The following is a 56,382-nucleotide window of genomic DNA, read 5'->3' on the forward strand; positions in this document are numbered from 1 at the left end:
CGAGCGTCGGCGGCGTGCAGAGCGAGGGCCAGGGCCGCCGATCGGGAGCCCGGCGAGAGGACGACGTCACGGACCCCGGACCGGGCGAGCTCGTCGACGAGGACGCGCCCCAGCGCGGTGGACGGATTCATCGGACGCCCTCCGGGAGGATACGGATCTGCTCCAGGCGTTGGGCCCACCGGACCGCGAGGTCGGGATCGGGCTCCACCGCCAGGAACTCCGCCGACGGCTCCGGGCGGACCACGGGAAGGACACCGCCGCGCGGGACGAGCGGGTCGGCGACCACGTCGTGCTCGAGCAGGGTCACCGTGCCCAGACCGCAGGCGTACGGCAGCTCGGGGAGCGCCGCGGCGAGCGCCACCCCGGCCGCGATGCCGATCGAGGTCTCGAGCGCGCTGGAGACGACGACGGGCAGGCCGATCCGCTCGGCGATCTGCAGGCAGGCCTCGACACCGCCCAGAGGCTGCACCTTGAGGACGGCGATGTCGGCCGCCTCGAGCTGGGCCACGCGATAGGGGTCGTCGGCACGACGGATCGACTCGTCGGCGGCGATCGGCACGTGCGTGCGCCGGCGGAGGGCCGCCAGCTCCTCGACCGTGCGGCAGGGCTGCTCGGCGTACTCCAGCCCGCCGGCGGCCCGGTCGAGCACCGCCAGGGCCTCGACCGCGTCGTCGAGGGACCACGCACCGTTGGCGTCGACGCGCACCGCGCCGCCGGGGCCGAGCGCGTCGCGGACCGCGGCCACCCGCGCCTCGTCGTCGGCCAGCGTCTGACCGGGCTCGGCCACCTTGACCTTCGCCGTACGGCAGCCGTGTCCCGCGCGGACCAACACCTGCGCCGCCTCGGGACTCAGTGCGGGGACCGTGCAGTTGACGGGGACGACGTCGCGCACCGCCGCGGGCCAGGGCCGGGTCGCACTCGCCAGGGCGGCGGTGTACCAGGCGTGGGAGACCACGGCGTCGTAGTCCCAGAAGGGGCTGAGCTCTGCCCAGCCCGCCGGCCCGCGGACGAGCATGCCCTCCCGCACGGTGATCCCACGGAAGCGGGTGCGCATCGGCGTCGAGTACGGGATCCAGGCCAGGTCGGGGTCACTCACGTCGCCACGGTATCGGGTGACCCACCGGGGACCGGTCAGTCCTCGTCGGCGACCGGCCGTACTACTGGTAGCCAACCTCTACGACGACGGGATCGCCTGCGAGACACCCTTGCTGCGACGCGACTTGCATGCTCGGTCTGGTCGACCGCGCCGCGGGCCTCGTCGGTCACGGTCAGGAGGTCCTCTTGGGCCGGCTTGTTTCGATTCTGGGTCCGGGGACGGCCGTTCCCCGCGTGATTCATTCATTTACTCTCGTGCTCAGCAGAGGGGAGCGTGATTCACGACCATGACGACATGGGAGAGCTTCGCCGCCGAGGCGCCGGAGCTTGTCGAGGCGGTCCGGCGGTGCTTCGACATCCGCAAACACTGCACCCTGGCCACACTCCGCAAGGACGGCTCGCCACGGATCAGCGGCACCGAGGTCGAGTTCAGCGACGGCAACGTCTGGCTGGGCAGCATGCCGAACGCGGTCAAGGCTCTCGACCTCCGGCGAGACGGGCGGTTCGCCCTCCACTCGCCCTCGGTGGACCCGCCCGAGGAGGATCACTCACGGTGGACAGGAGAGGCCAAGCTCGCCGGAACCGCCGTGGAGGTGAACGACCTGGAGTCGGGCGGTTCGGGGCACCGATTCCGCCTCGATATCAGCGAGGTCGTCTTCACCCATCTCGCCAACGGCGGGTTGGAGATTCAGTCCTGGCACCCAGGCCGTGGCCTTTCGATTCGGCGGCGGTAAGCCACAAGGTTTTAGCCCAGGTGAGCGTTGACGCCGCTTGGTAGATGTGTCCCGACGCCGTCCGCGCAATAGGGTCACAGCCTGTTAGACGTCGGCCCGCTCGGCCATGATCATCTCCAACGAGGACTCACCGAAGCGCCGGACGGCTGCACGCGGTTGCTGGCCTCGCGTCACCAGGGTGTCTGAGGGCACGCGCGGAGGAGGAAGGGAACGGTGCATCGGCAGGAAGCTCGGGGTATGGCGAGCAGGGAACGCGCCCCTTCGCCTATGCGCCGCGCGGAGCACCGGGCTGGGATGAGCAGTCAGTCAGGCGGCGAGGTCCCGCCGCCGCATGAGGATCAGGGCTCCGGTGAGCGCGACAGTGGCCAGGGCGAGCAGCATGAGTTGGGCCGTGGGGCTGGTGCTGGAGGCGACACCCGCCGAGGTGTGGCCGAACATGCTGAGGTCGATGACGCGTGGAGGAACCTGGAGCTGCTTGCCGAGCAAGGTGAGTCCGCCGCCGGCGAGGAGTGGAAGCCAGGCGGACCAGGCGGCTCGCGGTGCTGCGGCGACGACGAGAGCGGTGAGACCGATGACGAGCGCTACGGCGGGCCACTGCTCGATCGACTGGCTGAAGGCGTCGCGGGCCACATGTGGACCGCCGATGAGCCCGTGACCGACCATCGCGGAGACCGTTCCACTCAGCGCGAGAGTGACCAGGGAGGCGACGGAGGCCACGACGACGTAGGCCCGCAGCAGGGCTGAGTGGGCCGCTCCGGTAGCCCGCACGTGCTCGGCCAGCCCGGCGCGCTCGTCGGCGGCCGCCTGCACGACCACGGTGACGCAGACCGCGGCCACCACCAGGGCAGTGACCGTGCCGTCGAACGCGAAATAGGCGGCGGCGGGATCGCGCCCGGAGAGCTGGGCGCCCAGGAACCCGCCGTCGATGCGACCGCTGCGCATGTTGGCGATCGCTCCGCTGCCGAGGCCGGTGAACATCGCGGCGGCGGCCGTGATCAGCAGCCCCGACCAGATGAGCCGACGGCGGTCGAGGCGCCGCACCAGTCCTGTGACGTCGGTGATCGGTAGCCGGGCGCCCGTGCGCTGCGGGAGCCGGACGAGGCTGGCACCGACCTCGGTCGAGGTGGCCAAGCGCAGGAGCAGCCAGCCGAGCACGGCAGCCTCCGCGGCTGCCGGCAGGAGCGCCAACACCCGGTCGCCGTCGAAGGGTTGCGCCAGCGCACGCAGGGACATCGGCGCCACCCACTGCAGCGCGGGCGCGTGCTCGACGTCGGCGACCGCACGCACCCCCACCGCCACCGCCACCGCCAGCCCACCCGCGGCCCGGGCGCTCCACGTGGTCGGCAGCAGTAGTGCCAGCACCCCTGTGAGGAGCCCGACCAGGAGGAAGGTGAGCGCGACCACCAGGCCGAGAACTGCTGCACCGACCACGTCCACCCCGTCGACACGGCCGGCGTATGCCGCGGTCGCCGCGAAACATGCCACCCCGAGCCCGACGCCGACCCCGACGAGCACGACCATCGCGGCGCGGGCAACGTCGCGGCGCTGGTGGCCGGTGGACAGCAGCAGTTCGAGGGAGCCGTCCTCGTCGAGGGCTCGGGTGAGCCGGACGGCAAGCAGGATCGCCATGACCGCGGCGATCATCGTCAGGAACATGCCCAGCTCCCAGGCGAACACCTGGGCCGGGGTTCCGGCCTGGCCGAGCTGGCCATAGAGAAACAGCGTGGCTGGGTCATGGCGCACCTGGGCCAGGGCCTCCCGGGCGGCGTCCGCATCGGCGTAGGTGGAGGCGTAGCCGGGCAGGGCGGCCGCGGCGAGGCCGCCAGTGACCAACAGCCAGGCCACCGTCCAGGTGCGGTGACGGCGCCACAGCAGGCACGCCACCCGGAGTGTCCCGCGTGTCGTACGCGATGGCGCTCGTACCCCCGGGTCCTGGGCGAGCGTGCCCGTCACCGGGCGGCCGTCGCGTAGTGGCGCAGGAACAACTCTTCCAGCGTGGCCGGCTCGCACGTGATCGAGGTCGCCCCAAGCGTCACGAGAGCAAGCAGCACCTCGTTGACCTCGCTCACCTCGACCCGCATCGAGACCCGATCACCGGTCCAGGAAACCTCGACGTCGGTGGTCGCGCCGGTTCCATCCAGGCGGCTCGCCAGCTCGCCTGGGAGCCGGTGCCGCAGGCCAAGGGGGACGACGGCACCGATGGTCGAGGAGGCGAGGTGGCGCAACTCCTCGACCCGCCCGGTCTCCACGAGCCGCCCGTCCTTGATGATCGTGACCCGCTCGCACAGGTGCTCCACCTCGCTGAGGATGTGGCTGGACAGCAGTACGGTCCGGCCCGCGTCGGCGGCCTCCCGCACACACGCGGCGAACACCTCCTCCATCAGCGGGTCCAGCCCAGAGGTCGGCTCATCGAGCACAAGCAAGTCCGTCCGGGCGGCGAAGGCCGCAACCAACATCACCTTCTGGCGATTGCCCTTGGAGTAGGTCCGCACCCGGCGCGTGGGATCGAGCGAGAACGCCTCCACCAGCCGACGTTCGGCGGCTCCGTCGTAGGCGCCGCGGAGCCCGGCGAGCGCGTCGAGCACCTCCTGACCGGTCAGGTTGGGCCACAACGACACCTCACCGGGCACATACGACGTCCGCCGGCACACCGCGCCAGGGTCCACCCCCGGGTCCAGCCCCAGCACGCGGACCCGCCCCGAGGTCCCCCGGTACAAGCCGAGCAGGATCCGGATCGCGGTGCTCTTCCCGGCGCCGTTCGGGCCCAGGAACCCATGGACCTCGCCAGCGGTCACCGAAAGGTCCAGCCCATCCAGGGCACGGAAGTCGCCGAACGTCTTGACCAGCCCCTCGACGACGACGGCCTCTTGACTGCTCACGACCTCACTCCGCACTGGTCCACCCGCTCTCGATCTCACGGGTCAGGTGGCGCTGCATGGCCGCCCCGATCCGCCGACCGCGCTCGTCGCTCGTCACCTCGAACAGCGCATAGAGGCGAGCCACGACGTCGAGATCGATCGACGCCACGATCTCGGGAGTCCGGCCGCCCACCCGCCGCTTCATCCGCGCGACGTTGGCCGCGGCGAACGCGTCGACCTCCTCATCGCTGAGCTCCGCTGCAGTCAGCGACTCCGCGAAGGCCGCCATCGCCTCCTGCATCAGCTCCGGCGTACCCGCGAACAGTGCCTCCGCCTCCGACGGCACCTCGCCGCGGAAGTAGGCCAACTCCAAGAAGTCCCGCTCTGCGTTGATCGCACGTCGGGTGCCCGCGTCGGGCGCGCGTGCCTCGAGGTCGTCGTAGAAGTCCGCGACCACATTCGGCAGCGGTGTCAGCGCGCCACCCGCCAACACCGATTCGAGCAGCCGCGCCAGCCGCTCACGCCGATCGGCCAGTTCCACCAGCCGCGCATCCAACGTCGCCAATGCCTCACGCAGGTCACCCACCCCGGCCCCGGGATGGCTGGGCTCGGGAGCCAGAAGATCGGCGATCCGAGCCAGGCTCAGACCCGACTCGACCAGCCACCGAACCCGAATCAACCGCGCTACATGCTCCAAGCCATAGTCACGCACCCCACCCACCGTGGGCGGCACCGGGACCAGCCCACAGGCGTGGTAGTGGCGCACCGTCCGCACGCTCACTCCGGCCAGGTCTGCCGCGTCTCTCACCCGCATGCCACCAGCATGCCGCTGTGACGCTACGTCACAGCAAGTCCCGGCGAGCCCTCGCACAAGACTGCCGGGCCCGTGCGGCCCTACGGATCGGAACGAGAGATTGCGGGCGTCTGTCAGTGTGCTGCCGCACAGGTCGGCGCGGCGCTGGAGGAGAAGGTCGATCGCGACGCAGATGAGTGTGTTGTCGGTGATCCGCTCGCCGTTCACCCCGCGCGCGGTTGAGTTGGCGGACGCGCCATGAAGCCAGATCGCGGAGACGAGCGAACCGCACCGAGGACCGGTCAGTCCTCGTCGGCGACCCGGGGCATCTGACGCGTCTCGATCAGCTCCTCCGCGACCTCCCGGAGCGGGACGTCACGGCTCATCGCGGACCGTCGCAGGACGTTGAACGCCTGATAGCCCTCGAGCCCGAAACGCTCCATGAGGATGCCCTGGGCCTGCCCGATCGCCACCCGGCCCGCCAGGGCGGACCGGAAGTTCTGCTCCTTGCGCGTGGTGGCGAGCACGACGGCGATCTGGGTCGCGGCGACATAGCCGAGCTCGCGCGCCTCCACGTCGAACGGGTCCAGCGTCTTGCCGTACAGCGTCAGCGAACCGATCGTCTCGGCGCTGGTGAACAACCGATAGCTCACCATGCTGCGGATCCCGAGCTCCTCGACCGCACGTGGCCCCCAGAGCGGCCAGCGCGGATCCGTGGCGAGGTCGGGCGAATAGATCGTGGGGACGTCCACGACCGCATCGAGCGAAGGGCCCTGCCCGAGCTCGGCCTGGAGCTCGTCACCGCGACGCGCAAGGGAGTCGCTGGCGGCGAGGGTGTCGAAGGTGTGGAGATAGGCGATCGTGATGCCGGCTGCCACGCATCCGTCGATGTAGGAGGCGACGAACTGCACGGACTGAGCGGCTGCTGCGTCGACCGTCTCTGCCGCCGAGATGTCGCGGGCCGCTGTCGCCATATCATGAAGCGCGCCTGCGGGCCGATTGATGATCACATCTGAGTGTGTGCGCTGGGGGTCCCCTCCCGACAGCCGCGGAACGAAGGCGGCCCGGCCACTATGCGCGTCGGGGGTGAGCCGGGTCTCATCGAGCACGGGTGTCTCCCGGGTTCTCGCCGTACAGCTCGCGGTACTCCGCGGCGAACCGGCCGTGGTTGTGGAAGCCCCAGCGCGACGCCACCGCCGTCACCGTGTCACCGTCGCGCCCCGCGAGGAGGTCGCGGCGCGCGTGGTCGAGCCGCACCCGGCGCGCGTAGGCCATCGGCGTCGTCCCGAGGTGGCGCCGGAAGGCGATCTGGAGCGACCTCGGCGTGACGCGAGCGGCGTCGGCGATGTCGGCCACGCTCAGCTCGGTGTCGGCGTGCTCCTCCATGAAGGCGATGGCACGGTTCACCGCGTGCTCTGACGCGTCACGGCGGTCCTGGGCCTCGTCGCGCATCGTCTCCTCGGCGATCGAGTCGCTCCCGAACATGATCAGCGCCGTACGGGAGAGCAGACGGCCGACGGCATCGAGCGATCGCGCCGAGACGATCTCCTGGCCGTCGGCCAGGAGATCCTCGACGTAGTCGACGAGGTTGCGCCAGTGAAGCACCGCGGCGCGGTCAGCGGGTCGGTAGCGGGTGAAGCGCATCGGCGCCGTCGGTCGGTCTCCACGAAGGTCACGCGTGGCGCTGGTCATCAGGTCCCAGCGCAGGCTGATGCCGCGCACGGCGAGATCGCTCGAGCGACCGGTGCAGGCGTCGCCGGGTCCTGCGACCATGACCAGGTCCCCAGGGCCGGCCTGGTCGGTCGTGCCGCCGCGGACATACTCCGCCCAGCCTCGCCGCCCCTCCAGGATCGTGAGGTAGCCGAGCGGGTCGCAGTCATAGCTGATGTCGGCACCGAGGTCGACGTGGTCCAGCGCGAAGTCGCGGGTGTCGGCGCGCGAGAAGCCGACGTGTCGAAGATCGCCTGTCAGCCGCAGGTTGCTGCCGTAGGCGTGGTCGAGAACCTCACGGCCGAGCTCGGCATCGATCGTGCGGAGGTGGGACCGTCGTACGGGGTCGCCAAGGTCGGGCACATCAAACCTCCCAGCTTCGCCGCGACAGACCTCGCCACGGCAGATCACGCGCTGGGCACGCTTTTGAACCTCAGCTACGCCGCCAGTCTAGGGGGCGAAACCACCGATCTGTGAAGGCCCTCGGCAGATCAGCGCTTCTCGGCCAGTCGGCGGACGGCCAACCGGTCGACCTTCCCGTGCTCGAGGACGGGAATCTCCGGGACGACGACGACGCGACGCGGGGCCCAGGAACGAGGCAGCCCGGCGGCCTCCACCCCGTCGCGGAGCGCCTCGAGGGCGGGTGCGACGGAGCCGGCCGCTGGCGCCACGACCGCCACCACGACCTGTCCCCACTCGTCGTCCGCGACGCCGACGGCCTCGGCTTCCGCGACCCCCTCGAGGCCACGCACGGCCTCGGCGACACGAGGGAGGGCGACGTTGACCCCACCCGAGATCACCACGTCGTCCACCCGGCCGAGGACGGTCAGCCGCCCGTCGTCGTCGAGCCGGCCCAGGTCATGAGTCCGGAGCCAGCCGCCCTGCAGCGCCTCGGCCGTGGCCCGGGGGTCGCCGTCGTACCCGTCGAAGAGGACGCCGCCGCCGATCCAGATCCGTCGATCGACGTCGATGCGCACGGCGACCCCGTCGAGCGGCACGCCGTCGTAGACGCACCCACCGGCGGTCTCGCTCATCCCGTACGTCCGGACGACCCGCACCCCGGCCTCCGCGGCCCGCGCCCGCAGGCTCGGATCGAGCGCGGCCCCGCCGACCAGGACCGCGTCCAGCCTGGCGAGGAGATCGAGCCGCCCTGCCTCCGCGAGCCGGTGGAGCTGGGTGGGGACGAGCGAGGCGTAGCGGCGCTCGCCGGTCATCGCCCCGATCGCCGCCTCCAGGCCGGAGTGCTCGGACGCCACCACCGGCGGCGTGCCCCCGAGCACCGACCGGGCGAGGACCTGGACGCCGGCGACGTACTGCGGAGGCAGGTCGAGCAGCCACTGCCCGGGCCCGCCCAGACGAGCGTGGGTGGCGCGCACCGACGCTGTCACCGCGCGACGGGAGAGCAGCACGTCCTTGGGTCGGCCGGTGGAGCCCGAGGTGCGGATGGTGAGCGGTGCGGGCTCGGCCCGCGGGGTCAGCCAGGCCTCCAGCGCCGCCTGGACCTCCCGCGCGGAGCCGGTCACCGGACGAAGGGATCGTTCCGTCACGCACCCACGCTAACCAACCCCTCGACGCGACGACGCGGCCCGGGTGGGAGGATGGGCGGTCGTGGCAACAGCATCGCAGTGGATCGAAGGCGCCCGGCCCCGCACACTCCCGGCGGCGGTGGCCCCTGTCGTCGCCGGCACCGGAGCCGCACTGTACGCCGGCGAGGCCGTCTGGTGGAAGGCCGCCGTCTGCCTGCTGCTGTCGCTCGCCCTCCAGGTCGGCGTCAACTACGCCAACGACTACTCCGACGGCGTCAAGGGCACCGACGACGACCGGGTCGGCCCGTTGCGCCTGGTCGGCTCGCGTGCGGCCGACGCTGCGACGGTCAAGCGGGCCGCACTCGTCTGCTTCGCTGTCGGCGGCCTCCTCGGACTCCTGCTGGCGGCGACCTCGGGGTGGTGGCTGGTCCTCGTCGGCGTCGCCGCGATCGCGGCGGCGTGGTTCTACACCGGGGGCTCTCGGCCGTACGGCTACCACGCACTCGGCGAGGTGAGCGTCTTCGTCTTCTTCGGACTCGTCGCCGTGATGGGCACCACCTACGTCCAGGTGGGGGCGTTCACCTGGCCCAGCCTCGCCGCGGGGATCGGTGTGGGCGCGCTCGCGTGCGCCATCCTGGTCGCCAACAACCTGCGCGACATCCCCACGGACACCGCCACCGGCAAGCGGACCCTCGCCGTCGTGCTGGGCGACCGGGGGACGCGGATCTTCTACGTCGTCCTGCTCGTCATCGCCCTCGTCACCGTGTGGTGGCTGGCCTCGTACACGCCCTCGGCGCTCCTGGGTCTCCTCGCTTTCCCCTGGGCGCTGCGGGCCGCGACCCCGGTGGCGCGCGGCGAGCGGGGCCTGGCCCTCGTGCCCACGCTGCGCGACACCGGGATCGCCGAGCTGGTCCTCGCCGTCGGCGTGGCGGTCGGGTTGGCGATCGGAGGCTGATCCCTCCGGTCACTCCTCGTCGTCGTCGAGGAGCCCTTCCTTCTCGGCACGCGCGACGAGCTCACGGACGTTGTCGATCCGGCCGCAGTCGGCGTCGACCTGGGCGTTGCGCTCACGGGCGAACGCCTCACCGAGGTCGTGCCTCACCTTCTCGGCGACCGCCTCGCGCGCCGGGTTGAGGATCGTCAGCTCCTCCTCGGTCAGGTGGTGGTTGACCACCCGCGCGAGCTCCTCGACCGCGTCGTCGAAGGCCTGCGTGTCCGTGGCCACGAGCTCGAGCACGGCCAGCAGCGCCTGGTTGCCCTCGGCGTGCTCCTCCTCGCCGTGCTCCTCCTCGTGCGCGCCGATCGCGTCGCGGCGCCGCAGCGTCGGGTAGACCTTCTTCTCCTCCGCCTCCGCGTGGGCGACGTGCAGGGCGGCGAACGCCTTCCTGACGGCGTCACGGTCGGCGCTGGCGTCGCGGAGCTGCCGCAGGAGATCCTCGAAGCGCCGGTGGTCGTCGAGGATGAGGTCGATGACGTCGCCGGAGACGGGACGTCCGAGGTCGATGGCTGTGGTTGGCATGGCGCCAACGTAGACGGCCCGGCGCCCCCGCGCCGGTCACGAGCCCGCCCCCTGCATCTCACCGTGGAGTCACCTGGCGTTCGCCGGGGCCCGCGACCGTGTCTGCATGACCCAGACCCCGCCCGAACCCCAGCTCGGCCGCCGCACCCTCCTGCGGGGCGCGGCCGTGGTCGGAGCCGGAGCCGCCGTCCTCGGCTCCGTACCCGCCTCCGCCACCACCGCTCGCGCGACCTCCGGCTCCGCTGCCGCCCTGGTCCGTGGCGACCGCCCAGCCCTCACCCACGGCGTCCAAGCCGGTGACGTCCTGACCCGTCAGGCGACGCTCTGGTCCCGGGCCGACCGACCGTCCCGTCTCGTCGCGGAGATCGCCCGAGACCGCTCGTTCCGAAGGTCCGTGACCGTCCAGGGCCCGGTCGTCACCCCCGACACCGACTTCACGGGCCGCTTCACCGTGCGCGGGCTCCCGTCCGGCGCCGATCTCTTCTACCGCGTACGCGCGGTCGACCTCCGCGATCCCCGTCGCTCCAGCGCACCGGAGACCGGGCACCTGCGGACCGCGTCGCGCCGACGCGAGGATGTCCGGTTCCTGTGGTCCGGCGACATCGCCGGGCAGGGATGGGGGGTCAACCCTGCGTACGGCGGCTTCCGCATCGTCGACGCGATGGCGCGACGGCGCCCCGACTTCTTCCTCTGCAGCGGCGACAACGTCTACGCCGACGGCCCGCTCAGCGAGACGGTCACGCTGCCCGACGGCACGCTCTGGCGCAACGTCGTGACGGAGGAGAAGACGAAGGTCGCCGAGACCCTGGCCGAGTTCAGAGGACAGTTCCGCTACAACCTGCTCGCCGACAACTGGCGCCGGTTCCTCGCCGAGACACCGCAGGTGACGCAGTGGGACGACCATGAGGTGACCAACAACTGGTATCCCGGCGAGCTCCTGACCGACGCCCGCTACACCGAGAAGCGCGTCGACGCGCTCTCCGCGCGGGGGCGGCGGGCCTTTCACGAGTACATCCCGGTAGCACCGATCTCGCCCGACCCCGACGGACGGGTGTACCGCGTCCTGCACCTCGGCCCCCTGATCGACCTGTTCGTGCTCGACATGCGTACGCACAAGGACCCCAACACCGCCGACAAGGAGACCCTCCGCGACGGAGGCGTGCTCGGCGCGAAGCAGACACGCTGGCTGATCAGTGAGCTCGAGAGGTCGCGTGCCACCTGGAAGGTGATCGCCGCCGACCTCCCGGTCGGCCTGGTCGTGCCGGACGGGACGGAGCAGGAAGGCATCGCCCAGGGCGACCCGGGAGCACCGCTGGGGCGCGAGCTCGACATCGCTCCCGTGCTCACCGCACTGAAGCGTGCCGGCATCCGCAACCACGTGTGGCTGACGGCCGACGTCCACTACACCGCCGCGCACCACTACTCGCCCGACCGGGCGGCGTACCAGGACTTCGACCCGTTCTGGGAGTTCGTCTCGGGTCCGCTGAACGCCGGGGCGTTCGGCCCGAACGCGCTCGACGCGACCTTCGGGCCACGTGCGGAGTTCGTGGCGGCACCACCACGGGCGAATACGTCACCCGCCGAGGGGTTCCAGTTCTTCGGGGAGGTCGAGGTCGACGGCGACACGGCTGCCCTGACGGTCACGCTCCGCGACGTCGACGGTGGCGCCCTGTTCTCGAAGACGCTGGTGCCCCACCGCCGCTAGCCGCAGCCGAGTGAGGTTCGTCGACGCGTGTGCTCAGACCGGCACCACCATCCGCAACGCGCCGGCACGCACGCGGACGGTGATCGGCAACGCGCCGATCTCGTCACCGTCGATGCCGACGGGGACCGGTCCGTCGGCGGCGATCGTGACAGAACGCGTCCGCACCACGTCGACGGCATCGCGGCGCACGTGCGCACCGGTGCCTGCCTCGACCATGTAGGCGGCCATGTGGCGGCGTCCGAGGCCGTCGGTGCTCGCGACCAGCAGGTCGATGAGCCCGTCGTCGACCCGTGCCGACGGCACGATGTCCAGCCCGCGGCCGTACCGGCCGGAGTTCGCCGCGATCACGCTGTGCGCGCGTACGGTGCGGGTCCCGCCGTCGGTGGTCAGCGTGAACGTCGGTGCCCGCCACGTGAGCATGGCCAGCGGTCCGCTCGCCCGGTAGGCGACGACCGCGGGGAAGCGGCGCATGCGGTTGATCAGCCGGGTCGCTCGCGAGTCGACCCCGACGTAGACGTTGCCCAGGACCACGACGCCGTCGGCGTCGAGCACGTCGATCGGGCGCACGGGCCCATGCAGGAGCATCTCGAGGAGCGTCGCCGGGTCCTCGGTGATCCCGAACCCTCGGGCGAAGTCGTTGCCGCGACCACCGGGGACCACCGCCATGACTCCGTCACCCCGGACGACACCACCGCCCACGTCGCGCACCATCCCGTCTCCGCCGACGGCGACCACGACGCGGCCCGCGCAGGCCGCCTCGAACGCCGCCTCACCGACGTGGTGCACGCTGGTCGTGACGACGGTCGCGACGTCGACCCCGGCCGCTCGAAGGCGCTCCGCGAGCGGGTCCCAGACCCGCTGGGAATCGCCCCGTCCCGAGATCGGGTTGACCAGCGCGGTGATCTGCCGGGTGCTCATCGCGCCACCAGGACGCCGGGGTTGAGGATCCCCGCCGGATCGAGCGTCGCCTTGACGGCACGGAGGACCTCCACACCGAGCGGCCCGATCTCCTCGGCGTACGGGGCACGATGGTCGGTCCCGACCCCGTGGTGGTGGCTGATCGCTGCCCCTGCGGCGCGGATGGCGGCGTTCGCCGCCGCCTTCGCCGGGGCCCACTGGGCGAGCGGGTCGTCCGCCTGGGCGCAGGCGATCGTGAAGTAGAGGGACGCCCCGGTCTCGTACACGTGCGAGACGTGGCAGAGGACGATCGCCGGGGTGCCCTGCTCGCCGAGCGCCCCCTGCACCGCCTCGGTGACCGCGGCTTTGAGACGTGGGACGTTCGACCAGAAGGTGACCGTCTCCAGGGTCTCCACGAAGGCGCCCGCGTCCAGGAGGGGGTCACGTTGGTAGGGCCCATGGAAGCGGCCGCGCCGCCACGCCTCGCCGGATTCCAGACCGAGCGGCTCGCCACCGCACGCCTGAAGCACTGCCGTGGCACGCCCGCGGCGGACGGCGACGTCCTCCGGATCGCCCTCGTAGCCGGTGATCGCCAGGCATCCGCCCTCGCCTGGCGCGGGGCCGCCCGACGGGTCGGCGAGGTTGATCGCGGTCTCGGCCTCGTCCGAGAGCCGGAGCACGGTGGGCAACGGCCCGTCCTGGGCCAGGCGGCGCACCGCCTCCAGACCGGCCTCGAACGACGGGAACCGCCATCCCTCGAACACGCGCTCGCGCGGCACGGGCCGGACCCGGACGGTGAGCGACGTGATCACGCCCAGGACACCCTCCGAGCCGAGGACGAGCTGACGAAGGTCGGGTCCGGATGCGGACTTCGGCGCGGTGCCGAGCTCCAGCGTCCCTCGCGGGGTGGCGAGGACCAACCCGACGACCATCTCGTCGAAGCGCCCGTAGCCCGCCGAGGACTGGCCCGCCGACCGTGCGGCCGCGTATCCGCCGAGCGAGGCGCCCTCGTACGACTGCGGGAAGTGCCCCAGGGTGAAGCCCTCCGCCTGGAGCAGCTCCTCGGCACGGGGGCCGCGCATCCCCGCCTGGAGCGTCGCCGTCCGCGACACGGGGTCGAGCGCCACCGGGGCGTCCAGGCGGGCCAGGTCCAGGGCCACCACCCCGGCGAAGCCTTCCCGCTCCGGGGCCAGACCGCCCACCACGGACGTCCCGCCCGAGTAGGGGACGACGGCGACGCCTGCCTCGGAGCAGGCCTGCAGGACGCGGACCACCTCGTCGTGCGACCCCGGCCGCACGACCAGGTCGGGCGCATCGGCGACGTCGCCGGCCCGCATGCGCAGGATGTCGGGCGTCGACCAGCCGCGGGTGTGGCGCAGCCGGTCCATCTCCTCGTCGCTGACGTACGCGGCCCCGACTGCTGCCTCCAGCGCCGTACGGGCGGAGGCCGGCACCGCCGGGCCTGGCAGCACCACGTCCTCCGGGGCCACCGCGACGCTGCGGGGGCGCACCCCGAGCGCGTCGAGCGCCTCCTTGGTGGCCGGGGAGAGCCCCGTCGCGTGGGCCGGATTGCCCCACCGGTCCGGCGCGAACTCCACGACAGGCAGTGCCAGCTCCGACATGGTTCTCCGATCTCGACACCCTCGATGTCATGCTAAGTTGAACACATTATGGCGAAGCGTTTCAATGCCGGATCGGAGCTCGAGCGGCTGCGTGCCCGCCCCGCTGACTCGGGCAAGGCCATCCCCGAGGATCGCATCCTCGACGCGGCCGCGGACGCGTTGCTCGACAACGGCCTCGAGCGCGTCACGATGGCCGACATCGCCACGCGCGCCGGTGTCGCCCGCGCGACGCTCTACCGCCGCTGGGAGAACGTGCACTCGGTGATCGCCGCGCTGCTCACGCGCGAGTGGACGGCCGTCGCGACCGAGGCCGCCGACCGCGTCTTCCCGACCGGACGCGAACGCGTCGTCGCCGCGGCCGTCGCCACCATCGCGACCATCCGGGCCCATCCCCTCCACCGCGCGATCGTCGACTCCGACCCCGAGTTCCTCGTGCCCTACGTGTTCCAGCGCATGGGGAGGACCAGCACGCACATGCTGCAGGTGCTCGAGGACCTGCTCCGAGAGGGGCACCACGACGGATCGATCCGTCCCCTCGACGTCGCCCTGCAGGCGCGTACGGTCCTCCTGCTGGCGTGGTCGTTCGCGATGACCGCACCGGCGGTGACAACGTCCGCCACCGGCAGCGGAGTCACCCTCGAGGCACTGGACGACCAGCTGGCCGAGGCGCTCGACCGCTATCTCTCCCCCGACCGCCGCGAGGACTGACGATGCACACCGCTCCTGCCTCGCTCGACGCCGCCCGTCGGGCCCGAGAGCTCGACGACCTGGCCTCGGGGGACGCTGTCGACCTGCTCGTCGTGGGTGGAGGCGTGACCGGGGCCGGGGTCGCTCTGGACGCGGCGTCGCGAGGGCTGTCGGTCGCCCTGGTCGAGAAGCACGACCTGGCCTTCGGGACCAGCCGGTGGAGCTCCAAGCTGGTCCACGGTGGGCTCCGTTATCTGGGCAGCGGTGACGTCGGTCTCGCCTACGGGAGCGCCGTCGAGCGCGGTGTGCTCATCGAGCGCACGGCACCCCACCTGGTCCAGGCGCTTCCCAACGTCTTTCCCCTGCTGGACGGTGTGAGTCGCAGGACCGCGGCGACCGTACGGGCCGGCTACCTGATCGGAGACGCCCTTCGTCAGGCGGCCGGGACGTCGAGCCGGACCCTCCCCCGCTCCCGCCGTCTGTCGGCGCTCGAGGTCCGGCGCTATGCCCCCACGATGCGTGCCGACGGCCTCCGCGGGGGCCTGGTCTTCTGGGACGGGCAGGTGGTCGACGACGCGCGGCTGGTCGTCGGCATCGCCCGGACCGCGGCCTCCCTCGGAGCACGGGTCCTGACACGGACGAGCGCGGTCGAGCTCAGCGGCACCGGTGCGGTGCTGCGCGACGAGCAGACGGGCGCCACGATGCAGGTCGACGCCCGGATGGTGGTCAACGCGGCGGGCGTCTGGGCCGGGACGCTCGCCGACGGGGTCCGTCTGCGGCCGAGCCGCGGGACCCACCTCGTCCTGCGGGCGGAGACGCTGGGCGGGCTCACCTCGGGACTGACCATCCCGGTGCCGGGCGCCACGAACCAGTTCATCCTCGTGCTGCCGGCCTGGGACGGCCGCGTGTATGTCGGCCTGACCGACGAGGAGGTCCACGGCGACGTCCCCGACGTCCCGGTCGCCACCGAGTCCGAGATCGCGTTCCTCCTCGACACGGTGTCGCCGGCGCTCGAGCGCCCACTCACCCGCGACGACGTGGTCGGCACCTTCTCGGGCCTGCGCCCGCTCCTCGACGGAGAGGGCGGACGCACCTCCGACCTGTCGCGCCGACACGTCGTGCTCACGGCCGACGACGGCCTGGTCAGCATCGTCGGCGGCAAGCTGACGACCTACCGCCGGATGGCCGAGGACGCGGTCGACGCCGCCCTCGAGGCCACGCGGCGCACCGCCGGGCCCTCACGGACCACGACGCTCCCGCTGGTGGGCGCCGCCGACCGGGTGACGCTCTCGCACATCCCCGCTCCCCAGCGGCTCGTCGCCCGGTACGGGACCGAGGCCGCCGCGGTCCTCGCCGGCGCCGAGGGAGACCCGACCCTGCTCGAGCCGATCGCCCCGCACATCGCGACCACGCCGGCCGAGCTGCGGTTCGCCGTACGCCACGAGGGAGCGCTGGACGTCGACGACCTGCTCGATCGACGGACGCGTGTCGGTCTCGTGGCGGCCGACCGCGAGATCGCGCTGCCGTTCGCCGAGGCGGCCCTGGAGGCCGACCGCTAGACGCCGCCCACGCCGGGCGTGAACCGTCCGGTCGCGTCGTAGTCGGCCAGCACCGCCTCGTAGGGCGCCAGGTCGAGTCCCTGCTGCGCTACCCAGTCGTCGTCGTAGTACGTCGATGCGTAGCGGTCACCGGAGTCGCACAGCAGCGTCACGACGCTGCCCGACTCCCCCGCGGCGCGCATCCGCTCGATGACGGTCAGCGCGCCCCACACGTTCGTGCCGGTCGACCCACCCACGCTGCGCCCCAGCCGGCGGGTGCACCAGCGCATCGCCGCGACGGAGGCCGCGTCGGGGACGCGCAGCATGTCGTCGATGACGCCTCCGACGAACGACGGCTCGACCCGTGGCCGGCCGATCCCCTCGATGCGCGACGGCATCCCGGTGGTGTGGTCCGACGTGTCGAGCTCCCACCCGTCGAAGAACGCGGAGTTCTCGGGGTCCGCGACCATCACCTGCGTCGGGTGCCGGCGGTAGCGGACGTAGCGGCCGATCGTCGCCGACGTCCCACCGGTCCCGGCACCCACCACCACCCACGACGGCACGGGGTGCGGCTCCTCGCTCATCTGCGCGAAGATCGACTCGGCGATGTTGTTGTTGCCACGCCAGTCGGTGGCGCGCTCGGCGTAGGTGAACTGGTCCATGTAGTGGCCGCCGCACCGGTGGGCGAGGCTCGCCGCCTCGGCGTACACGTCGGCAGGGTCGTCCACGAAGTGGCAGCGCCCGCCGTACCACTCGATCAGAGCGATCTTGCTCTCGCTGGTGCTGCGCGGCATGACGGCGACGAACGGCAGTCCGACGAGGCCCGCGAAGTAGGCCTCGCTCACAGCGGTGGAGCCGCTGGACGCCTCGACGATCGTGGTGTCAGGGCCGATCCACCCGTTGCAGAGGGCATAGAGGAACAGCGACCGCGCGAGCCGGTGCTTGAGGGAGCCGGTCGGGTGGACAGACTCGTCCTTGAGGTACAGCTCGATGCCGGGGGCACCCGGCAGAGGGCAGACGTGGAGGTGGGTGTCGGCGCTTCGGTTGGCATCGGCATCGACCCGCCGTACGGCTTCGTCGACCCAGGCCCGCCGCTGCGCGGACGAGCGAGGCACGGCCTCAGTCCACGTCTTCGGCGCCGCGCGCCGCCTCGAGCCGGTCGTTCATCTTGTCGGCGCGGGCCTTGAGCGACACGGCAACCTCCTCGCGGAGCCCTCCGAGCAGGAAGAACGAGGCCACCGCCGAGATCGCCAGGGCGATGAGGGCAACCCACAGCACGGTGACGTCGCTGACCTCGAGCCAGATCGACGACACGAGACCCACGACGACGAACGCGACGGCGAAGAATCCCAGTCGCGCGAGGGTGTACCGGACGAAGGCGCTCACATGTCGAGGATACCCGGGCCGCGCACTCAGCTGTCCTGCGGACCTATCACCGGAGGCGGCGTCCCGGCGGGCGAGGACGGCAGCGCCTCTCCCTCGTCTGTCGGCGGCGCGGTGGTCGGCGCGGCCGTCGTCGGTGGCGGTGTGGTTCGGGTCGGGGTGGGCGGGGCGGTCGTGGTGGGCGGCGCGGTCGTCGGCGTCGGAGACGCGGTGGTCGGCGTCCGAGTCGGTGACGTCTCCGTCGGCCTCGTCCGCGTCGGCGTCGTCCGGGTGGGCGTCGTCCGCGTCGGCGCGGGCCTGCTGGTCTGCGTCGGAGAGGGGGAGCGCGTGCTGCTGGTCTCCGTCGGCGTCGTCCGCGTCGGCGTCGGGGTGGGGACAGGGTCGGACGGATCGTCACCGCTGGTCAGGACGAGCCCCACGGCCACTGCGGCGGCGATGAGCACCACCGCGACCGCGATCAAGGGGGCGCGGCGTGCCCAGGGCGAGGGCTCGTCCGCCGGACTGCCGGTGTCGTCGAGGGCTGAGCCACCACCGGTCGGCGGCTCGTCGCTGGCGGCCAGCGGCGCGGTCGCTCCGGCGGCAGCCGCCGGGGCCACCGCCTCGGCCGTGACGGGCTCCTGCTCGGCCGTGTCGGTGACGGGATCCGGCTCCTCCGAGTCACCCTCAGCCTGTGCCGCGGAACCGAGCGCCGCACCGGCCGCGGCACCCCCGGCAGCAGCGCCGATCACCGGGCCCGCGGCGGGTGCCGCGGCCTCCGTGGGATCGTCGGCGACCGGAAGACCGACCACCGTGTCGCTGCCTCCGGGGTCGGTGACCGTCACGCCGGCCGCGGCGAGCGCGGCCGCGACGTCTCCGCCGTCACGCACCGCCCGCAGTGCCGCCGCGGCACCCCGCGCGTCCGGCCGCTCGTCGGGGTCGCGCCGTGTCATCGCACCCAGCGCCAACGCCCAGTCGGGCCCGAGCGACTCCGGGATGCGCGGCGGACGGTGCAGCCGTGCCGACAACGTCTCGACCCGCGTGCCGGGGAACGGGTCCTCACCGGTGAGTGCCTCCAGGAGGACCAGGCCCAGGGCATAGACGTCGGCGCGCGGCCCGACCTCGTCCAGGACCGCCTGCTCGGGGCTCAGATAACGCGCCGTACCGACCAGAAGGTCGGGCGAGGTCAGACGAGTGCCCTCGAGATAGCGGGAGACCCCGAAGTCGGTGAGCTTGACCCGCGGCGCCGCGCCGCTCCGCTCGACGAGCATCACGTTGGACGGCTTCACGTCCCGGTGGAGCACACCGTTGTCGTGGATGGCCGCCAGCGCGTCGGCGAGCTGCGCTCCGATGTCGGCGACCGTCTCGGGATCCATCGGCCCGTCGACGAGCACCCGGCTGAGCGTCTTGCCGGGGACGTACTCCATCACCAGGTACGGCGCGTCACCGTCGGCCTGGACGTCGAAGACCGTGACCAGGCCGGGGTGGGAGACGCCGGCGCCGATCCTCGCCTCCATCTCGTGACGGCGCAGCGCGTCCTCGACCTCGACCCCCGCCTCGGCGCGCATCATCTTGACGGCGACGACACGACCGAGGAGCTCGTCACGCGCCCGGTACACGTCGGCCATGCCGCCACGGCCCACGAGCGCCAACAGGCGGTAACGCCCGTCGACCAGCTCACCGACCCGGCCGTTCGTCGGCTCCGACATCGACCGCGGCCCCACCTTTCATCGTCGTCGGTCGCGCTCCGACGACGCGACCTCCTCCATTGTGGCGGGTCGGAGGGCCGCCGGCCGAGTGCGACGCGGACAGAGCGTCAGAGCATCGCGATTCCCTTCGCCGGCGACACCCGCGTGGCCCGCCGTGCCGGGACCACCGAGGCGATCAGACCGGTCGCCGTCGTGGCGGCGAGCACGATCGCGACCTGGAGCCACGGCACCGAGAACGCGACGTCGTCGACGAGACCCTCGGTGAGCGCCCGGACGCCGAGCCATGCGTACGCACCTCCGAGGGTGGTTCCCAGCACGGCGCCGACTCCGGCCATGAGGAGCGCCTCGCCCGCGAGCGTGCGTCGCAGCCCGCCGCGGCTGAGGCCGAGCGCCCGCAGCAGCGCGTTCTCCCGCGAGCGCTCGAGGATCGACAGGCTCAAGGTCCCCGTCATGCCGACGACGGCGATGAGGACCGCGACGGCGAGCAGGCCGACGACGACCGCCAGCATCACGTCGAGCTGCAGGCCGATCCAGGTCCGCTGGACCATGCTTCCGGCGACGTCGGCACCGGCGGACCGGGCGACGGTCGCCGTGTCGGCCATGACCTGTTCCGCGGGCGCCCCACCCTCGCCGCGCGCCCAGACCGCGCGCGGTTCCGCTGCCACGCCCAGCTCGTCGAGCACCCCCGGTCCGACGAGGACGACCTCGCCGAGCGACCCGCCGCCGCGTGGACGGAGGTCGAGCTCGCCGAACGTCGTCCGCAGCCGGGCGCTCTCGCCGTACGAGAGGTCGAGGGCGGTCGAGAGCTCCTCACCGATGACGAGCTCTCCCGGACCCGGGACCACCGTGTCGCCGTGGACGATGCGCGCCGCCGCCGGCGACACCTCCAGCGCCAGCACACGGTGCCCGTCCATCTCGACCTCCCCTCCCGGCAGGGTGGCGACCGAGTCGACGCCGTCGACGCCATCGACGCGGTCCCCGACACCCTCGGCGAGAGGGCCCCCGGCCGCGACCACCCCGACGTCGAGCGCGTACGACGCGTCCAGGTCCCGGTCGATCGACCCGCGCAACGAGGCGGTGCCGATCACCACCATCGTGATGAGCGTGACGCCGATGAGGAGGGAGGTCGCCGTCGAGGCGGTCCGGCGAGGGTTGCGGACGACGTTGTCCGCCGCGAGCCGGCCCGAGACACCGCTGCGCCCGACGACCGGCCCGACCAGCCGGAGGAGGGCGGGGACCAGCAACGGGGCGAGGACGACCACGCCGAGGAACGACGTCATGCCGCCGGCGAGGCCGACCGGGATCAGGTCACCGGTCCCCAGGACCAGGCCGGCGCCACCGACGGACACGAGCACCGTGCCCAGGGCCACGCGGATCCTCCCGGCGCCCCCGGAGAGTCCGGTGGTCTCGTGCGGGCGGAGGGCCTCCAGCGGTGTGAGGCGACCGATCCGGCGAGCAGGCAGGACCGTCGCCCCCACCGCGACCAGCACGCCGAGGGCGAACGGCAGGCCGACGCCGAGCGGGCTCAGCGACACCGCCCCGAAACTGATCCCGGCCGTCCACGCGCGCAGGGCGGCGACGGTCGCGTGCCCGAGTCCCCAGCCGACCAGCACCCCGACCGTCGAGGCCGCCACTCCGAGGGCGAGCGACTCCAGGCGCAGCGAGCGGACGATCTGACGGCGGGTCGCGCCGACGCAGCGCAGCAGCGCGAGCTCACGGCGGCGCTGGGCGAGGACGGTCGTGATGGTGCTCGCGATGACCAGCGTCCCGACGAATGCCGAGATCGCGGCGAACACCAGGACCATCCGTTGGAGAATGTCCACGTCGTTGGTGGCCTCCGCGACCGCGGAGTCGACCCATGCCTCACGATCGGCGACCGGACGCTCGGACCTGTCTGCACCCACGGCAGACCGCAGCGCCTTCCCCGTCGCTGCCGCGGTCGTGTCGGCGACGCGCACGGACACGTCGTCGGCCGTGAGGACGTCACCGAGCCGCGAGCCGACCTGCTCCGAGACGTACACCGTCGATCCCAGCGTGCCGCCCGGGCTCGTCGTAAAGCCGGTGATCGCCACCTCCACCGGGCCGCGTTGCCCGAAGACGCGCACGGTGTCGCCCAGCGCGACGTCGTACCGCTTCGCGCTCGAAGCGGCCATGAGCGCCTCCCGCGGCCGCTGCGGAGCGACTCCGTCGGCGACCTCCTGCCACCTCAGGTCGCGGTCCGCGGCGACTGTGCCGACACTCATCAGCTGCCGGGCCGAGCGGGCCTCCACCTCCACGAAGCCGAGCCGGTTGACGACCGCCCCCTCGACGCCGTCGACGGCCCGGATCTGGTCGATGAGCCGGTCCAGGGTGCGGGAGTCGTCGGCCGACGTGTCCACGACCAGGTCGGCGCCGGCGTACTGAGCGACGACGTCGGACCTGAGCCCGTCACGGGCCGAGGCGCTCAGGGCGTTCACGGCGACCATGAAGGCCACCGACATGACGATGGCGGCGACGGCGGTGACGTAGCGCCGGGAGTGCGCCCGCAAGGACCCCCAGAGCACCGTGCGCATCAGGCGTCCAGTCCGGCGATCGCGCTGACGACGTCCTCGGCGGTGGGGCGCTCGAGCGTCCCGGCCAGCCGCCCGTCTCGCAGCAGCAGCACACGGTCGGCGTACGCGGCCGCGGTCGGCTCGTGCGTCACCATCACGACGGTCTGCGCGAGCTCGTCGACCGAGCGGCGGAGGAAGTCGAGAACCTCGGCGCTGGAGCGGCTGTCCAGGTTGCCGGTCGGCTCGTCGGCGAAGACGACGTCGGGCGAGGAGAGCAGCGCCCGCGCGATCGCGACCCGCTGCTGCTGGCCGCCGGAGAGCTCCGACGGACGGTGCGAGAGTCGGTCGGCGAGGCCGAGCACCTCGATGAGCGTGTCGAAGCGCCGCCAGTCCGGCTCGCGACCCGCCAGGTCCAGCGGGAGCAGGATGTTGTGGCGCGCGGTGAGGGTGGGGAGCAGGTTGAACGCCTGGAACACGAACCCGACGTGCTCGCGCCGGAACCTCGTGAGGGCGTTGTCGTCGAGGTCGCCGAGGCCCGTACCCGCGACCTCGACCTCCCCGGAGGTCGGCGAGTCGAGCCCGGCCAGGCAGTGCATGAGCGTGGACTTCCCCGAGCCCGACGGGCCCATGATCGCGGTGAGCCGGGCGCGCTCGATGGTGAGGTCGACGCCGTCGAGAGCCCGGACCTCCGCCGGACCGCGGCCGTAGGTCTTGACGAGCCCGCGGGTCCGCGCGGCCGCCGTGTCGGTGGGGGTCTGGACGCCGCCCGGCACGGCCGAGGCGAGAGAGGAGACAGGGATCGATGACATGACGACCACGCTAGGAACCGCGGCCGTCGTGAGCGTCGACCCGCGGACCCCTCTCCGACGTGCGCGGTCATACCGCGGTCGTACGTGCCAGTGTCCTTCGGCTCAGGTGGTCGGGCGCACCAGCGCGGTGTCGTACGCGAGGACGACGAGCTGCACCCGGTCCCGGCTGCCGGTCTTGGCCAGCAGCCGCCCGATGTGAGTCTTGACGGTCGGCTCCGCGACGACGAGTCGCCTCGCGATCTCGGAGTTGGTGAGCCCTTGCGCGACGAGGACCAGCACCTCGCGCTCTCGATCGGTGAGCATGTCGAGGCGATGGTCGGGGGCGGCCTCACCGTCGGGCAGCTGGTCGGAGAACCGCTCCAGCATCCGCCGGGTCGCACTCGGCGCCACCACCGCGTCGCCGCGGTGCACGTCACGGATCGCGGCCAGCAGCACCTCCGGCGGGGCGTCCTTGAGCAGGAACGCCGACGCGCCAGCCCGCAGTCCGCTGTAGACGTACTCGTCGAGGTCGAACGTCGTGAGCACCACGACACGGGCGGTCGATCCCCGCTCGCTCAGGACACGCGTCGCGGCCACACCGTCCAGCCGCGGCATCCGGACGTCCATCAGCACCACGTCGACGCCGGTCACCGACAGCCGCTCCACGGCCTCGAGCCCGTCGGCCGCCTCGCCGACGACCTCCATGTCCGGCTGCGACTCCACCAGCATCCGGAAGCCCGCCCGGACCAGCTGCTGGTCGTCGACGAGGAACACCCGCAGCGGGCGCTCGGATGACCCCTCCTCGGGCAGGTCGCTCACCTGGTCTCCTTCCCGTACGGGATGCGGGCCTCGACCCGGAACCCGCCACTGGCCAATGGTCCGGCCACGACCGTGCCGTCGTGGATGGCGATGCGCTCCCGGATGCCGCGGATGCCGTGTCCTCCGCGCGGCGAGGGTCCGGCAGCCACCGGCTGGGTGCCCCCGTCGTCCTCGACGCAGACCAGCACGTGGTCGGGGAGCACACCGACCTGGACCCGCGTGCGGACGCCGGCGCCGGCGTGCTTGAGGGTGTTGGTGAGCGCCTCCTGCACCACGCGGTAGACGGTCAGTCCGGTGGTCGTGTCGACCGCCGACGGGTCTCCCGCGACCTCGGCACGGACGTCCAGCCCGCTGCGGCGCACCTGGTCGACCAGGGTCGGCACGTCGGTCGCCGTCGGCATGGGCGCCCGCTGCGTCGCGTCGGAGGCGTCGTCGTCGCGCAGGAGCCCGAGCAGGCGGCGCATCTCGGCGAGGGACTGGCGCGACGTGCGCGAGATCGTCTCGAGGGTCTCGCTCGCCGCCTCGGGCCGCGTCCTCGAGGCGTAGAGCGCGCCGTCGGCCTGGACGACGATCACCGACAGGCTGTGCGCGACGACGTCGTGCATCTCGCGGGCGATCCGTGCACGTTCGGCCGCGGCGGCGATCTGTGCCTGCTGCTCGGCGTCACGCTCGAGCTGGCGGGCCCGCTCCTCCAGGCCGACGACGTACTCCCGCCGCGTGCGCATGTAGGCGCCGAAGGACCACGGCGCAGCGACGACGAGGCTCATGACGACGATGTTGCCGACGATGCTGGACTCGGGCGAGGACGCGTACCACTCGAGGGTCGAGAGGAGCACCCCGAGGAAGCCGACGCCGAGCCCGGCACGCCGAGCCCAGAGCGGGCCGTACGCGGCGACGGAGTAGAGCGCGACGAGGAGGGCGACGTCGGCGTAGAGCGGTTCGTCGGTCAGGACCAGCTGGCCCGCCAGCAGCAGCGACACGAGCGTGAACGACGCCACCGGGCGTGTACGGCGCCATGCCAGCGCCAGGAGGATGAGGATCTGGTAGCCCGCCTCGCCGGCGGTGCCCGCGGTGCCCAGGTTGAGCGCGAAGGGGACGAGCGGCAGGGCGAGTGCGCCGGCCAGGGCCGCGTCCACCGCGAAGGGGTGGTCACGCGTCCACGCCGTCACTCTCCTCACCTGGCCAGGGTAGGCGGCCGGAGCCGCTCGCCCATCAGACCGTGGTCTGATCCTGTCGACGGGTCAGACCAGCCGAGCGAGCACCGCCGGGTCGATGTTGGCCCCCGAGGCGATCGCCACCGTGGTCCCGGCGGTGTCACCGACCACGCCCTTGAGCACAGCCGCCGCAGCGACCGCACCGCTCGGCTCGACGACCACCCGGGCGCCGCGCACGACGGCGCCCACCGCCGCGAGGATCTCCTCCTCGGAGACCGTGACCACGTCATCGACGTAGGCCGTGATGTGGTCCCAGTTCAGCACGCCGACCGAGTCCGTGCGGAGCCCGTCGGCGACCGTCCGAGACGTGTCGGCGACCGACCAGACCCTGCGCTCCCCCGCCGCCCAGCCCTCCGCGAGGTCTGCCGCGAGCTCCGGCTCAACCGCGACCACCCGGACGTCCGGGCGCAGAGCCTTGACCGCCGCGGCGACGCCGCTCACCAGGCCGCCGCCGCTGACCGGGACGACCACCGTCGCCAGGTCGGGAACCTGCTCGACGATCTCCAGCCCGACCGTGCCCTGGCCGGCGATGACGCGCGCGTCGTCGTACGGCGGGATCAGCGCGGCACCGGTCTCCGCGGCGATCTCCTCCGCACGCGCGTGCCGCTGCGAGGGGGCGACCATGACGACGTCCGCACCCCACCGACGGGTCGCGGCGACCTTGACCTCGGGGGCGTTGTCGGGGATCACGATGGTCGCGTGGACCCCGGCGACACGGGCCGCGTACGCGACGGCCTGCGCGTGGTTGCCCGACGAGTGGGTCACGACGCCCGCACGACGCTGCGCGTCGTCGAGAAGGGCCACGGCGTTGGTGGCGCCGCGCAGCTTGAACGCTCCGGTCGGCTGGAGCCCTTCCGCCTTCACGGCCCACGGGACGCTGCCCTCCGGCGTCACGAACGGGACCACCGGCGTCCGCAGACAGGTGCCGGCGATCCTTTCGGCCGCGGCCCGGATGTCGTCGAGGCCGACCAGGGAGGATGCGATGCTCATGTCGCCAGCCTAGGGCGGCTCCTGGGCCTGCCGACGGTTCGGGCGCACCGGTACCCTGGCCGCATGGGCAAGGCGATTCCGGTCATCATCGTCGTGGCGTTCGCGGTGTACGCGCTGTTCGACGTCATCGCCACACCGCCGGACCGGGTCCGTTATCTCCCGAAGCCGCTCTGGGCGATCGTCGCGCTGGTGCCCGCCCTCGGCGTCGTGACGTGGCTCGTCTTCGGCAAGGTGCGCACCAAGCCTGCCGGCCCTCCGCGGCCCCAGCGCCCCATCGCGCGCGGCCCGGACGACGACCCCGACTTCCTGCGGGGCCTCTGAGCCCGGAGGCTACTTCGCGTACGAGTGGAGGCCGGGGAAGAAGAGGTTCACGCCGACGAAGTTGAACACGAACGTCGCGAACGCGATCAGGGCGAGGATCGCGGCGGCCCTGCCCTTCCAGCCCGCTGTGGCGCGGGCGTGGAGGTAGCCGGCGTAGGCCACCCAGGTGATGAACGCCCAGACCTCCTTCGGGTCCCACCCCCATGGACGACCCCACGCGTGCTCCGCCCAGATGGGCCCGGAGATCAGGGCCGCGAACGTCCAGACAGGGAACGAGAAGGCGGTCACGCGGTAGGCGAGCTGGTCCATCGCGGCGGCCTTGGGCAGCCGGCCGAGGTAGCCCTTGGCGCCACCCCTCGCGTCAGCGCGGGTGCGCAGCAGGTAGAGCACCGAGGCGCCGGCCCCGACGAGGAAGCCCGCGCCGGCGACCATCGCCGAGATGACGTGGATGACGAGCCAGTACGAGTCGAGAGCCGGCACGAGCGGACCGGCCGGCACGTACACCGTCATCGAAAGACCGAGCACGACCACCGAGAAGCCGAGGACGATCGGCGCCAGCCACTGGACCTGCATGAGGACGACCATCACGAGGTAGCCGGCGAGGACGACGGCGATCCCGGTGGTCGCGAACTCGTACATGTTGCCCCACGGGACCCGCTCGGCCGCCAGACCGCGCCCGACGACGCCGGCGAGGAGCACGAGGAAGCCGAGGACGGTCAGCGAGAGCGCCACACGGCCGAAGAGGTCGGAGCGTTCCTCGGCGGTCTCGGCCGCGGCGTCGGTCGTCGCCGTGGTCGTCGCGCCAGAGGCGTCCGACGACCCAGCACCCGACCCAGCCCCCGAGATCGCCGCGCCCGCGAGCGCGGGCTCGGCGGCGCGGGCCGAGCGTTCGGCCCGGACGGCCTTCGAGCCGAACGCCCACTGCGCGACCGACGCCAGCCACGCCAGCGCCAGCACCGCGGTCGCCGACGCGATCGCGGCGTTGGAGAAGTTGGCCCAGTCCTCGAGTGTCATCCCTCGTCCTCGCTCGTACGGCGCGATCCTGTCGCGCCCACCGCGGCGTCATCGGTCTCCGACGCCGCGTCGTAGTCCTTGCCAGTATGCCCCGTGCGCTCGACGAGCCGCTCCGTGAGGTCGTCGACGGTCTGCGCGACGTCGCTGCGAGGGACGCGGTCCAGCGCGGCGACCTCGACCACGGTCACGCCGTCCTCGCGTCGACGAGCGCGGACCCACGTCCGTCGCGGTCTGATCGTCAGAGACAGGATCAGACCCATCACGCCGACCGAGACGCCCCACAGCGGAACCATCACGCCGGGCTGGGCGCTGAACTGGAAGCGGACGAACTGCCGGAGCTCCACGAACTCGACCGTCCCTGCGCCGTCCGGGAGCGAGACGCTCTGGCCCGGCCCGAGCATGATCCGCAACGGCTCCCCGTCGTCACCGGTGAACTGCGTGAGGTTGTCCTTGTCCAAGATGTAGACCGACTGGGTCTCGCCGTCGTCCAGCCCGAGGTCGCCGTAGTAGGCGAACAGTCCGAGCAACGGGTTCGCGGCGGCCGGGTGCGCCGAGACCGGGATGTCGTCGTCACCGGTCGAGACGGCGGTGGGGAGGAAGAAGCCCTGGAAGCCGAGCTGCTGGGGTCGCGCGTCGGCGACCTTCACCACGCCGTTGGACGTGTAGCTCGGGTCGGAGGGAAGGAACGGCACCGCGTCCTCGAACACGACGCGACCGTTGCCGTCCTTCACCCGGATCACCGGGGCATATCCCTGGCCCACGAGGTAGACCGACGCACCGTCGACCCGCAGCGGATGGTTGACCTTCAGCTCGTACGGACGCGGCTCGTCACCAGGGCGGTCGGTGACGGTCCCGGTCGCGACGAAGTCGCGTGGCGCCCCGCGCTGCGGTCCGTCGGTCTCGAACGTCGCGTCGAAGTCGTCGAGCGTCAGCGAGAAGGGCGGCAGGTCGTCGGTGTCGAACAGGCCCCCGGAGGTGAACTCGTCGAACTGGGTGAGCGTGTTGGAGAAGCCGCTGCCCTCGGTGACGATGGCGTTGCCGCGATAGCCGAGCAGGCTCATCGACGCCACGCCGACCAGCACGACCACGAGGCTGACATGGAAGACGAGGTTGCCGAGCTCGCGCAGGTAGCCGGTCTCCGCACGGACCTCGCCCTCGACGACGTCCCCGGAGGCGTCGGCGTCGGTGACCGTGTCCTTGCGGGCGCGACCGAGGGCCCCCCGGGCGGCGGCCAGGACCGTCTCGACGTCGGCGGTCGTCTCGTACGTCGCCGACGCCGGGAGCCGGGAGAAGTTCTTGGGGGCACGCGGCGGACGGGCCCGCAGCGCGGAGGCATACACGCCCACGCGCGGGATGATGCAGCCCACCAGCGACACCATCAGCAGGATGTAGATCGCGCTGAACCAGACCGACGTGTAGACGTGGAAGGCCCCCAGCGTGTCGAGCACAGGCGCCAGGTCGGGGTGACGCTCGAAGTAGGCCTGGACGGCGCGGGCGTCGACCGACCGCTGCGGCACGATCGAGCCCGGGACCGCCGCGAGCGCGAGCAGGAGCAGGAGGAACAGCGCCGTACGCATCGACGTCAGCTGTCGCCACGCCCACCGGGCCGTCTCCACGAACGAGAGCGCCGGTGCAGCGCCTCCACGGCCCTTCTTGGTCGGAGCCCGTCGATCGTCTGCCATCACACCACCGGCCTGAAGCTGCCGACCCACGAGGTCAGCTCGGTCATCAGCTGCCCCCACAGCCCTGTCACGAGGAGCACGCCGACGACGACGAGCAACCCTCCACCCACGAGGGAGATCACCCGCTGGTGCCTGCGCACCCAGGAGGTCGCCCGCGCGAAGCGGCTGAACGCCACCGCCGCCAGCAGGAACGGGATGCCCAGCCCGAGGCAGTACACGAAAGTGAGGAACGCGCCACGACCCGCCGTGCCCTCGCCGTAGGCGAGGGTGAGCACCGCGCCCAGCGCGGGCCCGATGCACGGCGTCCACCCGATCGCGAACAGCACCCCGAGCAGCGGGGCGACCGCGAGGCCGACCGACGGCACGGCGTGGATCCGGACGTCACGCTGGAGCCACGGGACGAAGCCCATGAAGCCCAGGCCCAAGACGATGACGACGACTCCCATCACGATCGCGATCGGCCGCTCGTACTCCCTGAGCTCGTAGCCGATCGAGCCGAAGAGCACCCCGTAGGAGACGAAGACGGCGCTGAAGCCCAGCACGAAGAGCACCGCGCCGGCGAGCAGTCTCCCGCGCTGCCTGGCCGACTTGCCGTCTGCCGCCACCTCGGCCGCGGTCATCCCCGAGACGTAGGAGAGATAACCCGGGAGCAACGGCACGACGCACGGCGAGAAGAAGGACACGAGCCCTGCCAGGAGCGCGACGGCCGTGGCGACCAGCAGCGATCCGGACATGACGGCGTCTGAGGCCCATCCACCCATCAGACCGCTCCCGCTTCCTCGATGAGACCCCGCAGCGTCGACTCCGTGATCGAGCCGAGGATGCGGGCCGAGACGGTCCCGTCCGGCGCGATCACCCAGGTCGTCGGGACCGCCATCGACGGGAGGCTGTCGCGGAAGCCGAGCACGGCCTGACCGGTGCGGTCGAAGATCGAGGGGTAGCCGATGTCGAAGTTCTCGTCGTAGGCCAGCGCGGCCGCGCGGGAGTCGCGGATATTGATGCCCAGGAACTGCACGTCGTCACCGGTCTCGGCATCGAGCGCGGCGAACGCGGGCGCCTCGACCCGGCAGTCGGCGCACCACGAGCCCCAGACGTTCACGACGACTGTCTTGCCGGCGAAGTCGGACAGCGCGATCGGGTCGCCCTCGAGGGTCTCCCCGGACAGCTCCGGGGCCGGCTCGCGCTCGGCCGGCTTCGGCACGGTGATGCTGCCGTCGCCGGCCACGAAGCCACCCGTCGTCTCGTCTGCCTGCGTCGACGACGAGCAGCCGGCGAGCAGCGCCACCGCGGCGACGGAGACGAGCAGTCGCGCAGCGAGAGGACGGATGGCGTGGGAGGTCATGCGCCGCCGACGAACTTCTTGCGCAGCTTGGCGGGGATGAGGTCACCGGCCGGCTCGTTGTAGGCGACCGCCACCGGCACGTCGCCCTCGTAGGTCACCGAGGTGACGCTCGCGAGGGAGCACTGGCGTCGGCGGGGGTCGTGGAGGTAGCGGCGTCGCTCGACGGTCAGCCGTGAGACCCAGATCGGCAGCTGGTGCGAGACGATCACGGCCTCGTGCCCGCGCGCCGCGTCCCGTGCGTCCGCCATCGCGGCGAGCATCCGGGCGGCGATCTGCGTGTACGGCTCGCCCCAGGACGGCCTGGAGGGGTTACGCAGCATCCACCACGTGACGGGGTGCCGGAGGGACCCGTCACCGACGCCGAACGTCTTGCCCTCGAACCGGTTGCCCGCCTCGATGACACGCGGATCGGTGGTCACCTCGAGGCCCAGCGTCGCGGCGATGGGCTGCATCGTCTCCTGCGCGCGCTCGAGGGGCGAGGCCACCAGGTGCGTGACGTCGCCACCGTCGAAGTACTCCGCGCCCCGCTCGGCCATCTGGCGGCCAAGGTCGGAGAGGTGGTAGTCGGGGAGGCGTCCGTAGAGGACACCAGCGGGGTTGTGCACCTCGCCGTGCCGCATCAGGTGGACGATGGTGCGGTCCTGGGTCGTCATGGGGTCATTCTCGCCGGTCGTTCGAGGATTGCGGTGGGGTGGTCGCCCAGCAGGGCCGAGAAGGCACGCCGGTCAGGCCCGGAGCGCCTCGGCTGCAGCCTGGGCCGCCGGCACGAGAGCCCGCTCGACGGTGTCGAGGGCATCGTCGTCGAGGGCGTGAGAGACGAACCACGCCTCGAACGCGCTCGGCGGCAGGTAGACGCCGTTGTCGAGCATCGCGTGGAAGAACGCCCGGTACGCCGGCTGGCTCTGCGCCTGCGCGTCGGCGAAGTCGACGACGGCGTCCGTACGGCCGAGGAAGGCGCTGAAGAGGTTGCCCGCGGCCTGGACGACATGAGGCACACCGGCCGCGTCGAGGGCCTTGTCCACCAACCCCTGGAGGGTGGTCGAGACGGCGTCGAGGTGGGCGTACACGTCGTCGGTGGCCAGGCGCAGCGTCGTGAGGCCGGCCGTCGTGGCCACCGGGTTCCCCGAGAGGGTGCCCGCCTGGTAGACCGGACCCTCCGGTGCGAGCTGTCGCATGATCTCCTCGCGACCACCGAACGCCGCCGCCGGGAACCCACCACCCATGACCTTGCCGAACGTCATCAGGTCGGGGGCCCACCCTTCGTGGGCGCCGTCCAGACCCCAGTGCCCGCTGCGGCTGACCCGGAAGCCGGTCATGACCTCGTCGGAGACGAACAGGGCGCCGTGGGACCGGCAGGTCTCGGCGAGGAACGCGTTGAAGCCGGGAAGCGGCGGGACGGCGCCCATGTTGCCGGGCGCAGCCTCGGTGATGACGCAGGCGATCTGCGCGCCGTGCTCGGCGAAGGCCGCCGCGACGGCCTCGCGGTCGTTGTAGGGCAGCACGATCGTCTGTGCGGTGGACGCCGTGGGGATGCCCGGCGTGCCCGGGAGCCCGAACGTGACGACGCCCGAGCCCGCCTCGACCAGCAGCGCGTCGACGTGGCCGTGGTAGCAGCCGGCGAACTTCACGATCAGGTCGCGGCCGGTCCAGCCGCGGGCCAGCCGGATCGCCGACATGGTGGCTTCGGTGCCGGAGGACACCATGCGCACCAGGTCGACCGGGGTACGAGCGACGATCTCCTCGGCCAGCGCGACCTCAGGCTCGCTCGGCGTGCCGAAGGAGGTCCCACGGCTCGCCGCGTCGCGAACCGCCTCGATGACCTCTGGGCGCGCGTGGCCCAGGAGCATCGGCCCCCAGGAGGCCACCAGGTCGACGTAGGTGTTGCCGTCGACGTCGGTGAGGATCGCGCCGCGACCCTCGCGCATGAAGCGGGGCGTGCCCCCGACAGCGCGGAAGGCGCGGACCGGGGAGTTCACTCCACCCGGCGACACGGCACGGGCGCGATCGAACAGCTGATGGGAGATCTCGGATCCGGACACCCTGCCATTGTCCCTGACGGGCCAAGCGCGCCCGAGGCGACGAGCGGCGGCGGTCCGCAGGCTCCGCAGGTACGCGGCGGTGACCCAACATCGCGTCTAGGCTGGAGGCTAAGGATGTGCTGAGACGGTGGCCACATCACGCCACCCTCACCTAGGGTGAGCGGTGGACGGACAGTGTCACACCAGGTTCGGGTTCGGGCCACGAGGGAGTTGATCGGCGGCATGGGGGCAGCACGCAGAGGCCAGAAGGCCAACGGCAAGCGCACCAGCTGGTGGCAGACCACCGCTGCGCTCCTGCCCTGCGCGATGATCGCCGGCGCCTGGGGCGCTGCCGTCGCCCTTCCCAAGCAGCCCGGGCCTGTGGACAGCGCCGCCTACTCCGCGTACGCCGAGGGCTCCCCGCAGGTCCCGGTCACCGGCCCCGACCTCCAGGTCACGCCCCTCCAGGACCCTGTCGAGCAGCAGTCCTCCAGCAACGCCGTCACTCCTGCCGCGCTCGTCGGCGCTCCGTCGGACATCCCCGGACCCGCGCTCGCCGCCTACCAGCGTGCCGCCAACGTCATGGCGGTCACCAAGCCGGAGTGCAAGCTGTCCTGGGAGCTCCTCGCCGCGATCGGCCGGGTCGAGTCCAACCACGGTCAGTTCGGCGGCGCAACGGTGACCAGCACCGGCGCCACCTCGCGCGCCATCATCGGCATCGCGCTCGACGGCACCAACAACACCGCACGCATCCCGGACACCGACAAGGGCGCCTGGGACGGCGACGCGAAGTGGGACCGCGCGGTCGGCCCGATGCAGTTCATCCCCTCCACGTGGTCCTCGGTCGGCGTGGACGCCGACGGCGACGGCAAGGCCGACCCCAACAACATGAACGACGCAGCGCTCGGCGCGGCGGTCTACCTCTGCGTGGGCGGCCACGACCTCAGCGTCGAGGCAGGCGCGCGCGCCGCCCTCATGTCCTACAACCGTTCGACGGCGTACGCCGACCAGGTGCTCGCGCTCGCGGCGAGGTACGGATCGTCCAGCCCCGTCTCGATTCTCCCCACCTTCCCCTACCCGAGCAGCCCGGTCGCGCCGCTCGGGCCGGTCGGACCCCGACCTCCGGCCGCCGGCGTTCCCGGTGGCCCTGGAGCCGGCGGTTCGCAGCCGACGCCGACGATCGTGGCGCTCGGGATCGAGAAGCCGCCGACGCCGAAGCCGCTCGACCCCGGCGGCATCACCTCGCCCAAGCCCGGCACGCCGACGGTTCCCACGAAGCCGCCGACCAAGCCTCCGACGGATCCCACCAAGCCTCCGACGGATCCCACCAAGCCTCCGACGGATCCCACCAAGCCTCCGACGGATCCCACGAAGCCGCCGACCACGCCGCCGACCAAGCCGCCGACCAAGCCGCCGACGGATCCCACCAAGCCGCCGACCGACCCGACCGACCCGACGACGCCTCCGACGACCGAGCCGCCCGCCACGACCGAGCCGCCCGCCACGACGGAGCCGGACCCGGAGCCGACGACGGCAGAGCTGGCCCAGGCGTTCTGCGCGACGCTCGACGTCAGTGCAGACACGCTCCAGACGTGCATCGCGGCCTACGTCGGGGCTGCTCCCAACGGCACCGAGGCGGCGAAGGCCGCCGCCCGCGCCGCCGCCGTCTGACCGCGGAGGCCAGGCTCAGCGTGCGAGCCGCGCGGCGAACTCGCTCGCCCAGTAGGTGAGCACGATGTCGGCTCCGGCACGCCGGATCGACACGAGGGTCTCGGCGATCGCCGCCTCACGGTCGATCCAGCCCTGCGCGGCGGCCGCTTCGACCATCGCGTACTCGCCAGAGATGTTGTACGCCGCCACGGGCACGTCGACGGAGGCGCGCACCGAGGCGACGACGTCGAGGAAGCCCATCGCCGGCTTCACCATCACCAGGTCCGCACCCTCCGCGACGTCGAGGGCGACCTCGCGCAGGGCCTCGCGACCGTTGGCCGGGTCCTGCTGGTACGTACGCCGGTCGCCGACCAGCGTCGAGTCGACGGCCTCGCGGAACGGCCCGTAGAAGGCCGACGCGTACTTCGCTGCGTAGGCGAGCACGCCGGTGTCGGTGAAGCCTTCGGCGTCCAGCGCCCGCCGTACGACCCCGACCTGTCCGTCCATCATCCCGCTGGGTCCGAGCAGGTGGGCGCCCGCCCGAGCCTGGGCGAGCGCCATCTCGGCATAGATCTCCAGGGTCGCGTCGTTGTCCACGCGCCCCTCGGCGTCGAGCACACCGCAGTGCCCGTGGTCGGTGAATTCGTCGAGGCACAGGTCCGACATCACCACGAGCTCGTCCCCCACCTCGGAGCGCGCGTCGCGGATCGCCACGTTGAGGATCCCGTCCTCGTCGGTCGCGCCCGAGCCGGTGGCGTCCTTGCGGGTGGGCACCCCGAACAGCATGACTCCCCCGAGACCCAGCTCCGCGGCTTCGGCGACCGCCTTGCGTGCCGAGTCGCGCGTGTGCTGGACGACCCCCGGCATGCTCGAGATGGCTCGCGGCTCGGTGAGCCCTTCCGCCACGAACATCGGCAGCACCAGCTGTCGCGCCTCGACCGACGTCTCCGAGACCAGCCGGCGCATGGCCGGCGTGGTGCGGAGACGTCGGGGCCGGACGTCAGGGAACGAGCCGTCGCGATCGACCATCGTCAGCTCCGGCGGCGCGAGCCCTTGGTGCGCTGCGACGGCTTCGTGACCGGGTCGCCGGCCTCCACCATCGCCTGCCGGCGCTTGGCGCCGAAGTCGGCGAGAGCGTCGGCCAGGACCTCGGCCGACGGCGTGGGTGCCACGACGTCGACGCGCAGGCCGTGCTCCTCGGCGGTCTGTGCGGTGGCCGGGCCGATGCAGGCGATCACGGTCGTCGCGTGCGGCTTGCCTGCGATGCCGACGAGGTTGCGGACCGTCGAGCTCGACGTGAAGACGACCGCGTCGAACTTGCCGCTCTTGATCGCCTCGCGGGTCGGCGCCGGCGGCGGCGCCGCACGGACGGTGCGGTAGGCGGTCACGTCGTCGACCTCCCACCCGATCTCGACGAGCCCGGCGACCAGCGCCTCGGTGGCGATGTCGGCACGCGGCAGGAACACGCGGTTGATCGGGTCGAGCAGCTCGTCGTACGGGGGCCAGTCCTCGAGGAGGCCCCGTGCGGACTGCTCGCCGCTGGGGATCAGGTCGGGACGGATGCCCCAGGCAGCGATCGCCTCGGCGGTCTTCTCGCCGACGGCGGCGACCTTGAGTCCGGAGAACGCCCGCGCGTCGAGGCCGTACTCGTCGAACTTCTCGCGGACGGCCTTCACGGCGTTGACGCTGGTGAAGGCCACCCACTCGTAGCGGCCCTCGACGAGGCCGCGCACAGCCTTGTCCATCTGCTGCGGGTTGCGAGGCGGCTCGACGGAGATCGTGGGGACCTCTTCCGAGACGGCGCCATAGCTGCGGAGGCGGTTGGCGAGCGTGGCCGCCTGCTCCTTGGTACGAGGAACGAGCACGCGCCAGCCGAAGAGCGGCTTAGTCTCGAACCACGAGAGCGTCTCGCGCAGGTCGACGACGTCACCGATGACGGTGACCGCCGGCGGGGCCATCTTGGCGGCCTTGGCGTCGGCGGCGATCTTCTCCAGCGTGGAGACGATGGTCGTCTGCTCGGTCGTCGTGCCCACCCGTGTCATGGCCACCGGGGTCCCGGGAGCCCTCCCGGCCTCGATGAGACCGTTGGCGACGTCCTTGATGGTGTTCACCGCGCTCAGCAGGACCAGGGTCTGGTCACCGGCGTACGGCGTCCAGTCGACCTTGGTCTCCCCCATCCGGATGATCGACACCTCGCGGTGCGTGCGGTTGGTCAGCGGCACGCCGGCGTAGGCGGGGACGGCCGAGGCCGAGGACACGCCGGGGACGATCTCGAAGGAGATGTTGGCCTTGTCGCACGCCTGGGCCTCCTCGGGCCCGGTCGCGAAGGTGAACGGGTCGCCGACCAGCAGGCGGACGACGTTCTTGCCGCCCTTCGCGTGCTTGACGACGAGCCGGCCACGGGCCGCGGGGGTCAGGACGCCGCCGTCCTCGCCGTGTCCTCCGTCGACGACCTGGGCCCCCTCGGGCACCAGGGCCGCCTGGTCGGGAGACTCGGTGATGACGATGTCGGCGGCGTCGAGCAGCTCCTTGGCGCGGAGGGTGAGCAGGCCGGCATCACCCGGGCCGGCTCCGACGAAGCTCACGTGGCCGACGGGTCGCTTGACGGCGCTCGTGGCGGTGTCGTCGGCTGTCACCTCAGGCACGGCGGCCTGCTCCTCGGTCGCCTTGCGCTTGCGGGTGGCGGTGGTGGTGCTCACGTTTCTCATTCCTCGTCTGCCTCTGGGTTGACTGGCCCACGGGGGTCGGTGGTCATGGGGTCACGACCCGCATCAGCGAGTCGGCACCCTCGGCGAGCATCTCGGCAGCCAGACGCTCTCCGATCCCGACCGGGTCCTGCACGGATCCGGTCGATGACAGTCGGATGGACGGTGCGCCGGAGGGATCTCCGACGAAGGCCCGCAGCCACAGCCGGGCAGTGCCGTCGTCGTCGACGACCTCGGCCCACGCCCCCACGGGTGCCGAGCATCCCGCCTCGAGCGAGGCGAGCAGGCTGCGTTCTGCGGTGACGGCGGCGCGGGTCGCGCCGTCGTCGAGGCGGGCGAGCAGGCCGGCGACCTCGTGGTCGTCGGCGCGGCACTCGCACGCCAGGGCACCTTGGCCTGGTGCCGGAAGGACCTGCAGCGGGTCGAGCAGCTCGGTCGCCTCCTCGATCCTGCCGAGCCGGCGGAGGCCGGCGGCGGCCAGCACGACCGCGTCGAGCTCACCGGTGCGGACCTTGCCGATCCGCGTGTCGACGTTGCCGCGAAGGCCGACGACCTCGATGCCGAGGCCGAGCGCGTTGATCTGGGCGGCTCGCCGCGGGGACCCGGTCCCGACGCGGGCGCCGGGCGGGAGCTCACCGAGCGTCATGCCGTCGCGGGCGACGACCGCGTCGCGGGGGTCCACGCGCGGCGGGGTGGCCGCGAGGAGGATCCCGTCGGCCGACGACGTCGGCAGATCCTTGAGCGAGTGGACGGCGACGTCCACCTCGCGGGCGAGCAGCGCGTCGCGCAGGGCGGACACGAAGACGCCGGTGCCACCGATCTCGGTGAGGGGTCGCGAGCTCCGGTCGCCGTGGGTCGAGACGGTGACGAGCTCGGTCTCGACACCGGTCAGCTCACCGAGCCGCTCGGCGACCTGGGCCGACTGGGTGGTTGCGAGCGCGCTCGCGCGGGTCCCGACGCGCAACGTCATGCGCGGTCCTCCTTCGGCGAACCTGGCGAGGACCCCTCGGGTGCCTCGGCAGCAGGCGTGGAACGAGTCGGCTCGACTGCGCTGACCGCGTTGATCACGGCCGGGTCGAGGGCGAACAGGTCCGCGAGCGCGTTGGCGTAGGTGAGTGCGTCCGGCCGTCCCGCCATCGCCTTGATCCGGACGGTGGGCTGGTGGAGGAGCTTGTCGGCGACCCGGCGGACGGCCTGACGCAGCTCGTCGACGACCTCCGGATCGACGTCGTGGAGCCGCCCCTCGAGCCGGACGAGCTCCGCGTCGACGACCGCGGTCGCCATCGAGCGCAGCGCGACGACGGTCGGGGTCACCTTCGCCGCGTGACGAGCGGCGAGGAACGCCGCGACCTCACCGGCGACGATCCCGCGCACCGCGTCGATGTCGGCGGCGCCCTTCTCGTCGGCCAGCATCTCCTGCAGCTGGGCCAGGCCGAGGACCATCACGCCCGGGAGGGCGGCGACGTCCTCGTCGATGTCGCGCGGCAGCGCGAGGTCGATCAGGACGTACGGGCTGGTGCGCGCCGTGGTCGCCGCACGGACCTGCTCGGCCGTGATGACCGAACCGGTCGCCCCGGTGCACGACACGACGAGGTCGGCCTCGGCGAGGGCGGCGTCGAGCTCGCCCCACGGCACGGCCGTCCCCCCGACCGTGGCGGCGAGCCGCTCGGCGCCGGCGTGGGTGCGGTTGGCGATGGTCACGCTCGCGACACCCCGACGTGCGGCGGTGGTCGCCGACAGCGCCGCCATGGCACCCGCTCCGACGACGAGGACGCGCATGTCCTCCAGGCGGTGGCCCGCCTTGGCGACGAGCTCGAGCGAGGCCATCACCAGAGACGGACCGGCCCGGTCGATGTCGGTCTCCGCGTGACCTCGCTTGGCGATCCGCAGCGCCTGCTGGAAGAGGACGTTCAGCGCCGGCCCCACCGTGGCGTCGTCCTGTCCGCGCTGCAGCGCGGCCCGGACCTGGCCCAGGATCTGGCTCTCGCCGACCACCATCGAGTCCAACCCGGAGGCGACCGAGAAGAGGTGCGCGACGGCCGCGTCGTCGTAGTGCACGTAGATGTGGCGGAGCAGGTCGTTGCGGGTGAGTCCGGACTGCTCGACGAGCAGGTCGGAGATGTCCTCCACCGAGCCGTGGAAGCGCTCGGCCTCGACGTAGATCTCGACCCGGTTGCAGGTCGAGACGACCAGCGACTCGCTCACGTGATGGGCGTCGAGTGCCTGCTGCGCGACCTTCGCAACCGCGTCGCCGTCGAGCGCGACCCGCTCGAGGACGGAGACCGGCGCGCTCCGGTGGGAGACGCCCACGACGAGGACGCTCATGCCTGGACCTCCTGCGCGGGCGTGCGCTTGCGCTGCTCGTGGTACGCGAGGATCTGCAGCTCGATGGAGAGGTCGACCTTGCGGACGTCCACGCCGTCGGGGACGACGAGGACGGCAGGGGCGAAGTTGAGGATGCTCGTGACGCCCACGGCGACGAGGCGGTCCGCGACCTCCTGTGCGGCCTCGCCAGGGGTCGCGATCACGCCGATCGAGCATCCGTGCTCGGCGACCACGTCGGCGAGGTCGTCGATGTGGGCGATCGAGAGCTCGCCGTGCCTCTCACCGACGCGCGAGCGGTCGCCGTCGACCAGGGCGACGATGCTGAAGCCGCGGGAACGGAAGCCACCGTAGTTCGACAGCGCCTGACCCAGGTTGCCGATGCCGACGATGACGACGCTCCAGTCCTGGTTCACGCCGATCTCGCGGGCGATCTGGTAGCGGAGGTACTCCACGTCGTAGCCCACGCCGCGGGTGCCATAGGATCCGAGGTACGAGAGGTCCTTGCGGAGCTTCGCGGAGTTCACCCCCGCGGCCGTGGCGAGCTGCTCGGACGAGACGGTCCGCAGACCTGACTCACCGAGCCCGGTGAGCGCCCGGAGATACACCGGGAGCCGAGCAACCGTCGCCTCGGGGATGCCCGAGGCGGGACGGCCGTTGGCCTGCGCTCGCAGCTGGTTCACGTCGCTCCTGGACCGCGGTACGGATTCCGGGTGTCGCTGGGGGGTCGGATACCGGCGAACACCGGCAAACCCACTGTAAGAGTTTGTGAACGTGAGAACAAAATCGAGCGCGGTCTGGGTCGGGTGACTCGGGTCACCTGCGCCGGGGCCTCCGGCGTGCGCGCGTCAGCGCACGGAAGCGCTCAGGCCCCCAACGCCGCCCGCAGCCGCTCGGGGTCGACCCGCCAGAAGTCGTGCTGGCGGCCGTCGACGAAGGTGACCGGGATCTGCTCGCCGTAGGTGCGCATCAGCTCCGCGTCTCCGCTGATGTCGACCTCGCGCCAGGACGTCCCGGTCTCCGCGCACACCTGCGCCACGAGGGCGATCGCGTCCTCGCAGAGGTGACACCCGGGCTTGGCGTAGACGACCACCCGGACCGGCTCCGTCGGATCAGCGCTCACTCTGCAACCCCAGGACTCCTCGCGCCTCGGCCGCCCTCAGGCGGCTCTTGGAGATCTCGCCGGTCGTGGTGTGCGGCAGCGAGTCGGTCACCACGATCTCACGCGGCACCTTGAAGCGCGCCAGCCGACCGCGGGCACGCTCGCGGAGCGCCTCGGCGAAACCGTCGGTGTCGTCGAGACGGTGCGACGGCACGACGTAGGCGCGGACGGCTTCGCCGGTCTCGCGGTCCTCGACTCCGACCACGGCCACCTCCGCAACCCCCGGCGCGTCGGCGAGCACCTCCTCGACCTCGCGGGGGAACACGTTGAAGCCCGAGACGATCACGAGCTCTCGCAGCCGGTCGACGAGGGTCAGGTCACCGTCGGCGTCCAGGATGCCGACGTCGCCGGTCGCGAACCATCCGTCCTCGTCCGGCCCGCCCGAGCCGTCCGGCCAGAACCCGCTCAGGAGGTTGGGACCGCGGAGCCAGATCTCACCCGGGTCGCCGAGCTCGGCGTCCGCGCCGTCCTTCTCGACCAGGCGCAGCTCGAGGCCCTGCAAGGGCGCGCCGACCGACCCAGGCTTGTCGACGGGCCGCCCGAGCGTCGTCGTGACGACCGGGGCCGCCTCCGTGAGCCCGTACCCCTGCTGCAGCGTGTGCCCCGTCGTCGCGGCGAACTCCTCGACGAGGTCGGGCCCGATCGGCGCGGCGCCGCTGAGCACCGTCCGCACCCCGGCGAGCGCCGCCGCGACGCCCGGCCGGCCGCTCCACGCGGCGACCACCGGAGGCGCCACGGGGACGACCGTGACCTGGTGACGCACGATCGCGTCGAGGCATCCCTGCGGGTCGAACCGGTCGAGGAGGACCGTCGTCGCCCCCTGCCGCAGCGCCTGTCCCAGGACCGCGTTCAGCGCGAAGACGTGGAACAGCGGCAGCACGGCGAGCACGACGTCGTCACGTCGGACCGGCGGCGGCTCCACGGCGGCGACCTGGTCGAGGTTGGCGAGGAGAGCGCGATGGCTCAGCACGACGATGCGCTGCTCGCTCGACGTGCCGGAGGTCGGCATCAGCAGGGCGGTCGCCTCCGGGTCCGCAGGCGCCGGCGGGAGCCCACGTGGACCAGGATGGATCTGGAGCAGGTCCGCGAAAGGACGGACCTGGGGATCAGGGTCGCTCTCGCCGGCGACGACGGTCAGCAGGCCTGCGCGGGCGAACACCGACGCCCAGTCGGGGTCGCACAGCACGAGCCGTACGCCGGTGATGGCGCACAGCGCCGTCACCTCGTCGCCCGGAGCACGGGGGTTGACGGGCACGACGACCAACCCGAGACGCAGCGCGGCGAGATAGGAGATCGGCAGCTCGAGGCGGTTGGTCATCACGATCGCGATCCGCTGCCCTGCGACGAGTCCTTGGGCGGAGATCCAGGCGGCGACCGCCGAGACCCGGTCGTCGAGACCCTCCCACGTGACCGACCGGCCGGGTCCGTAGCCCTCGACGAGCGCCGTCCCGTCGGGGTCCTGCTCCGCCTGCTGCCGGACGAGCTCCGCGACGTTCACCGTCATGGCGTCGAGTCTTGCACAGCACGATCACCATGCCCCCCTGCCCCGATCTGTACGCTCGTGCCGTGGATGCGAAGGGGCACAGACGACCGCAGAACCTCCGTGCTCGATCGATGCTGGCCGGGGAAGCCTCGGCGGCCGCGGCGGAGGTGGAGACCAGCTTCACCGTCCCTCCTGACTCGACGGCAGCGGCGTTCTTCGACGTCGACAACACGATCATGCAGGGCGCGTCGCTGTTCCATCTCGCCCGTGGCCTCTACAAGCGCAAGTTCTTCACCACCCGTGAGATCGCGGACGCCGCCTGGAAGCAGGCCTACTTCCGCTTCGCGGGGGTCGAGGATCCCGAGCACGTCGAGTCGGCGCGCGCGGCGGCGCTCGCCTTCATCGCCGGCCATGCGGTCAGCGAGCTGGAGCTGGTCGGCAACGAGATCTTCGACGAGACGATGGCGAGCAGGATCTGGCCGGGCACCCGCGCACTGGCGCAGCGGCACCTGGACGACGGGCAGCGGGTGTGGCTCGTCACGGCGGCCCCCGTCGAGATCGCCCGGATCATCGCCCGTCGGCTGGGGCTCACGGGAGCGCTCGGGACGGTCGCGGAGTCCGTCGACGGCGTCTACACCGGTCGCCTGGTCGGCGACATGCTCCACGGTCCTGCCAAGGCCGACGCGGTGCTGGCGCTCGCTCGAGAGGAGGGTCTCGACCTCGATCGCTGCTCCGCGTACTCCGACTCGTTCAACGACCTGCCGATGCTCTCGCTCGTCGGCCACCCGTACGCGGTCAACCCTGACTCGCACCTGCGCTACCACGCACGCAAGCACGGATGGGACGTCGTCGACTACCGGACGGGGCGCAAGGCGGCCAAGGTCGGTCTCCTCGGCGTGGCGGCCGCCGGAGCGGTGACAGGTGCCGCCCTCGGCGCAGCGCGCGCCCGTCGACACTGAGACCCGCCGACTGAGACCGCCGCCCGGCCGAGGTCGACGACTCAGACGAACGGGTGCCCGCGGTCCACCAGCAGCGCATAGAGCGTCTGCTGGATGGTCTCGCGCACCTGGTCGGTGACGTTGAAGACGAGCATCGGGTCGTCGGCGGCCTCGGGGGGATAGGCGTCGGTGCGGACCGGCTCCCCGAACTCGATGATCCACTTGCTGGGCAACGGGATCAGCCCGAGCGGGCCGAGCCAGGGGAAGAACGGCGTGATCGGGAGGTACGGCAGCCCGAGCAGACGCGCGAGCGAGGGGACGTTGCCGATCATCGGGTAGATCTCCTCGGCGCCCACGATCGACACCGGCACGATCGGCACACCGGCGCGCATCGCCGCAGACACGAAACCGCCGCGTCCGAACCGCTGGAGCTTGTAGCGCTCGCTGTACGGCTTGCCGATCCCCTTGAACCCCTCTGGCCAGACGCCGACGATGTGCCCGTCGCCGAGCAGACGCTCGGCATCCTCGTTGCAGGCCAGCGTCGCGCCCATCTTGCGGGCGAGCTCACCGGCGAACGGCAGCTCGAAGACCAGGTCGGCGCCGAGCAGCCGGAGCGTGCGCTGCGCGTGGTCGTTGACGATCAGCGTCGTCATCGCGGCGTCGACCGGGATGGTGCCGGAGTGGTTCGCGACGACGAGGGCGCCGCCGTCGGAAGGGATGTGCTCCGCCCCGCGAACCTCGATGCGGAACCACTTCTCGGCCAGTGGACGGATCGCCGCCATGCCGATGGCGTGCAGCTGGGAGTCCAGCCCGAACTCGTCGACCTCGTAGTCACCGGCGATCCGCCGGCGCACCAGGGCGAGCAGCTCGGCAGCCTTCGCCTCCCAGTCCTCGCCGAGGACCGAGCGTGCGCCTTCGACCAGCGCAGACACCAGCTCGGCGAGCGGGATGCCCGGGGCCGCCTCTGCGGCGGGCTCCTGCTCGTTGTCCACGACGAGCGAGAACGTGGGCCGCTCGTGGGTGGTCGCCTCCGGAGTGGGCGTCTCCCGGTCCGGCTCCGGTGCGACGTGGAGGGGCTCCGGCTCGACCCGCGTGGGAGTCACCGTGATGACCTCGACCGGGCTGCCGATCGCGGGCACGTCCGCCTTCGGCGCGATCTGCACGGCCGGCTTCTCGACGGGTGCGGGCCGGGAGGAGGGCGCCTTCGCGGCAGGGGCCGCCTTCTTCACGGACGCCTTCTTGGCGGCGGGTGCCTTCTTGGCCGACGCTTTCTTCGCAGCCGGAGCCTTCGCGGTGGCTGTCTTCTTGACGGCGGACGCCTTCTTGGCCGAGGCCTTCTTGGCCGGCGCCTTCTTGGCCGAGGCCTTCTTCGCAGCGGTCTTCGTCACCTCCGGCGAGCCGATCGGAGGGTCCTCCTGCGGGGCGTCAGACACGGGTGCCTCCCATCGCGGACAGCACACCGGGCTCGATGGTCTCGGCGAACGCGTCCAGGGTCTGCGGAGTGGAGTAGAGCATCTCGTAGCCGAGCTCACGCTCCAGCTTGGAGCCGTCGCACACCCGGCCGTACTTGAACAGTCGTGCCAGCTCCGGCGTGAAGTCGGAGCTCATCATCCGCACCATGCGCTGGGTGACGCTGTTGAACCCCACCGACGGCAGGCGCAGCAGCGGACGTCCGAGCCGACGTGCCGCCTGGCTCAGCGCGAGGACCTGGGGTCCGACGACGTTGTAGGTGCCGGTGACGTCGCCGGTCGCGGCCAGCGAGAGGACGTTGAGCGCGTCGAACGGGTGCAGGAACTGCAACCGCGGGTCGTAGCCGAGCATCGCCGGCAGGACAGGGAGCTGGAGGTACTCGCTGAAGGGGCCGAGCACGTCGGCCGCCAGGACGTTGCCGAGCCGGAAGGTCGCGATCGTCACGTCGGGCCGACGGCGGCCGAAGCCGCGGACGTACGCCTCGATGTCGACGGCGTCCTTCGGGAAGCCGCTGCCGGCGACCGACCGGGAGGGGGTGTGCTCGGTGAACATCGCCGGGTTGCGCGCCGACGTCCCGTAGACGGCGGTCGAGGACTGGACGACGAGCCGCTCGACCGTCCGGGAGTTCTGGCACGCAGCGAGGAGCTGCATCGTGCCGATGACGTTGATCTCCTTGACCGCGCTGCGCGAGCCGAGCTGGCGCTGCGGGGCCCCGACGTTCATGTGCACCACGGTGTCGACGTCCTCGACGGCCAGGACCTTGCCGATCACCGGCGTGCGGATGTCGGCACGCACGTACTTGATCCCGTGAATGTCGCCGGGCGGCGGCTGGACGTCGAGCCCGACCACCTTGTCGATGCCTGGCGTGACCGCCAGACGACGCGCGAGCCTCGACCCGAGGTCGCGCGCGACGCCGGTCACCAGGACGACGCGACCCATCGTGGTGACCCGGGGGCTACTTGCCGAGACGACGACGCTGGACGCGTGTGCGCTTGAGCATCTTGCGGTGCTTCTTCTTCGACATGCGCTTGCGGCGCTTCTTGATGACAGAACCCACGGTTCACCTTCTCTGCTTCACACGGCCACACACGAGGCGTCCCGGACGTGGGACGACCCAGCCAAGGGTACGGGTTCGGCGGGCATCGGGGTCAAGCGGACCCGGGTTAGGTCGCGATCAGGGCATCGGGTCGAGCCCGTACAGAGGGAAGAGCGCGTTGCGGGTGGCGAGGATCTGCCGGTCCAGCCAGCTCGCCGGGTCGTACCCCTCGCGCCAGTCGCGGTAGGACGTGGACCGTCCGTCGGTCATCCGCTGGGGGGCCATGCCCCCGCTCTTGAGCGCGACGACGTGCTCACGCCATGCCGGGGGTGTGGGGGTGTCGAGCTCGATCGGACGTCCGGCGACGATCGCCATCAGGTGCGCCCACGAGCGCGGCACCACGTCGAGCACCGCGTAGCCGCCGCCTCCGAAGCCGACCCAGCGTCCTGCGCACACCTCCTCGGCGAGGTCCCGCAGCGCGAGGTACGACGCACGCTGACCGTCGACGCTCAGCATCAGGTTGGTCAGCGGGTCGTCCATGTGGGAGTCGCACCCCTGCTGGGTCACGAGCACGTCGGGCTTGAACTCTCCGACGAGCTGCGGGACGACCGCGTGGTAGGCGCGCAGCCACCCGGCGTCGGAGGTGCCCGGAGGGAGCGCGACGTTGACCGCGGTGCCGATGCCGTCGTCGGTGCCGATCTCGGTCGCGACCCCGGTGCCGGGAAAGAGCGTCTGCGGAGTCTCGTGGAGCGAGACCGTCAGGACGCGAGGGTCGTCGTAGAAGATCTGCTGGACGCCGTCGCCGTGGTGGGCGTCGACGTCGACGTAGGCGACCCGCTGCGCCCCGTTGTCGAGCAGCCACCGGATCGCGACAGCCACGTCGTTGTAGACGCAGAAGCCGCTCGCGCGGTCCGGCATGGCGTGGTGCAGGCCGCCGCACACGTTGAGCGCGCGCAGGCTCTGACCGGTCCAGACGCGCCGTGCCGCCTCCACGGAGGCGCCGACGATCAGGGCGCCCGCGGTGTGCATGTCGGCAAAGGTCGGGTTGTCGTCGGTGCCGAGCCCGGCGGCGAGGTTCGGGACGGACGGGTCCGCGCTCACCGCGCGGACCGCCTCGATGTAGGCCGGTGTGTGGACGGTCGCGATGAGATCATCGTCGGCAGCCTTCGACCCCACCCGCCGAAGGTCGTCGCCGACCACCCCGAGCTCGGTCGCCAGCTCCATGGCCAGGTCGACCCGGATCGGCGCCATCGGATGGGACGGACCGAAGTTGTAGCCGGTCAGTCGGTCGTCGGAGACGACGCATGCGGTCCCGGGTCGGTCATCCATACCGTCAGCCTAGCCCCGAGCGTGACGTGGGTCTCTGCCCTGTCGCGTCCCCTTCACGACCGCGTCAGTCGCCGATCTCGCGGGAGCGGTCCCGGGCGGCCCGGGTGGCGGCGATGAAGGCAGCGCGCAGCCCGCGCTCCTCCAGCTCGCTCAACGCCGCCGCAGTGGTCCCGCCCGGCGAGGTGACGCGCTCGCGGAGCACCGCCGGGTGCTCGCCGGTCTCGGCGGCCAGCCGGGACGCTCCCACGAATGTCTGAACGGCGAGATCCGTGGCGGTCGCCCGCGGAAGTCCGAGATGGACCCCGGCCTCGACCAGCGCCTCGATCACGAGGAACGCGTACGCCGGACCGGACCCGGAGATCGCTCCGGCGGCGTCCTGGAGCCGCTCGGGGACGCGGACGACGATGCCCACGGCGCTCATGATCTCGTCCACGACGGCGAGCTGCGCGTCGTCGCAGTGCGTCCCCGCGGAGATCACGGCGACGCCGGCCCCGACCTGCGACGGCGTGTTGGGCACGACGCGGACGACCGGCGTGCCCTCGGGGAGCGCCGCCTCGAGCGCCGTCGTCGTGATCCCGACGGCGAGAGACGCGACGAGCGTGCCGGGGCGCAGGCGGGGGCCGATCTGAGCCAGGACGCCGGCGACGTCGTACGGCTTGACGCCCACGAGGACGACGTCGGCCTCCGCCGCCGCCGAGAGCGCGTCGGTCACCTCGACCCCGTACGAGGCGCGCAGCGCGGCGGCGTGCTCCTCACGGCGTACCGCCAGCACGAGGTCGGCAGGACGCCAGCCGTGCGCGAGCATCCCCGAGACGATCGCCTCTCCCATCGCGCCGGCACCGACGACCGCAACTCTGCTGCCCATGGTCTGAGGATAGGGGTGACGGTCTCCGTCAGGCGCTGTGGTCGCGTGCCGGCGAGGTGGCGAGGGCGTCGAGGCCGAGGTAGCTCTGCACTGTCGGGCCGACCACGGCGACGAGCTCGTCGACCGTCATCGTGGCGAGCGGCTCCACCTCGAGGAGGTAGCGCGCGGCGACGAGGCCCACCATCTCCGCGAGCAGGAGTGCCGGCACCGCAGGTGGCGCATCCGGCCGGTGGCGCCGCAGCAGCTCCCTCACGGGACCGTCGAGGATGGCGTCGCGGACGATCGCTCCCTGGTCGGCGCTGCCGAGCCCGCTGCGAGCCATCGCGACCACGGCCTCCCGGTTGGCCGGATCGTCCCACGCCGTCAGCATCGCCCGGACGAAGGCGCTGCCGGCGTCGTCGGTCGAGGCCACCAGGACCGGGCCGAGGGCGACGACCGGGTCCACGGGAAGCGCGAGTGCGGCGCGGACGAGTCGCTGCTTGTCCTTGAAGTAGTGGTGGACGAGCGCCGGATCGACGCGGGCCCGCCGTGCGACCGCGCGGATGGACGTGCCGTCGTAGCCGCGCTGCGCGAGCTCGGCCCGTGCGGCGACGACGATCTCGCCCCGCGTGTCGGGTGCGCCCGGGCGTCTTCCTGCCATGGCGGCAGCGTAAGGCCGAGAGGGGGTCGCGAGGCGCTCTTGTTCACACTCGCGGCCCTCGCGTCGTCGGGTGTCCGCCGGGTCAGTGGTCGCCGGAGGGGACGATCGAGGCGAGGTGGAGACGGGTGAACGCCAGCGCTTCGGCCAGATCGGCCTCGCGCTCCGCCCGGTCGGCGGCCTTGCGCGTCGTCACCTCGACCACCACGTCACCGGCGTAACCCCGCTCGGCCAGCACACCGAGGAGCTCGCCCACCGGCTGCTCGCCCCGCCCGGGGACCAGGTGCTCGTCGCGTGCCGACCCCGTGCCGTCGCCGAGGTGGACGTGCGCCAGCCGCCGCCCGAGCTCGCTCGCCATCTCCACCGGGTCGCTGCCCGACGTCGCACAGTGGGAGACGTCCAGGGTGACGTGCTCGTAGCCGAAGACCACCGGATCCCAGCCGGGCGCGTACGCCTGGAACTCGCGCTTGCCCGTACGCCACGGGTACATGTTCTCGACGGCGAAGACGACCCCGGTGCTCTCCTCGAGCTCGGCGACACCGTCCTCGAACGCGCGTCCGTACTCGCGCTGCCAGCGGAACGGCGGATGCACCACGACCAGTCCGGCGCCGCAGGCGCGCGCCATCTCCGCGCTCTTCTCCAGCTTGACCCAGTGGTCGGTGCCCCAGACCCGCTGGGTGATGAGCAGGCACGGAGCGTGCACCGAGAGCACGTCGATCCCGTGCCGCTCCTGAAGCTCGACGATCGCGTCGATGTCGGCGCTCGTGGCGTCGGTGCCGACCATCACCTCGACACCGTCGTAGCCGAGGCGCTTGGCGATCTCGAATCCCACCTCCGTCGACTCCGGATAGACCGACGACGTCGACAGCGCCACGCGGGCGGCGGGGACGGAGACGGGGTGAGCGGGGTCGTCGGTCACGGGACCAGGTTACGCGCCGAGGCCCACGGGCCCCGTCGGAGGCGAAGGGGGTCACATGTGGTCATGGCGCTCGAGCAGGACACCCTCGCGCAGCGCCCACGGGCAGATCTCGAGAGCCGGCAGGTCGAAGAGGTCCATCACGGCGTCCGCGATGACGGCGCCGGCGACCATCTGGTGCGCGCGGTTGGCCGAGACACCGGGACGCTGGGCGATCGCGCTCACCGGCAAGGTCCGCAGCTCCTCGAGGTGGGCGGCCAGCAGGTCGCGCTCGAGGACGCGGCGCACGTACGTCCCTTCCTGGGACGGTGCCGCGCCGCACAGCCTGGCGAGCGAGCGGAACGTCTTGCTCGTCGCGACCGCGTGGTCGAACCCTCCTCCTCGACGGAGCGGACCGACGCTGGCGGCGATCTGCTGACGGACGAACAGGCGTGTCTCCTCGTACTGCGCGTCGGAGGGCACCCCGTCGGGGAAGCGGTCGCGGGTGAGGCGACCCGCGCCCAGCGGCAGGGATGCGCAGACGTCGGGAGTCTCGTCGCGGCCGGCCGCGATCTCGAGCGAGCCGCCACCGATGTCGAACACGCCGAGCCGGCCGGACGACCACCCGAACCATCGGCGGACGGCGAGGAACGTGAGCCGGGCCTCGTCCTCCCCCGGCAGCACCTCGAGCCGGACCCCGGTCTGCGCCTCGACCTTGGCGAGCACGGCGTCGGCGTTGACGGCGTCGCGGACTGCGGAGGTCGCGAAGGCGATCACCTCCGAGCACCCCTTGTCGGCCGCCACGGCACGTGCCTCGTCGACGAAGCGGACCAGCGCCTTGACCCCTCGCGGCTCCACCGCGCCCTCGGCGTCGAGGTGCTCGGCCAGCCGCAGCGGCTCCTTGTAGGTGAAGGCCGGCAACGGCGGAGCGCCCCGGTAGGCGTCGACCACCAGGAGGTGCCCGGTGTTCGAGCCGATGTCCAGGACTCCGATGCGCATGGTGGTGAGCGTACCGAGCGGCCTCGTCTCGCCGGTCTACAGTGAAGTCGTGCCCGAGGTGCTGCTCGACTTTCCCCGCGCGTGGGCGGAGTTCCCCGACCCTGCCGACGACACGCAGGTGTTCCGGTGCGACCTCACCTGGCTCACGTCGCGCTGGACCTGCATCTTCGGACGCGGGTGCCGCGGCATCTATGCCGACGCACCCGACGTGGGCTGCTGCACGCTCGGTGCGCACTTCGCCGACGACGCCGACTACCGGCGCGTCAAGAAGTACGTGAAGAAGCTCGGTCCCGACGACTGGCAGCACCACGCCGAGGGCACCGCGCAGGGGTGGACCGAGACCGACGAGGAGGGTGACCTCAAGACCCGGGCTTACGAGGGTGCGTGCATCTTCCACAACCGCGAGGGCTTCGCCGGTGGCGTCGGGTGCGCCCTCCACAAGTGGGCGCTCGACCACGAGGTGTCACCGGTGCGGACCAAGCCGGACGTGTGCTGGCAGCTTCCGATCCGCCGGCAGTTCCGGGACGTGGAGCGCGGCGACGGCACCTCGTACACGGAGGTGTCCATCGGTGAGTACACGCGGGCCGCGTGGGGTCCGGGAGGCCACGACCTCGACTGGTACTGCTCGGCCAACACCGAGGCCCACGTCGGCCTGGAGCCGGTCTATCTCTCCAACGCCGACGAGCTGACCGCGCTGATGGGCCTGGACGGGTACACCGCCCTCGTCGGGCTGTGCGAGGAGCACCTCGCCGGCGAGCACCGCAGGACCCGGCACCGCGCCGATCCGGGCGCCTGAGCGACGACCACCGTCCGGAGGACGCACCCCGGTGGCCCGAAGACGATGTGCCGGGGGCCACAATGACCCATGCGCCTGGACCATCTCTCGTTCGCCGCCGGCCCTGACGGGCTGGCCGCCACCACGTCGCGGCTCGGCGAGGCGCTCGGTGCGTCGTTCGTGGACGGCGGCAACCACCCCCGCTTCGGGACCCGCAACATGGTTCTCCCCCTCCTCGGCGACCAGTACCTCGAGGTCGTGGCGGCTCTGGACCACCCGGCGTCGGACAAGGCGCCCTTCGGGCAGGCCGTACGCGCCCGCACCGACCTCGGTGGCGGCTGGCTGGGATGGGTCGTCCGTGTCGACGACATGGGCCCCGTCGAGCACCGCATGGGCCGCCACGCGGTGCCGGGCAACCGGCGTCGACCCGACGGCTTCAACCTCGAGTGGCGGCAGATCGGGGTCCGCGGGACCCAGGCCGACCCCCAGCTGCCGTTCGTGGTGTCGTGGGACGTCCCCGACTCCGAGCACCCGTCCCGCTCGGGTCCGGCGAGCGTGCAGCTGCGCTCTCTCGAGATCGCCGGGTCGCCCGACCGCGTCACCCAGTACCTCGGGGAGTCGGTCCTCCACGCGCTCACCGACGTCGACGTGCGCTGGGTGGCCCCGAACGGGTTGCCGGGCATCGTGGCGGCGACCTTCGCGACGGCCCGCGGTGAGGTCCGCATCTAGGACCGTGCGCCTCGGTTCGTGTGGTTGAACTGAGTACGACAACGGATGTCCGTAGTGATTCCGGACTACACCCTTGATCCATGAGCAGCGTTCTACGGATCTCCGGGCACCTGGGTGACACGGCCACCGTCGTGACCAGCATCGCCGTGACGGCCGTGCTCGGCGCGGTCGGAGCGCACCTCCTCATCCTCCGCAACCTCGACGCCGCCGGCTTCGAGGCCGCGGCCGTGATGTCGGCGCTCGTGGCCTTCAGCTGCTTCGCCGGCGCCCTGGCCCTGATGCGTCTGACTGGCAGGCTCCGTCCGGCGCTGTGGGGCTACCTGCCCGGTCTGGTCGCCGTCCTCGCCACCGGTCTGCTGCTCAGCGAGGGCAGCACTCGGGCGGCCGAGGGCGCCGTGTCGCCCCTGCTCGGCGCCCTGATCCTCGTGCTCCCGAGCACCTGGGTCCCGATCTACGGGGCCGTGCGCGCCCATCTCGACACGCGCCGGGAGGATGCTGCCGCGCGCTCGTGGCGCGGCCGGATCTGAGCAGCTCGGTCACCGCCCACACCGCTACGGGCGCGTCCGTGCAGGACTGTCGGTGCTCTCACCTAACGTGTCCGTCATGGCCAAGACCACGACCCCGGTGCGGTGCACGGAGTGCGGCTGGACGAGCACCAAGTGGGTCGGCAGGTGCGGCGAGTGCCAGGCCTGGGGCACGGTCCAGGAGGTCGGTGCCCCCTCCCCCGCCACCCGCACGGCCGCGACGACGGTGACGCGCAGCGCCCTGCCGATCGGTCAGGTCGACGTCGAGAGCTCTCGCTCACAGCCGACCGGCGTCGCCGAGCTCGACCGGGTCCTCGGCGGCGGTTTCGTCCCCGGCGCCGTGGTGCTGCTCGCCGGCGAGCCCGGAGTCGGCAAGTCGACGCTGCTGCTCGAGGTGGCCGCACGCTGGGCCCGCGGTCTGGCCACGACCCTCTACGTCTCCGGCGAGGAGTCGGTCGCGCAGGTCCGGCTGCGCGCCGACCGCACCGGCGCGGTCCACGACAGCCTCTACCTCGCGAGCGAGACCGACCTCGGCGCCGTCCTCGCCCACGTCGACGAGGTCAAGCCGTCCCTCCTCGTGGTCGACTCCGTCCAGACCATCGGCTCGTCCTCGGTCGACGGCACGCCGGGTGGGGTGACGCAGGTCCGTGAGGTCACCTCGACGCTCATCCAGGTGGCCAAGTCCCGCGACATCCCGACGATCCTCGTCGGCCACGTCACCAAGGACGGATCGATCGCGGGTCCGCGCGTCCTCGAGCACCTCGTCGACGTCGTCCTGCACTTCGAGGGAGACCGCAACTCGCGGCTGCGCCTGGTCCGGGCCGTCAAGAACCGCTACGGCCCGGTCGACGAGATCGGGTGCTTCGACCTCTCCGAGTCCGGCATCGTCGAGGTGCCCGACCCGACCGGGCTCTTCGTGTCGCGTCACCACCAACCGGTCTCCGGCACCTGCATCACCGTGACGATGGAGGGCCGTCGCCCTCTGCTCGCGGAGGTCCAGGCGCTGGTGTCGCCGACGGAGCTGCCGCAGCCACGCCGAGCGACCAGCGGTCTCGACAGCTCGCGGATGGCGATGATCCTGGCCGTCCTCTCGCGACGGTGCGGGCTGGCTCTCGGTCGCGCCGACGTCTACGCCGCGACGGTCGGCGGAGCCCGCCTGAGCGAGCCGTCGGTCGACCTCGCCGCCGCCGTCGCCGTCGCGTCGGCCGCGACGGACACCCTCGTCCCGACCGACCTGGTCGCGCTCGGCGAGGTCGGCCTCGCCGGAGAGGTGCGGCGCGTGACCCACCTGGGGCAACGCCTCCGCGAGGCAGCCCGGCTCGGATTCCGTCGTGCCGTGGTCCCGCGAGACGGCTCCGACGTGACTCCGGGCACCACGGACGTCCCGGGCCTCACCGTCCTGCCGGTCGATGACCTGGCCGGCGCGCTCCGCGCTCTCGGCATCGGCTCTCGCGACGGTTGACGCGCGGCGGCCTCGGCCTCAGGGGCCTGCCATTACACTGACGGAAGTCATTGAATCAGATCTCGCGGGGGAGCCAGGTGTCGATCAACGATCGCGCGAGCGGGACGCCCTCGATCCTCCGGGCGACGCTCGCCTCCGTCGCGCCCGGGACCGCCCTGCGCGAAGGCCTCGAGCGCATCCTGCGCGGCCGCACCGGCGCGCTGATCGTCTTCGGCCAGGACAAGGACATCGACGCGCTCTCGACCGGCGGCTTCGTTCTCGACGTCCCCTTCACGCCCACCGCCCTGCGCGAGCTGGCCAAGATGGACGGCGCGATCATCCTCGACAGGGGCGCCACCCGGATCCTCCGGGCAGGCGTGCACCTGATGCCCGACCCGTCCATCCCCACGCACGAGACGGGCACCCGGCACCGCACGGCCGACCGTGTCGCGCGCCAGACCAACGTCCCGGTGATCTCGGTCTCCGCCTCGATGCACATCATCGCCCTCTACGTCGACGGCACCCGCCGCGTGCTCGAGGAGGCCGGCGCCATCCTCGGTCGCGCCAACCAGGCGCTCGCCACCCTCGAGCGCTACAAGCTGCGGCTCGACGAGGTCTCCGGCGCGCTGTCGGCCCTCGAGATCGAGGACCTTGTGACCGTGCGCGACGTCGCCGCGGTCGCTCAGCGCCTCGAGATGGTGACCCGGATCGCCGCCGAGATCGAGGACTACGTGCTCGAGCTCGGCACGGACGGGCGCCTGCTGTCGCTCCAGCTCGACGAGCTCGTGACCGGCGTCGAGAGCGAGCGTGAGCTGATCGTGCGCGACTACGCGCCAGGCGGCCGTCGCGGCAAGCCTCCCGCCGAGATCCTCGAGGACCTCTCTCACATCGTCGCCGGCGACCTGGTCGACCTCGGCGCCGTGGCCCGCGCCCTCGGCCTCGGCACGGGTGAGCACCTCGAGTCGGCCGTGTCACCCCGCGGCTATCGGCTGCTCGCCAAGATCCCCCGTCTGCCCAACACCGTCATCGAACGCCTCGTCGACCACTTCGGCACCCTGCAGAAGCTCCTCGCGGCGAGCATCGAGGACCTCCAGACCGTCGACGGCGTCGGCGAGCTGCGGGCCCGCAGCGTCCGCGAGGGCCTGTCCCGGCTCGCCGAGTCCAGCATCCTCGAACGCTACGTCTGACGCCTGCGCCTCACGGGGTGCGAGACGTGGCGGGAGCGCTCCCAGGCTTCGGCGGTGTCGCCGGCGTCGCACCCGGGTTCGGCGCCGGCTTCGCGGCCGGCGATGTCGTCGGGGCAGGAGTCGGCGTGGGAGTCGGGGGCGCCACGAGCGTGAACCGTGCGACCGCCGGCTCTCCCCCGAGGATCGCCGCGTACGCGCTGTAGGGCGCCGGCTTCGCGAAGGCGCCCTCCTCGTCGCACGTGTCGGCGTTCGCACGCCCGTCCCACGTCACATCGATCACGGTGGCCCACGTCGGGTGGACGTCGACCGTACGGCCCTGGATCTCGCCGCAGGCCTGGGTGTCCCAGACCGTGGTGTCCTTCGACTTCACGCTCAGCACGAACGTCGAGGGGTCGATGCGCACCGTGCACGGCTTCGTGGCGGTGCTCGACACGCGCAACGTCACGGGCACGGTGCCGCCGGCACGCGCGCCCTCGACGACCGACGGCGTCACGAAGACCGTCTCGGGCGGACACACACCGTCGACGGCGGCGAGGCGGACGTCCACCGCGACGTCCTTGGCCTTGCGGGGCTTGTGTGCCCGGGTCGGAGCCGTGGTGGCAGAGGGCTCCGTCCTGGCGACGGACGTCGACGTCGCTGGCGGCTCTCCGCCCGCCTTCTGGTCGTCTCCCCCGCCGATCACGCGGAGGGCGAGCCAGCCCAGCAGGAGGACGGCCGTCAGGACGACGAGCCGCCGGCGCCAGTAGACACCGGGGGGCAGCTTGCCCGAAGGGCGCATCACCGAGCTCACGCCCACCAAACTAACCGTCGCGCCCGCCGTGGCAGGATCGACTCGCCATGGTCTCTCCCACCTCCTTGACTGGGTCCGCCGTCGCGGAGCCCGAAGCCGTGCACGACGCCGTCACGACCTGGTACGCCGCGCACGCCCGTGACCTGCCCTGGCGGCGCGAGACCGCCACGGCCTGGCACGTGCTCGTCTCGGAGATCATGCTCCAGCAGACACCGGTGGAGCGGGTGGTCCCCGTCTACGAGGCCTGGATCGCCCGCTGGCCGACGCCTGGGGCGCTGGCAGCCGAGCCGAGTGGCGAGGCGGTGCGTGCCTGGGGGCGCCTGGGCTATCCCCGCCGGGCGCTCCGACTCCACGCCGCAGCGGTCGCGATCGGCGAGCACCACGACGGTGTGGTCCCCGACGACCTGGATCAGCTCCGCGCGCTGCCCGGAGTCGGTGAGTACACCGCGGCGGCCGTCGCCGTGTTCGCCTACGGTCGCCGGCACGCCGTTCTGGACACCAACGTCCGGCGCGTCCTCGCCCGGCTCCTCGAGGGCGCGGGCCAGCCGGCGCCGTCCCTGACCAGGCCCGAGCGGCTGCTCGCCGCCTCCGTCCTCCCGCCGGACGACGAGACCGCCGCGGTGTGGTCGATCGGGCTGATGGAGCTCGGCGCACTCGTCTGCACCGCCCGTACGCCGTCGTGCGCCGCGTGCCCCGTGCGCGGGGCGTGCCGGTGGTACGCGGCCGGGCGGCCGCCGTACGAGGGTCCCGCACGCCGCGGGCAGACCTGGGCAGGCACCGACCGACAGTGCCGCGGACGGCTGCTGGCCGTGCTCCGTGAGGCCGAAGGCGCCGTCGCGGGCGCAGCACTCCGTGCGGTCTGGGACGACACCACGCAGCGCGAGCGCGCCCTCGACGGCCTCCTCGACGACGGGCTCGTGGTCACCGCCGGGCCCGACACGTACGCCCTCCCCGGCTGAGGCGGAGCTGCTCCG

General features: G+C 72.2%; 55 protein-coding genes and 1 pseudogene (1 of these 56 running past the window's edge). 15 read left to right on the forward strand and 41 right to left on the reverse strand.

Translation table 11 applies throughout. The features are described 5' to 3' along the window. On the reverse strand, window positions 1-131 hold the start of the coding sequence (gene menD / locus KV100_RS07145; protein ID WP_220342157.1) for a 2-succinyl-5-enolpyruvyl-6-hydroxy-3-cyclohexene-1-carboxylic-acid synthase. Its footprint begins 1,561 nt before the window's first position; the window shows 131 of its 1,692 coding nt (coding positions 1-131); the start codon lies at window positions 129-131; its stop codon lies off the left edge, out of view. Then, window positions 128-1,054, reverse strand: coding sequence for an o-succinylbenzoate synthase (locus tag KV100_RS07150; RefSeq protein ID WP_220342544.1), 927 nt, complete (start codon window positions 1,052-1,054; stop codon window positions 128-130). The genes menD and KV100_RS07150 overlap by 4 nt, the downstream gene beginning before the upstream one ends. Before the next feature lie 328 nt (window positions 1,055-1,382). Between KV100_RS07150 and KV100_RS07155 the strand changes: the two genes are divergently transcribed. Beyond that, the gene (locus KV100_RS07155; protein ID WP_220342158.1) at window positions 1,383-1,829 is read left to right on the forward strand and encodes a pyridoxamine 5'-phosphate oxidase family protein; all 447 of its coding nucleotides are present in this window, start codon (window positions 1,383-1,385) and stop codon (window positions 1,827-1,829) included. Window positions 1,830-2,135: 306 nt separating this feature from the next. Here KV100_RS07155 and KV100_RS07160 read toward each other — a convergent pair whose 3' ends face one another. The 6 genes from KV100_RS07160 to KV100_RS07185 form a co-directional block, all read right to left on the reverse strand. Continuing rightward, window positions 2,136-3,782 (reverse strand): ABC transporter permease subunit, encoded by a 1,647-nt coding sequence (locus KV100_RS07160; protein WP_220342159.1) that lies wholly within the window; start codon window positions 3,780-3,782, stop codon window positions 2,136-2,138. Then, the gene (locus tag KV100_RS07165; RefSeq protein WP_308290222.1) at window positions 3,779-4,723 is read right to left on the reverse strand and encodes an ABC transporter ATP-binding protein; all 945 of its coding nucleotides are present in this window, start codon (window positions 4,721-4,723) and stop codon (window positions 3,779-3,781) included. Before KV100_RS07165 ends, KV100_RS07160 begins: the two co-directional genes overlap by 4 nt. Next, on the reverse strand, window positions 4,713-5,501 hold the full coding sequence (locus KV100_RS07170) for a MerR family transcriptional regulator (RefSeq protein ID WP_220342160.1): 789 nt from the start codon (window positions 5,499-5,501) through the stop codon (window positions 4,713-4,715). The genes KV100_RS07165 and KV100_RS07170 overlap by 11 nt, the downstream gene beginning before the upstream one ends. Before the next feature lie 281 nt (window positions 5,502-5,782). Then, on the reverse strand, window positions 5,783-6,454 hold the full coding sequence (locus KV100_RS07175) for a GAF and ANTAR domain-containing protein (RefSeq protein WP_220342161.1): 672 nt from the start codon (window positions 6,452-6,454) through the stop codon (window positions 5,783-5,785). Between the two features lie 124 nt (window positions 6,455-6,578). Then, window positions 6,579-7,553 (reverse strand): AraC family transcriptional regulator, encoded by a 975-nt coding sequence (locus KV100_RS20090; protein ID WP_220342162.1) that lies wholly within the window; start codon window positions 7,551-7,553, stop codon window positions 6,579-6,581. Window positions 7,554-7,681: 128 nt separating this feature from the next. Further along, complete coding sequence (locus tag KV100_RS07185) at window positions 7,682-8,737, reverse strand: AMP-binding protein (RefSeq protein WP_308291374.1); 1,056 nt, start codon at window positions 8,735-8,737, stop codon at window positions 7,682-7,684. Window positions 8,738-8,798: 61 nt separating this feature from the next. On the opposite strand from KV100_RS07185, the gene KV100_RS07190 reads away from it, so the two are divergent. Next, window positions 8,799-9,671: a 1,4-dihydroxy-2-naphthoate polyprenyltransferase gene (locus tag KV100_RS07190; RefSeq protein ID WP_220342163.1), complete on the forward strand. Its 873-nt coding sequence runs from the start codon at window positions 8,799-8,801 to the stop codon at window positions 9,669-9,671. Window positions 9,672-9,680: 9 nt separating this feature from the next. On the opposite strand, the gene KV100_RS07195 is transcribed toward KV100_RS07190, so the two are convergent. Then, window positions 9,681-10,235 (reverse strand): hemerythrin domain-containing protein, encoded by a 555-nt coding sequence (locus KV100_RS07195; protein ID WP_220342164.1) that lies wholly within the window; start codon window positions 10,233-10,235, stop codon window positions 9,681-9,683. Between the two features lie 106 nt (window positions 10,236-10,341). Between KV100_RS07195 and KV100_RS07200 the strand changes: the two genes are divergently transcribed. Next, window positions 10,342-11,940 carry an alkaline phosphatase gene (locus tag KV100_RS07200; RefSeq protein ID WP_220342165.1) on the forward strand — a complete coding sequence of 533 codons (1,599 nt, stop codon included), beginning with the start codon at window positions 10,342-10,344 and terminating at the stop codon, window positions 11,938-11,940. 33 nt (window positions 11,941-11,973) lie between these two features. Here KV100_RS07200 and KV100_RS07205 read toward each other — a convergent pair whose 3' ends face one another. Beyond that, window positions 11,974-12,858: a diacylglycerol kinase family protein gene (locus KV100_RS07205; protein WP_220342166.1), complete on the reverse strand. Its 885-nt coding sequence runs from the start codon at window positions 12,856-12,858 to the stop codon at window positions 11,974-11,976. Continuing rightward, window positions 12,855-14,459 (reverse strand): FAD-binding oxidoreductase, encoded by a 1,605-nt coding sequence (locus KV100_RS07210; protein WP_220342167.1) that lies wholly within the window; start codon window positions 14,457-14,459, stop codon window positions 12,855-12,857. Before KV100_RS07210 ends, KV100_RS07205 begins: the two co-directional genes overlap by 4 nt. Window positions 14,460-14,507: 48 nt before the next feature. On the opposite strand from KV100_RS07210, the gene KV100_RS07215 reads away from it, so the two are divergent. Beyond that, complete coding sequence (locus KV100_RS07215; protein ID WP_220342168.1) at window positions 14,508-15,167, forward strand: TetR/AcrR family transcriptional regulator; 660 nt, start codon at window positions 14,508-14,510, stop codon at window positions 15,165-15,167. 2 nt (window positions 15,168-15,169) lie between these two features. Next, complete coding sequence (locus KV100_RS07220) at window positions 15,170-16,705, forward strand: glycerol-3-phosphate dehydrogenase/oxidase (RefSeq protein WP_220342169.1); 1,536 nt, start codon at window positions 15,170-15,172, stop codon at window positions 16,703-16,705. On the opposite strand, the gene KV100_RS07225 is transcribed toward KV100_RS07220, so the two are convergent. The 8 genes from KV100_RS07225 to KV100_RS07260 form a co-directional block, all read right to left on the reverse strand. Further along, complete coding sequence (locus KV100_RS07225) at window positions 16,702-17,799, reverse strand: PLP-dependent cysteine synthase family protein (protein ID WP_220342170.1); 1,098 nt, start codon at window positions 17,797-17,799, stop codon at window positions 16,702-16,704. The two genes, KV100_RS07220 and KV100_RS07225, sit on opposite strands and share 4 nt — an antisense overlap. A gap of 4 nt (window positions 17,800-17,803) precedes the next feature. Next, window positions 17,804-18,070: a DUF4229 domain-containing protein gene (locus tag KV100_RS07230; RefSeq protein ID WP_220342171.1), complete on the reverse strand. Its 267-nt coding sequence runs from the start codon at window positions 18,068-18,070 to the stop codon at window positions 17,804-17,806. Between the two features lie 26 nt (window positions 18,071-18,096). After that, a complete protein-coding gene (locus tag KV100_RS19910) occupies window positions 18,097-19,752 on the reverse strand; it encodes a serine/threonine-protein kinase (protein WP_220342172.1) in 1,656 nt (551 codons plus the stop codon). A gap of 107 nt (window positions 19,753-19,859) precedes the next feature. Further along, window positions 19,860-22,304 carry an ABC transporter permease gene (locus KV100_RS07240; protein ID WP_220342173.1) on the reverse strand — a complete coding sequence of 815 codons (2,445 nt, stop codon included), beginning with the start codon at window positions 22,302-22,304 and terminating at the stop codon, window positions 19,860-19,862. Continuing rightward, window positions 22,304-23,092 (reverse strand): ABC transporter ATP-binding protein, encoded by a 789-nt coding sequence (locus KV100_RS07245; RefSeq protein WP_220342174.1) that lies wholly within the window; start codon window positions 23,090-23,092, stop codon window positions 22,304-22,306. Before KV100_RS07245 ends, KV100_RS07240 begins: the two co-directional genes overlap by 1 nt. A gap of 102 nt (window positions 23,093-23,194) precedes the next feature. Beyond that, entirely contained in the window at window positions 23,195-23,890 is a 696-nt protein-coding gene (locus tag KV100_RS07250; protein ID WP_301022180.1) for a response regulator transcription factor, read from the reverse strand. Then, window positions 23,887-25,068, reverse strand: coding sequence for a histidine kinase (locus KV100_RS20095; RefSeq protein WP_220342175.1), 1,182 nt, complete (start codon window positions 25,066-25,068; stop codon window positions 23,887-23,889). The genes KV100_RS07250 and KV100_RS20095 overlap by 4 nt, the downstream gene beginning before the upstream one ends. Window positions 25,069-25,131: 63 nt before the next feature. After that, complete coding sequence (locus KV100_RS07260) at window positions 25,132-26,094, reverse strand: threonine/serine dehydratase (protein ID WP_220342176.1); 963 nt, start codon at window positions 26,092-26,094, stop codon at window positions 25,132-25,134. A 63-nt stretch (window positions 26,095-26,157) separates the two neighbouring features. Between KV100_RS07260 and KV100_RS07265 the strand changes: the two genes are divergently transcribed. Next, window positions 26,158-26,415 carry a PLDc N-terminal domain-containing protein gene (locus KV100_RS07265; protein WP_220342177.1) on the forward strand — a complete coding sequence of 86 codons (258 nt, stop codon included), beginning with the start codon at window positions 26,158-26,160 and terminating at the stop codon, window positions 26,413-26,415. Window positions 26,416-26,424: 9 nt separating this feature from the next. On the opposite strand, the gene ccsB is transcribed toward KV100_RS07265, so the two are convergent. The 6 genes from ccsB to hemL all read right to left on the reverse strand — a co-directional run bounded on the left by ccsB (window position 26,425) and on the right by hemL (window position 32,492). Continuing rightward, a complete protein-coding gene (gene ccsB, locus KV100_RS07270) occupies window positions 26,425-27,429 on the reverse strand; it encodes a c-type cytochrome biogenesis protein CcsB (protein ID WP_220342178.1) in 1,005 nt (334 codons plus the stop codon). Further along, window positions 27,426-29,111: a cytochrome c biogenesis protein ResB gene (locus KV100_RS07275; RefSeq protein WP_220342179.1), complete on the reverse strand. Its 1,686-nt coding sequence runs from the start codon at window positions 29,109-29,111 to the stop codon at window positions 27,426-27,428. The genes ccsB and KV100_RS07275 overlap by 4 nt, the downstream gene beginning before the upstream one ends. Continuing rightward, window positions 29,111-29,845, reverse strand: coding sequence for a cytochrome c biogenesis CcdA family protein (locus KV100_RS07280; RefSeq protein ID WP_255559003.1), 735 nt, complete (start codon window positions 29,843-29,845; stop codon window positions 29,111-29,113). The genes KV100_RS07275 and KV100_RS07280 overlap by 1 nt, the downstream gene beginning before the upstream one ends. A 26-nt stretch (window positions 29,846-29,871) precedes the next feature. Beyond that, window positions 29,872-30,453: a TlpA disulfide reductase family protein gene (locus tag KV100_RS07285; protein WP_220342181.1), complete on the reverse strand. Its 582-nt coding sequence runs from the start codon at window positions 30,451-30,453 to the stop codon at window positions 29,872-29,874. Continuing rightward, window positions 30,450-31,106 (reverse strand): histidine phosphatase family protein, encoded by a 657-nt coding sequence (locus tag KV100_RS07290; RefSeq protein WP_220342182.1) that lies wholly within the window; start codon window positions 31,104-31,106, stop codon window positions 30,450-30,452. Before KV100_RS07290 ends, KV100_RS07285 begins: the two co-directional genes overlap by 4 nt. A 72-nt stretch (window positions 31,107-31,178) precedes the next feature. Beyond that, a complete protein-coding gene (gene hemL / locus KV100_RS07295; protein ID WP_220342183.1) occupies window positions 31,179-32,492 on the reverse strand; it encodes a glutamate-1-semialdehyde 2,1-aminomutase in 1,314 nt (437 codons plus the stop codon). A 561-nt stretch (window positions 32,493-33,053) separates the two neighbouring features. Between hemL and KV100_RS20350 the strand changes: the two are divergent. Both KV100_RS20350 and KV100_RS20355 read left to right on the forward strand, forming a co-directional pair. Next, window positions 33,054-33,398: pseudogene (locus KV100_RS20350) on the forward strand (lytic transglycosylase domain-containing protein); the annotation flags it as partial. Next, window positions 33,305-34,201, forward strand: a complete 897-nt coding sequence (locus tag KV100_RS20355) for a hypothetical protein (protein ID WP_374226660.1) — start codon at window positions 33,305-33,307, stop codon at window positions 34,199-34,201. The pseudogene KV100_RS20350 and the gene KV100_RS20355, both read left to right, overlap by 94 nt. Here KV100_RS20355 and hemB read toward each other — a convergent pair. From hemB to KV100_RS07340, 7 genes are all read right to left on the reverse strand, one after another. Continuing rightward, a complete protein-coding gene (gene hemB, locus KV100_RS07310; protein ID WP_220342184.1) occupies window positions 34,158-35,150 on the reverse strand; it encodes a porphobilinogen synthase in 993 nt (330 codons plus the stop codon). The two genes, KV100_RS20355 and hemB, sit on opposite strands and share 44 nt — an antisense overlap. A 2-nt stretch (window positions 35,151-35,152) precedes the next feature. Then, window positions 35,153-36,829, reverse strand: coding sequence for a uroporphyrinogen-III synthase (locus KV100_RS07315; protein WP_220342185.1), 1,677 nt, complete (start codon window positions 36,827-36,829; stop codon window positions 35,153-35,155). Window positions 36,830-36,872: 43 nt separating this feature from the next. Beyond that, the gene (gene hemC, locus KV100_RS07320; protein WP_220342186.1) at window positions 36,873-37,796 is read right to left on the reverse strand and encodes a hydroxymethylbilane synthase; all 924 of its coding nucleotides are present in this window, start codon (window positions 37,794-37,796) and stop codon (window positions 36,873-36,875) included. Next, window positions 37,793-39,151, reverse strand: a complete 1,359-nt coding sequence (locus KV100_RS07325) for a glutamyl-tRNA reductase (protein ID WP_220342187.1) — start codon at window positions 39,149-39,151, stop codon at window positions 37,793-37,795. The genes hemC and KV100_RS07325 overlap by 4 nt, the downstream gene beginning before the upstream one ends. Continuing rightward, window positions 39,148-39,831 carry a redox-sensing transcriptional repressor Rex gene (locus KV100_RS07330; RefSeq protein ID WP_374197341.1) on the reverse strand — a complete coding sequence of 228 codons (684 nt, stop codon included), beginning with the start codon at window positions 39,829-39,831 and terminating at the stop codon, window positions 39,148-39,150. The genes KV100_RS07325 and KV100_RS07330 overlap by 4 nt, the downstream gene beginning before the upstream one ends. A gap of 182 nt (window positions 39,832-40,013) precedes the next feature. Next, on the reverse strand, window positions 40,014-40,271 hold the full coding sequence (locus KV100_RS07335; RefSeq protein ID WP_308291376.1) for a glutaredoxin family protein: 258 nt from the start codon (window positions 40,269-40,271) through the stop codon (window positions 40,014-40,016). Continuing rightward, the gene (locus KV100_RS07340; protein ID WP_220342188.1) at window positions 40,261-41,814 is read right to left on the reverse strand and encodes an AMP-binding protein; all 1,554 of its coding nucleotides are present in this window, start codon (window positions 41,812-41,814) and stop codon (window positions 40,261-40,263) included. Before KV100_RS07340 ends, KV100_RS07335 begins: the two co-directional genes overlap by 11 nt. Before the next feature lie 62 nt (window positions 41,815-41,876). On the opposite strand from KV100_RS07340, the gene KV100_RS07345 reads away from it, so the two are divergent. Next, window positions 41,877-42,752, forward strand: coding sequence for an HAD family hydrolase (locus KV100_RS07345; protein WP_374197342.1), 876 nt, complete (start codon window positions 41,877-41,879; stop codon window positions 42,750-42,752). Window positions 42,753-42,793: 41 nt separating this feature from the next. On the opposite strand, the gene KV100_RS20100 is transcribed toward KV100_RS07345, so the two are convergent. From KV100_RS20100 to KV100_RS07385, 8 genes are all read right to left on the reverse strand, one after another. Continuing rightward, entirely contained in the window at window positions 42,794-44,164 is a 1,371-nt protein-coding gene (locus KV100_RS20100) for a 1-acyl-sn-glycerol-3-phosphate acyltransferase (protein WP_308291378.1), read from the reverse strand. Then, window positions 44,157-45,140 (reverse strand): NAD-dependent epimerase/dehydratase family protein, encoded by a 984-nt coding sequence (locus KV100_RS07355; protein ID WP_220342190.1) that lies wholly within the window; start codon window positions 45,138-45,140, stop codon window positions 44,157-44,159. Before KV100_RS07355 ends, KV100_RS20100 begins: the two co-directional genes overlap by 8 nt. A gap of 16 nt (window positions 45,141-45,156) precedes the next feature. Continuing rightward, window positions 45,157-45,258 carry a 30S ribosomal protein bS22 gene (locus KV100_RS07360; protein ID WP_019143756.1) on the reverse strand — a complete coding sequence of 34 codons (102 nt, stop codon included), beginning with the start codon at window positions 45,256-45,258 and terminating at the stop codon, window positions 45,157-45,159. 117 nt (window positions 45,259-45,375) lie between these two features. Next, the gene (locus KV100_RS07365; protein ID WP_220342191.1) at window positions 45,376-46,566 is read right to left on the reverse strand and encodes an acetoin utilization protein AcuC; all 1,191 of its coding nucleotides are present in this window, start codon (window positions 46,564-46,566) and stop codon (window positions 45,376-45,378) included. 64 nt (window positions 46,567-46,630) lie between these two features. After that, a complete protein-coding gene (gene proC / locus KV100_RS07370) occupies window positions 46,631-47,431 on the reverse strand; it encodes a pyrroline-5-carboxylate reductase (protein WP_220342192.1) in 801 nt (266 codons plus the stop codon). A 28-nt stretch (window positions 47,432-47,459) separates the two neighbouring features. After that, the gene (locus tag KV100_RS07375; protein ID WP_220342193.1) at window positions 47,460-48,071 is read right to left on the reverse strand and encodes a TetR family transcriptional regulator; all 612 of its coding nucleotides are present in this window, start codon (window positions 48,069-48,071) and stop codon (window positions 47,460-47,462) included. An 82-nt stretch (window positions 48,072-48,153) separates the two neighbouring features. Then, complete coding sequence (locus KV100_RS07380) at window positions 48,154-48,987, reverse strand: sugar phosphate isomerase/epimerase (protein ID WP_220342194.1); 834 nt, start codon at window positions 48,985-48,987, stop codon at window positions 48,154-48,156. Window positions 48,988-49,038: 51 nt separating this feature from the next. Beyond that, entirely contained in the window at window positions 49,039-49,962 is a 924-nt protein-coding gene (locus tag KV100_RS07385; RefSeq protein ID WP_220342195.1) for a Ppx/GppA phosphatase family protein, read from the reverse strand. 49 nt (window positions 49,963-50,011) lie between these two features. Between KV100_RS07385 and KV100_RS07390 the strand changes: the two genes are divergently transcribed. The 5 genes from KV100_RS07390 (at window position 50,012) to disA (ending at window position 54,618) form a co-directional block, all read left to right on the forward strand. Continuing rightward, on the forward strand, window positions 50,012-50,758 hold the full coding sequence (locus tag KV100_RS07390; RefSeq protein WP_220342196.1) for a hypothetical protein: 747 nt from the start codon (window positions 50,012-50,014) through the stop codon (window positions 50,756-50,758). Between the two features lie 69 nt (window positions 50,759-50,827). Further along, complete coding sequence (locus KV100_RS07395; RefSeq protein WP_220342197.1) at window positions 50,828-51,466, forward strand: VOC family protein; 639 nt, start codon at window positions 50,828-50,830, stop codon at window positions 51,464-51,466. Window positions 51,467-51,546: 80 nt separating this feature from the next. Further along, the gene (locus tag KV100_RS07400) at window positions 51,547-51,993 is read left to right on the forward strand and encodes a hypothetical protein (RefSeq protein ID WP_220342198.1); all 447 of its coding nucleotides are present in this window, start codon (window positions 51,547-51,549) and stop codon (window positions 51,991-51,993) included. 76 nt (window positions 51,994-52,069) lie between these two features. Next, entirely contained in the window at window positions 52,070-53,452 is a 1,383-nt protein-coding gene (gene radA, locus KV100_RS07405; protein ID WP_220342199.1) for a DNA repair protein RadA, read from the forward strand. Between the two features lie 77 nt (window positions 53,453-53,529). Continuing rightward, a complete protein-coding gene (gene disA / locus KV100_RS07410; protein ID WP_301022040.1) occupies window positions 53,530-54,618 on the forward strand; it encodes a DNA integrity scanning diadenylate cyclase DisA in 1,089 nt (362 codons plus the stop codon). 10 nt (window positions 54,619-54,628) lie between these two features. Here disA and KV100_RS07415 read toward each other — a convergent pair whose 3' ends face one another. Continuing rightward, on the reverse strand, window positions 54,629-55,408 hold the full coding sequence (locus KV100_RS07415) for a hypothetical protein (protein ID WP_220342200.1): 780 nt from the start codon (window positions 55,406-55,408) through the stop codon (window positions 54,629-54,631). A gap of 47 nt (window positions 55,409-55,455) precedes the next feature. Here KV100_RS07415 and KV100_RS07420 point away from each other — a divergent pair, with 47 nt between their 5' ends. Beyond that, window positions 55,456-56,367: an A/G-specific adenine glycosylase gene (locus tag KV100_RS07420; RefSeq protein WP_220342201.1), complete on the forward strand. Its 912-nt coding sequence runs from the start codon at window positions 55,456-55,458 to the stop codon at window positions 56,365-56,367. Window positions 56,368-56,382 lie beyond the last annotated feature (15 nt).

Source organism: Mumia sp. zg.B21 (genome assembly GCF_019550855.1).
Classification (GTDB): Bacteria; Actinomycetota; Actinomycetes; order Propionibacteriales; family Nocardioidaceae; genus Mumia.

What these genes read in the sequence shown, in the direction of transcription:
- KV100_RS07195 (WP_220342164.1), bottom strand. Translation starts at nt 10,235, where the DNA reads ATGCCAACCACAGCCATCGACCTCGGACGTCCCGTCTCCGGCGACGTC.
- KV100_RS07215 (WP_220342168.1), top strand. Translation starts at nt 14,508, where the DNA reads ATGGCGAAGCGTTTCAATGCCGGATCGGAGCTCGAGCGGCTGCGTGCC.
- KV100_RS07200 (WP_220342165.1), top strand. Translation starts at nt 10,342, where the DNA reads ATGACCCAGACCCCGCCCGAACCCCAGCTCGGCCGCCGCACCCTCCTG.
- KV100_RS07315 (WP_220342185.1), bottom strand. Translation starts at nt 36,829, where the DNA reads ATGAGAAACGTGAGCACCACCACCGCCACCCGCAAGCGCAAGGCGACC.
- KV100_RS07400 (WP_220342198.1), top strand. Translation starts at nt 51,547, where the DNA reads ATGAGCAGCGTTCTACGGATCTCCGGGCACCTGGGTGACACGGCCACC.
- KV100_RS07210 (WP_220342167.1), bottom strand. Translation starts at nt 14,459, where the DNA reads ATGTCGGAGCTGGCACTGCCTGTCGTGGAGTTCGCGCCGGACCGGTGG.
- KV100_RS07375 (WP_220342193.1), bottom strand. Translation starts at nt 48,071, where the DNA reads ATGGCAGGAAGACGCCCGGGCGCACCCGACACGCGGGGCGAGATCGTC.
- hemB (WP_220342184.1), bottom strand. Translation starts at nt 35,150, where the DNA reads ATGGTCGATCGCGACGGCTCGTTCCCTGACGTCCGGCCCCGACGTCTC.
- KV100_RS07385 (WP_220342195.1), bottom strand. Translation starts at nt 49,962, where the DNA reads ATGCGCATCGGAGTCCTGGACATCGGCTCGAACACCGGGCACCTCCTG.
- KV100_RS07240 (WP_220342173.1), bottom strand. Translation starts at nt 22,304, where the DNA reads ATGCGCACGGTGCTCTGGGGGTCCTTGCGGGCGCACTCCCGGCGCTAC.
- KV100_RS07245 (WP_220342174.1), bottom strand. Translation starts at nt 23,092, where the DNA reads ATGTCATCGATCCCTGTCTCCTCTCTCGCCTCGGCCGTGCCGGGCGGC.
- KV100_RS07325 (WP_220342187.1), bottom strand. Translation starts at nt 39,151, where the DNA reads ATGAGCGTCCTCGTCGTGGGCGTCTCCCACCGGAGCGCGCCGGTCTCC.
- KV100_RS07175 (WP_220342161.1), bottom strand. Translation starts at nt 6,454, where the DNA reads ATGGCGACAGCGGCCCGCGACATCTCGGCGGCAGAGACGGTCGACGCA.
- KV100_RS07420 (WP_220342201.1), top strand. Translation starts at nt 55,456, where the DNA reads ATGGTCTCTCCCACCTCCTTGACTGGGTCCGCCGTCGCGGAGCCCGAA.
- KV100_RS07395 (WP_220342197.1), top strand. Translation starts at nt 50,828, where the DNA reads ATGCGCCTGGACCATCTCTCGTTCGCCGCCGGCCCTGACGGGCTGGCC.
- KV100_RS07170 (WP_220342160.1), bottom strand. Translation starts at nt 5,501, where the DNA reads ATGCGGGTGAGAGACGCGGCAGACCTGGCCGGAGTGAGCGTGCGGACG.
- KV100_RS07265 (WP_220342177.1), top strand. Translation starts at nt 26,158, where the DNA reads ATGGGCAAGGCGATTCCGGTCATCATCGTCGTGGCGTTCGCGGTGTAC.
- hemC (WP_220342186.1), bottom strand. Translation starts at nt 37,796, where the DNA reads ATGACGTTGCGCGTCGGGACCCGCGCGAGCGCGCTCGCAACCACCCAG.
- KV100_RS07275 (WP_220342179.1), bottom strand. Translation starts at nt 29,111, where the DNA reads ATGGCAGACGATCGACGGGCTCCGACCAAGAAGGGCCGTGGAGGCGCT.
- KV100_RS07155 (WP_220342158.1), top strand. Translation starts at nt 1,383, where the DNA reads ATGACGACATGGGAGAGCTTCGCCGCCGAGGCGCCGGAGCTTGTCGAG.
- KV100_RS07365 (WP_220342191.1), bottom strand. Translation starts at nt 46,566, where the DNA reads ATGGATGACCGACCCGGGACCGCATGCGTCGTCTCCGACGACCGACTG.
- KV100_RS19910 (WP_220342172.1), bottom strand. Translation starts at nt 19,752, where the DNA reads ATGTCGGAGCCGACGAACGGCCGGGTCGGTGAGCTGGTCGACGGGCGT.
- KV100_RS07280 (WP_255559003.1), bottom strand. Translation starts at nt 29,845, where the DNA reads ATGTCCGGATCGCTGCTGGTCGCCACGGCCGTCGCGCTCCTGGCAGGG.
- KV100_RS07260 (WP_220342176.1), bottom strand. Translation starts at nt 26,094, where the DNA reads ATGAGCATCGCATCCTCCCTGGTCGGCCTCGACGACATCCGGGCCGCG.
- KV100_RS07220 (WP_220342169.1), top strand. Translation starts at nt 15,170, where the DNA reads ATGCACACCGCTCCTGCCTCGCTCGACGCCGCCCGTCGGGCCCGAGAG.
- KV100_RS07150 (WP_220342544.1), bottom strand. Translation starts at nt 1,054, where the DNA reads ATGCGCACCCGCTTCCGTGGGATCACCGTGCGGGAGGGCATGCTCGTC.
- proC (WP_220342192.1), bottom strand. Translation starts at nt 47,431, where the DNA reads ATGGGCAGCAGAGTTGCGGTCGTCGGTGCCGGCGCGATGGGAGAGGCG.
- KV100_RS07290 (WP_220342182.1), bottom strand. Translation starts at nt 31,106, where the DNA reads ATGACGACCCAGGACCGCACCATCGTCCACCTGATGCGGCACGGCGAG.
- KV100_RS07285 (WP_220342181.1), bottom strand. Translation starts at nt 30,453, where the DNA reads ATGACCTCCCACGCCATCCGTCCTCTCGCTGCGCGACTGCTCGTCTCC.
- ccsB (WP_220342178.1), bottom strand. Translation starts at nt 27,429, where the DNA reads ATGACACTCGAGGACTGGGCCAACTTCTCCAACGCCGCGATCGCGTCG.
- KV100_RS07355 (WP_220342190.1), bottom strand. Translation starts at nt 45,140, where the DNA reads ATGGGTCGCGTCGTCCTGGTGACCGGCGTCGCGCGCGACCTCGGGTCG.
- radA (WP_220342199.1), top strand. Translation starts at nt 52,070, where the DNA reads ATGGCCAAGACCACGACCCCGGTGCGGTGCACGGAGTGCGGCTGGACG.
- KV100_RS07340 (WP_220342188.1), bottom strand. Translation starts at nt 41,814, where the DNA reads ATGACGGTGAACGTCGCGGAGCTCGTCCGGCAGCAGGCGGAGCAGGAC.
- KV100_RS07205 (WP_220342166.1), bottom strand. Translation starts at nt 12,858, where the DNA reads ATGAGCACCCGGCAGATCACCGCGCTGGTCAACCCGATCTCGGGACGG.